A 56884-nucleotide genomic window follows, 5' to 3' on the forward strand; every position below is an offset into this window, starting at 1 on the left:
AGTTATCTATATTAAACAATTGATATTTTACTAATATCGGAAGGTATTGCCCACCGTTATAATTCGCTGGCTTACTTTCCTCTTACCAAGTTCTCCGCATGTCCCGATCCAACGCCGCTGGCGACAATTCCAAAGCGCCGCCCAAGCGCTCCTCTCCCCTGATTCTTCGCCTTGTCGTCGGCATGATCGGCGGGGCCGTCGGACTGCTGCTCGTCGGCGCGCTGATCCTTGGCTTTGCGCTATCGATGGCATATCCGAATCTTCCGCCGCTCGACGCGATCACCGATTATCGACCCAAGATCCCGCTGCGGATTTTTTCGGCGGATAACGTGCTGATTGGCGAGTTCGGTGAAGAGCGCCGCACGCTGGTACGCATCAAGGATGTGCCGGACATTATGAAGAAAGCGGTGCTGGCTATCGAGGACGACCGCTTCTTCGATCACGGCGGCGTCGACTACATGGGGATTGCACGTGCAGCGCTGCACAATCTGACCAGCAGCTCCAGACAGGGCGCATCGACCATCACCCAACAGGTGGCGCGCAACTTTTTCCTCTCCAGCGAACAGACATTCAAGCGCAAGGTATATGAAATTCTCCTGGCGTGGAAAATCGAGCAAAACCTGAGCAAGGATCAGATTCTGGAAATCTATATGAACCAGATTTATCTGGGCCAGCGCGCTTACGGATTTTCCTCTGCTGCACAGATTTATTTCGGCAAGAATCTATCGGATGTCAGCATTGCAGAGGCGGCAATGCTGGCCGGCTTGCCCAAGGCGCCGTCAGCGTACAACCCGGTCGCCAATCCGAAACGTGCCCGCACCCGTCAGCAATATATCCTGCAGCGCATGCTGCAACTCGGCTATATCTCGCAGGACGACTATGAAACAGCGAAGGATCAGGTACTCAAGGTGAAAACCTCGAGCAGCGAGTTTGGCCTGCATGCAGAATATGTGGCCGAAATGACACGTCAGCTGGTGTACGAACAATTCAAGGATGAAACCTATACGCGCGGACTGAATGTCTACACAACCATCACCAAGGCCGACCAGGATGCCGCCTATCTGGCATTGCGCCGTGGGGTAATGGATTATGAAAAGCGTCATGGGTATCGCGGACCGGAAGCCTATATGGATATCCCGTCCAACAAGGAAGAAGCCGAGTACGCAATCGAGGTCGAGCTTGCCGAACATCCGGATAGCGACGATATCATCGCGGCCGTGGTGCTGGAAGCATCACCCAAGCTGGTCAAGGCGATGTTGTCTTCCGGCGAAGAAATCGAGATCAGCGGCGCTGGCCTGGGCTTCGCAGCCAACCTGCTTAGCGAGAAGGCGCCACCGGCCCGGCGCGTCAAGCGTGGTGCCATTATTCGCGTTACCCAGGAAAACAAGGCCTGGTCCATCACCCAGATGCCTCAAGTCGAATCGGCCTTCGTCGCCGCCAACACTCAGGATGGGGCGATTCGCGCACTGATCGGCGGTTTTGATTTCAATCGCAACAAATTCAACCATGTGACCCAGGCCTGGCGCCAGCCGGGATCTTCGTTCAAACCGTTCATCTATTCGGCGTCGCTGGAAAAAGGCTTGTCGCCGGCGACCATGATCAACGACGGCCCGCTCAGCTTCGACGCCGGACAGACTGGCGGCCAAGCATGGGAACCGAAAAACTACGATGGCAAGTATGAAGGGCCGATGAGCATGCGCAAGGGCCTGACCAAATCGAAGAACATGATTTCGATCCGGATCCTGCACAAGATCGGCGCCAAATATGGCCAGGAATACGCGACGCGCTTCGGCTTTGAAGCAGACAAGAATCCGCCTTATCTGACGCTGGCGCTCGGCGCGGGCGCAGTCACACCGTTACAGATGGCTGGAGCCTATGCGGTATTTGCCAATGGCGGCTACAAGGTGAGTCCCTACATCATTACCAAGGTTACCGACAGTACCGGACGCATCCTGTCGCAAGTCACGCCCGACCGTGCAGGCGAAGAAGCGAACCGGGTGATCGACGAGCGCAATGCCTTCCTGATGGACAGCATGCTCAGGGATGTCGTGAAATTCGGCACTGCGACGCGTGCGCTGGTACTGAAGCGTCCCGACATTGCCGGAAAGACAGGTACGACCAACGATTCCTTCGATGCCTGGTTCGCCGGTTATCATCCGAAGATCGTCGGTGTCGCATGGATCGGGTTCGACCAGCCCAAGAACCTCGGCAACAAGGAAACCGGCGGCGGGCTCGCCTTGCCGATCTGGATCAACTATATGCAAAAGGCCTTGAAAGACGTGCCGGTCGAGGAACGCGCGATGCCGGAAGGCGTCATCCAGGTCGCGAATGACTATTACTATGCGGAGAACCCGCCCGGGACCGGGGTGCGCAGTCTGGGGTTGAACGACACGCCGCAGGGTGAAGAGGAAAAGGCAAAGGACGAAGTCAAGAACGAACTGTTCTAACGCATCGCCCTGTCATATCTCTTTGCCATGCAACGCCGAAGCCGGTCAAACGGCCTCGGCTTTTTTATGCCCGCAAAATCAGCGGCACCCCGCCCTGCTCGCTGACAATGCGCGACAGCGCGGCAAACAATTCGGACTGATCGCGTGTATTGATCCATTTGCCGTTGTCGTAACGGTAGTGAAATCCACCCGATCTGGCAGCCACCCACATTTCGCGCATCGGCATCTGGCTATTCACGATGACTTTTGAACCGCTGGCGATGAATTCGATTTCCAGCACATTGCCACTGCGACTGCATTCGACATCAAGCTCGCTCTCGCCCGAAGCATCTTCAAGCGCCGATTCGATGCGGGTCAGGGTCTGTTCAGCCAGCGCCTGGAATTCGGTTTCCGTCATGCTACACTCCAATGAGTTTTATTAACCGTGATTTTAATCGTGAAGTCCGCCCAACATTATTTCGTCGCCACTGCCGTGACTTGCATGCTGGCCGGATGCGGCCAAAAAGGCCCGTTGTATCTTCCGGCCAAACCGGCGCCGGTCGCGGCACCGGTCCAGCAAACGCCGCCCGCACCGCCATCCACCTCCCAATAAGCCGTTCCTATACACGCAGTTCTTATCTATGTCGCATTTTTCTTATCAAAATGGCGTACTGCACGTCGAAAATACCTCTTTGACCGATATCGCCAAAGAGTTTGGCAGTCCGACCTATGTGTATTCCAAGGCAGCGCTGACCGAAAATTTTTCCGCTTATGCGAATGCCTGCAAGGCGAATGGTCGCGATGCAACGACGGCGCTGGTGTGCTATTCCGTCAAATCGAATTCCAATTTGGCAGTGCTTAACCTGTTGTGCCGCCTCGGTTCCGGGTTTGACATTGTATCGGGCGGCGAATTGCTGCGCGTGATCGCGGCCGGGGGCGACCCGCGCAAAGTGATTTTTTCCGGTGTCGGCAAAACGCATGAAGAAATGCGGCTTGCACTCTCGCACGACATCCTGTGCTTCAACGTCGAATCGACGGCAGAGCTGGAACGCCTGAACCAGGTAGCCGGCGACATGGGCAAGCAAGCGCCGATCTCGCTGCGCGTGAATCCTAACGTCGATGCAAAGACCCATCCTTACATTTCCACCGGACTCAAGGAAAACAAGTTCGGCATCGCTTACGACGAGGCATTGGCCGCCTATCGCAAGGCCGCCAGCCTGCCGCATCTCCGCGTTGTCGGTATCGACTGCCACATCGGCTCGCAACTGCTGGACGATGCGCCGCTGCTGGAAGCATTCGACCGCCTGACCGAACTGGTCGACCGCCTCGCGCAGGAAGGCATCGAATTGCACCACGTCGACATCGGCGGCGGCATCGGCATCAACTACAACGGCGATCAGCCGGTTGCGGTCGGCGACTATCTGGCACGCCTGTTTGCCAAGGTCGATCAATGGCGCTTGGATCAATACAAGGGCGCACCGATCCAACTACTGTTCGAACCGGGCCGCTCCATTGTTGGCAATGCCGGTGTCTTGGTGACCGAAGTCGAATATCTCAAACACGGGGACGCCAAGAATTTCGCCATCGTGAATGCCGCGATGAACGATTTGATGCGCCCGGCAATGTATGAGGCATGGCATGGCGTGCAAGCGGTGCAGCAACGTGCGACGGCCGCACAAACCTATGATGTGGTCGGCCCGGTCTGCGAATCCGGAGACTGGCTTGCGCGAGATCGGGCGCTGGCGATCGAGCAAGGCGACTTGCTGGCAATCATGTCTGCTGGCGCATACGGAATGACGATGTCATCCAATTACAATACCCGCGGCCGCGCGGCGGAAGTCATGGTCGATGGCGACAAGGTGCATCTGATCCGCAAGCGTGAAGCGGCAAGCGATCTGTTTGCCTTGGAGTCGACCCTGCCCTGAGCGCAGTAGCACAGTAGTGCAGTGCTCAAGTTGGCGCCGGACTTGTCTGGCGCTTTTGCATTTTTGGCTTGAGCACGCTCCAGTACACGCGCGACAGCAACAGGACCGCCACGATGGTGCCGAACAGGATAGGCTCGGCAAAATCGTTCTTGCCCGCTTTCATCCACCAGAAATGCAGGATGCCGAGCGATGCAATCACATAGACCAGCCGATGCAGCAATTGCCAGCGCTTGCCGCCAAGGCGGCGCACCATGGCATTGGTGCTGGTGACAGCAAGCGGAATGAGCAGCACGAAAGCGGTAAAACCGACAGTGATAAATGGCCGTTTGACGACATCCTTGAGCATTTCGTCGATATCGAAGAAGTGATCGAACCACAAGAACGTGGTGAAATGCAGCGTCGCGTAAAAAAATGCGAATAGGCCGAGCATGCGCCTCAGTTTGATCAGCCAATTCCATCCGCTAATCCGTCGCAACGGCGTGACCGACAAGGTCAGGCACAAGAAATACAGCGTCCAGTCACCGGTATTGCGCGTGATGAATTCAATCGGATTGGCGCCCAGTTTGTCGGCAAATCCGAACAACACCAGACGGGCAAGCGGGCCAAGTGCGGCAATGAACAGTACAAGCTTGAACAGGTTGATCTGTTTTGCATTGGGATTAAACATCCGAGCCACCATTCCGTTCAATATTGCAATACCGTGCGCTGCATCGCTGAAGCGCATGCGGAGATACAAATACAAATGCCAGCCGCGCCTGATGTAAACTTTCCATCACCCCGCCCAGTTCGGCGAAAACCTCAGACATTAGAAGAATTTTTTCAAATCCATGCCGGTATAGAGCGATGCAACATCGCTATAACCGTTGAACATCAGCGTCTTGCGTTTTCTTGAGAAGAAACCGTCTTCGCCAATACGCCGCTCGGTCGCTTGCGACCAACGCGGATGATCAACTTCCGGATTCACATTGGAAAAGAAGCCGTACTCCTGCGGCGCCGAAATGTTCCAGGCGGTGCGCGGCTGATCCTTCGTAAAGCGGATCTTGACGAGCGACTTGGCAGATTTGAAACCGTATTTCCAGGGCACGACGATACGCACCGGCGCGCCATTCTGGTTCGGCAGCACTTCGCCATACATGCCCAGCGTCAGCAGCGTCAACGGATGGTTCGCTTCATCCAGCCGCAAGCCTTCGACGTAGGGCCACTCCAGCACGGGGCTGCGCAAACCCGGCATCTGCTTCTTGTCGGCCAGCGTAATGAATTCCACGTACTTGGCGTTGCCGGTCGGTTCCACTTTCTTGATCAGCTCGGACAGCGAATAACCGATCCAGGGAATCACCATCGACCAGCCTTCGACACAGCGCAAGCGATAGATACGTTCTTCCAGCGGCGCCAGTTTCAGCAAGCCGTCCAGGTCGACAGTCATGGGCTTCTTGACTTCGCCTTCGATTGCGACGGTCCATGGGCGCGGCTTGAGGCTGCCGGCATTTTGCGCGGGGTCGGTCTTGTCGGTGCCGAACTCATAGAAATTATTGTAGGTCGTCGCGTCCTTGAAAGCAGTTGGCTTGTCCATCACGACAAAGCCGGGATTCGGCCTGGCGGCGAGTTTTTGTGTACCGCCCGATTGGGCGAAGGCTTCGCGCATGGCCATCTCGGCCAGTGCGCCTCCGGCAATGGAACCAACGGCAAGCTGCTTGATGAAGTGGCGACGCGATTCGAACATCGCGCGTGGAGTGATTTCGGAGCCGAAGGGAAGATCGATACCGTTCGGATTACGTTTGATTAACATGGCCGCTCCGTGCTGTTGGCGAAATTGTCGGTTTTGTCTGTTCAGACAGGACTAACCTTACAACAATTTCACCAACCGACGCAGTAGCGACCTGTCGGCTATTTACAGCGCGCCGTATGAATGCAGGCCGGAAAGGAACATATTGACGCCAAGGAACGCAAACGTGGTGACCATCAAGCCGACCAGCGCCCACCATGCGGCCACCTGACCGCGCAAGCCTTTCATCAAGCGCATATGCAGCCATGCCGCATAATTCAGCCATACGATCAGTGCCCAGGTTTCTTTCGGATCCCAGGACCAGTATCCACCCCAGGCTTCCGCCGCCCATAGCGCGCCGAGGATGGTCGCAATCGTGAAAAAGGCAAAGCCAACCGCAATCGCCTTGTACATGACATCGTCGAGCACTTCCAGCGATGGCAGCCGGTCGACCCAGATACCCTTGGATTTCAACAGATAAGCGATCGATACCATCGCAGCGAGGGAAAACGTGCCATAGCCGATGAAATTGGCCGGCACGTGGATTTTCATCCACCAGCTTTGCAGCGCGGGAACCAGCGGCTGGATTTCCGACGCTTCGCGGCTGATGGTGTACCAGAGCAGGAAGCCGACCGCCGCCGAAATGACCAGCATCACGAAGGCGCCGAGCTGGCGCGTCGCGTACTGCTCTTCATAGTACAGATAGAACAGCGCCGTGATCATGCAAAACAGGATAAAGACTTCGTACAGATTGGAGACCGGGATATGGCCGACGTCGACGCCAACCAGGTAAGACTCGTACCAGCGTACCAGCATGCCGGTAAATCCCAGGATCACCGCAGCCCAGCACAGCTTGCTGCCGACCGAACCGCCAAAGTCCGACTTGGTGATGAGCCCGCCCCAGTAAAACAGGGTGGACAAAAAGAATAGAGTGCTCATCCATAGAATGGCGGATTGGCTGGACAAGGCATACTTCAGGAAAAATTTGCTGTTTGCCGCTTCCAGCGCACCACCGTAAAGCGCTATCGCGGAGAAGGCAAGGATCGCCAGCACCGCCATCAGCCAGCGCACCGGCTTCCATTGCCAGCCCAGCCATGCAAACGTTGGCGCCGACAGCAACAGAATGCCTTTTTCATAGACATCCATGTAAGGGCTGTAGCGGTTGAATGCAAACAGGGCACCGGCAAGAAGCAGCGCGCCGTATAGCCAGTCGATCACGCTCAGGCGCCGGAAGAATCCGGGCGGCGGCGTATAGATATGTGTTTGTGTCAGGTCCATGCTCATTCTCCTTCACGTCCCGTTGCGGCCGTATTGCCTGCTTCGGACGGCTCTGATCAGTCGGAGAGACAGATCAGAAAATTATTTCAAACGTTCCAATCGGTGCTGGTGTCGCAGGCAACAGGGTGCGTACCGGTACTCCGTTTCAAGTCAGTTTACTACCTTCGGCGGCTGCGGACTTGCCTGTGTCAGCTGTGCTTTCAGGATTTCAAACTCTTTTTCAAAGTCCAGCGTTTTACGTTGCGAACTCAAGGCCATCAAGGCATGCGTTCCGCCCTGGCCCTCCGGCTTCAGCCATACCCACAATCTGCGCTCGCGGATATAGAACATGGAAAACACGCCAATGGTCAGCAGCAGGCAGCCAAGATAGACCACATTCTTGCCAGGGGAACGCGTGACCTGCAGGACCGATGCCTTGATCTCTTCGAATTCCCGCAATTGCAGGTACATCGGCGCACCATAAAACGATGCGTCGGAAATCGCATTCGTCGCCAATTGCAGGAAACGCGCATGCTTGTCATCGGCAGTTGCATCCTTCAATCCTTCCTTGGCACGCGCGGCTTGCCATAATTCCCACATGCTGCCATTCAGGATTTTCATGAAAATCTCGGCTGCCTTTTCCTGGTCCGCTTCCGGCACACGCTCAAGAAACTTGGACACCGCAACGAAGCCGGATTCCTTGCCTTCACCGGCAAAGATTTCGAGTCCGCGCAGTGCCGAGCGTTGCAGTTGGTCGCGCAGCGCTGCGGCATTTTCTTTCGAATCAGGCATTGCATGCTGCGCATAGCGCTTCGCCGCTTCTTCCCGCAGCGCGGGGTTGAATACCGCGGCGCGTATGCGCATCCACTCTTGCACTGTGTCTTCATCGTCGGCCGGAATGCGCAGGTAACGGAATGGCTCGCTCGGGGTTTCGCGCATGCCGGTCAGAAATACATAGCTGCCATCAACCTGCACCGGTTGCATATAGTTATGGTATTCCCGCGCTTGGCCGTTCTTGTCACGCAGCTTGTATTGAACGCTCGGCCCGACATTCTTCAGATCCTTGTTATTGGGATCCTTTGCCGCCGAACCGAGTTGCTTGTCGAGACCTGCCGAGAATTTTTCATTGAAGCTTTTCTTCGCATCAACCGCCCGTACGTCTTGTCCGCTCTGCGCCATGTTTTCAACGTTGAAAGGACGAAAGCCGGTCCACTCCACAGTGAGTTCAGCACCTTTGTCGTTGCCAAGTGGCGTGGAACTGCCTACTTCCCCGGATAAGGAAAACGGCTGGTTCAATCCCCCGTTCATTGGGTAGCCGCTCAAATTGAGCCGGCTGCCGCCATCATCGAAACTGGATTGATAGACGGCAATTCCCTTATAAATCAACGGTTCATTGACCTTGATCGTTGCTTCGAAACTTTTGCCGGTAGCCGCATCGCGCACTACCACCTCACTGGCAAACAGCTTCGGCATGCCGGTCGAATAATGCTCGACAATAAACTTCTTCAGCTGAATCGAAAACGGCAGTTCCTGCACCAGGATGCCGCTTTGCTGCGGCAGAATCGCAGTATTGGTGGTGCCGCCTTCAGGAATGAAGGTATTGCCACGGAAGGTGGGATTACCGATGCCGAGGCGATGCTGAGCAGGAATCTCGGCAATCACGCCGCTGCCTCCAAACGGCGTCTTTCCGGCGAACCATTGCTGGAAGCGGATAGGCAAGTCGGAATCGAGCAAGCCGCCAACGCAAATGATCACGATCGCGCTATGGGCAAAGATATATCCCCATTTGTTGGCGGCACCCTGCTTGGCAGCGATCAGCACGCCGCCATCCTTGTCCACCACCTTGACCTTGTATCCGCCGCCAGCGATGCGCTGTACCAGTTGCTGGGCAAAACCGGCCAACGGAGTCGCACTGGTCCATTCGGCCTTGTGATGAAAATTGCGTAGTGATTGCTCACGCACATTTTCACGCCAGCTGCGCATATCTCTGATCATCTTCGGCGCATTGCGCACAATGCACAGCGACGTCGATAGCACCAGGAATGCCATGATCAACAAGAACCACCAGGCGGAGTAAACCGCATAGAGGCCGAGTTTGCCGAATACTTCGAACCAGAATGGACCGAACTGATTGACGTAGTTGGGCATCGGCTCATTCTGCTTCAGCACGGTGCCGATGATCGATGCGACCGCAATCAGCGTCAGCAGGCTGATCGCAAACCGCATTGACGATACCAGTTCGACCACATCGCTGAGCCAGCGGCGCTTGGTGTGGAGTTGCAATCCGGAAGTGGTGACGCTCATGTTTGACTCTGTACCTTCTAAACAAAACAAAAGGGGGTGGCATTTGCCACCCCCTCCGCTTTTTTGTTTCGTGTTTTGCTGTTTTTTGATTACTTCAGACCGGCGATATAGTCTGACACAGCTTGAATTTCATCGTCGGACATACGTTTGGCAATCGTGGTCATTTGAGCGCTGTTCTTGCGCGCGCCGCCACGGAAGCCGATCAGCTGGGCAGCGGTGTAATCTTGATGCTGGCCGCCGAGACGCGCAAACTGGGCGGGAATGCCGGAACCGTTCGGGCCATGGCAAGCTGCACAGGCAGGGACATTCTTTTCAGCGATGCCGGCGCGGTAGATTTTCTTGCCGAGTTCGACCGTATCCTTGTTGCGGGCGGCGCCAGGCTTTTGCTGCTGCTTGTCGAGGTAGGCAGCGATGTTCTTCATGTCTTCGTCGCTCAGCGCCTTGGAGAGCGGCGTCATGACCGGATTATTGCGTTGCGGGGTCTTGAAATCGGCGAGTTGTTTGGCAAGGTATTCCGCATGCTGGCCGGCCAGCTTCGGGTTTTGCGCAATCGTGGAATTGCCGGCGGCGCCGTGGCACGCCACGCAAGCAGTGATGTTCCGGGCGGCATCGCCGCTTGTATAAATGGCTTCACCCTTGACAGGATCGGCCTTGGGCGCCTTTTTCTCTTCCGCGGCAAATGCCACGGAAGAAACTGCCAGCACCGCAACAAACAAGGACTTCATAAACGGGAAAAACGCACGGTTCATTCAAACACCCTGAGACTTGATATTAAAATTCTGGCCTGTAGCGGCGGTCTGTTCCAGCATCTGCAGCGCTCGGGAACAGCAATCTGTTCTCGTCGGCAGAAGTGGCGCGCCTTTGCAGCGCAACACACATAACCTCTTATTGTACAATAGGTTTTTGCTGTTGATGCTTCCCTTCCTGCATTTTCTCTCCTGGCCTTTTCACTTCCTATGTCACTACTTTGGCAAGCCCGTTTCTTCACCACGGTGAACCATCTTCGCGATTTGCCAAAAACGCAAGTTCCCGAAATCGCGTTTGCCGGCCGTTCCAATGCGGGCAAATCCACGGCCATCAATATCCTGTGCAATCAAAAGAAGCTGGCGTTTGCTTCCAAGACACCAGGCCGTACGCAACACATTAACTATTTTTCGATCGGCGGCGCCCATGTCGGGCAACATCGCAAGGATCCGACCAAGGTCGATGAAATCCGCGCACTGCTGGTCGATTTGCCCGGCTACGGCTATGCGGAGGTATCGGGCGACGCCAAACTGCATTGGCAGGAATTACTTGGGGATTATGTTCAGCGTCGTGAGCAATTGGCCGCGCTGGTATTGATCATGGATTCGCGCCGGCCATTTACCGACCTCGATATACAGATGCTCGAATGGTTCGCGCCAACCGGCAAGCCTATCCATTGTCTGCTCACGAAAGCGGACAAACTTAACCGCAACGAAGCCGCCAATGCCTTGCGCCAGGCCCGTACCGTACTTAGCAGCTATGTCGACGAGGAAGGCAAGCCTTTCCCATTTACGGCACAGATGTTTTCCGCTCTCAAGCGGACGGGGCTCGACGAAGCGAACGACAAGATCATTGACTTGCTGGGGCTTGTTGAAGAGACGGAAATCCCTGAAGACGAAGACCGGGAACCATGAGTTGCAGACCGAGCGGACAAAAAAAACCCTGGAGAAAGGGGAAGATCTCCAGGGCAGTAACGCCTTATCGCTAATGCCACGATAGGCCCCGCTCAGGGAGGAGAAGCGGGAGGTGAATGATCACCTATCCCTAAGAGAGACCTTCCCAGGAAAAGTTTCATCGAATCGTATAAAGTTTATTCACCTTATTGATTACGCCTCTGCAGCTTATTCACCATGTCCCAGTCTACTTCCAGCTCCCAGTTCCCTGCAGTGCGGATGCGCCGCATGCGCAAAGATGCCTTCTCCCGCGCGATGATGCGTGAAAACGTGATCACCACGAGCGATCTGATCTACCCAGTCTTCATTCTGGAAGGAAAAAATCAGCGCGAAAAGATCGCCTCCATGCCCGGCGTGGAGCGCCTGTCGGTCGACCTGCTGCTTGCAGTGGCCGAAGACTGCGTTGCGCTCGGTATTCCAGTGCTTGCCTTGTTCCCGGTCATCAACCCGTCGATCAAAACGCCGGACGGTGTAGAGGCGCTAAATCCCGATGGCTTGGTGCCACGCGCGGTGAGGGAGCTCAAGCAGCGCTTTCCGGAACTCGGCATTCTGACCGACGTGGCACTGGATCCATACACCAGCCATGGACAGGATGGCGTGCTCAATGCGGACGGCTACGTACTTAACGATGAAACCAGTTCCCTGCTGGTCAGGCAGGCTTTGGTTCAGGCCGATGCCGGCGTCGACATTGTTGCGCCTTCCGACATGATGGATGGCCGCGTCGGTGCGATTCGTGGCGCACTGGAAGCGCGCGGCGATATCCATACCCGTATCATGGCTTATTCCGCCAAATATGCGTCGGCGTTCTACGGCCCGTTCCGCGACGCCGTCGGTTCGGCCGCCAATCTTGGCAAAGGAAGCAAGGCGACGTACCAGATGGACCCGGCCAACAGCGATGAAGCCTTGCGCGAAGTGGCGCTCGACTTGGCGGAAGGTGCAGACATGGTGATGGTCAAGCCCGGCATGCCTTATCTGGATATCGTGCGCCGTGTAAAGGACGAGTTCAAAGTACCTACCTTCGCTTATCAAGTCAGCGGCGAATATGCAATGATCAAGGCGGCCGCGCAAAATGGCTGGCTCGACCACGACAAGACCATGATGGAATCGATGCTGGCATTCAAGCGTGCCGGTGCCGACGGCGTATTGACGTATTTCGCAAGGGATATCGCGCGCCATCTTCATCAGGGCTAACATCCCGGTGCGGCGCATCATGCGGCGCCGCACCATCCTTCCCGCCGGAAATCCGACGGTTTCTTCTAATTCCCGCCGCTTCAAGTCCGTGTCGTTCCGCTAGCATTGCCAAGATAAGTATCCTCTTGGATTAGCGGAGAAAAGCGATGCAGGAAAAAATCATCACACTGGCAAGCCCGGCTTTCTTCTTGCTGATCTTTGTCGAGTATGTCGTTGGCGTGCTCCGGCGCCGCAATACCTACCGCATCAATGACGCCATCAACAGCTTGAGCCTCGGCGTGCTCAGTCAGGTGAGCGGCGTCTTCATGCAGCTGGTACGTATCGGCATCTATGCATGGACGGTCGAGCATGTCGCTCTATTCACGCTTTCCGCCGACAGTATCTGGGTATGGATGTCGGCCTTGCTGCTGTATGACTTTTGCTATTACTGGCTGCATCGCATGGGCCACGAAGTCAATGTGTTGTGGGCCGCACACGTGGTTCATCACCAAAGCGAGCAATACAACCTGTCGACCGCATTGCGGCAGACCAGCAGCGGCGCCCTGCTCGGCTGGATTTTTTACCTGCCGATGGCACTGCTCGGCTATCCGGTCGAAGTGTTCGTCGTCGTCGCGCTGATCGACCTGCTCTATCAGTTCTGGGTACATACCGAACAGATCGGCAAGCTGGGCTGGTTCGACCGCGTGTTCGTGTCGCCGTCGAACCATCGTGTGCATCATGCGGTCAATGACATTTACCTGGACAAGAACTATGGCGGCATTCTGATCGTGTGGGACCGGCTGTTCGGCACGTTCATCGAAGAGCGCGACGATGAGAAGATCGTCTATGGCACCCGCAGTCCGCTACGCAGCTGGAATCCGCTGTGGGCCAATCTGGAAGTCTACAAGGCCGTTTGGCTGGATGCATGGCGTGCGACGCGCTGGCGCGACAAGCTGCGCATCTGGTTTGCGCGCCCGGGCTGGCGGCCGGACGACGTGACACGCAAATGGCCATCTGTTCCTTTTGATATCACGCGGCCGATGTACGATCCGGCGGCCAGCCGCGCGCTGATGCTCTATTGCGCGCTACAGTTCCTGATCGTGTTGCAGGTAACGACCCACTTCCTGCTTGAGTACGCTACCATGTCATTCACCGAACGCGCCGGCTATGCGCTCTGGCTGGGAGGCGGATTATGGATAGTCGGCGGCCTGCTGGAAGGGCGCGCAAGCCATGTCGCACTTGAGGCGATCCGGCTGATTGCCACTGTAGCGGCGGTGCTGCTGTCAGGGTCATGGTTCGGTGACATCCAGCTGCCGACATGGGCGCAGCTGGCATTGGCTGGATTCGCGGCAGCCTCGCTGCTTGCGCTCTGGCTTGCATTCAAACGATCGCTGTCTGTGCATGGATATTTTTCACATCAGTAGTAACAACGTCAATCAGCTTACCGATGCATCCGTCGAATTGCCTCAACAAGGGTTTCTCTGGATCGATGCCACCCATGAAGAGGTGAGCGCCGATACGCACGCCTGGCGCGACACGGTGCAACGCCATACCGGTGTGCATATTTATGACCCGCATCTGGCGGATGCAACCAATCTCAGCCATCCTTCGTATTTTGATTCGACGCATGATTATGCGATGGTCGTATTTCGCAAACTGGCGCTCGATGGCAGCAATGCCGCCCTTGCTACGGAAGAACAAGCTTCGGTCAAGCGCAAGATTCCTCCCGCGCTGACCAAGCTGGTCACCAGGCCAGTCACGTTCATGCTGCTGGACCGTGCGCTGATCACCGTGCACGCACCGAACAGCCGCACCATTGATGCAACGCGCGCGCGCATGCTGGAACAGCGCAGCCGGTCTAACGGAAATACGCATGCGGGCCGCCTGCCCGCCTCGCCGGAAGAACTGATGCTGCGCTTGCTCAACGCGATGGTGGACCAGTACCTTGCGCTGCGCCAGCCGCTTACCGGGCAAATCGATCGCTGGCAGCGCGCGCTGCTGAATCCACGCAGCGCGTTCAATGACTGGACCGCATTGCTCGACGCGCGCATCGAGTTGCGCAAGCTCGATCATCTGTGCGAAGGCCAGCGCGATGCGATGCAGGAATTGCGCGATTATCTGGTCGACGGCGACCATCCCGGCGATAACAGCCGTGGAAGAGATTTGCTGCTGGTACGTCTGAACGATGTGATGGAACACATCACCCGGGTTCTGAATCACGCGCAGAGACTGGAATCCACGATTGAATCGGCGGTACAAATTCATTTTTCGGCGATGGCGCATCGCACCAGCGAAATCATGCGGACCCTAACGGTGATCACCGCGCTGTTCATGCCGTTGACGCTGATTACCGGCATCTTTGGCATGAACTTTACCGAGATGCCGCTGTTGCAGGATCGGTTCGGTTTCTGGACGACCGTCGGCATGATGGCGGTTGTCGTGGTCGTGCTGCTGTTCCTGTTCAGGCGAAAACGCTATCTGGACGATAAGGCATGGGAAGAGGATCGTTAGATTTGGTTGGAAGTTAGACCGAATGAAAAAAGCGCTCATGACGAGCGCTTTTTTCATTTCTGGATTGTCTGCATTTCACTTGTTTGGTTGCGGTGTCAGTCGCAGATACGGTTTCGGCGCGGTATAGCCTTTCGGATATTTTTGCTTGATCAGCGCTTCATCCTGCACGGTCAGCGGGATGATCACATCGTCGCCATCGCGCCAGTTGCCCGGTGTCGCGACGGTATAGCCGTCGGTCAGCTGCAATGCATCGATGACGCGCAGCACTTCGTCGAAGTTGCGCCCGGTGCTCATCGGGTAGGTAATGATCAACCGTACTTTCCTTTTCGGGTCGATCACGAACAAGGACCGCACGGTGGCACTTTCGGACTGATTCGGGTGAATCATGTCGTACTGCAGTGCGACTTTCTTGTCCGCATCAGCAACAATCGGAAAGCCAACCACGGTTGTCTGGGTCTCTTCAATATCCTTGATCCACTCAACATGCTTATCAGCCGGGTCGACCGAAAGGGCAATTGCCTTGACGTTGCGCTTGTCGAATTCCGGCTTCAGCTTTGCGGTCAAGCCGAGTTCGGTGGTGCATACCGGCGTAAAGTCTGCTGGATGGGAAAACAGGACAACCCAGGAATCGTCGGCCCAATCATGGAATTTGATCTTGCCGATCGAGGAATCCTGTTCAAAATCAGGCGCGGTATCACCAAGACGCAATGTCATTTCACTCCCCTGGAAAATTATCGAACGGATAATATAGTGCGTTGTCGCAGCCGTCTCAAGGACAGAGTTGTCAGCTTCTTATATTGATTGCCATATATTGATTGCCATTTAACCAGCCTGCCGGATGCTCAAAAGCTTGTTGCCAGCGTCAATGAATTCACAAATTTATCCGCATTCTGGTAACCGATTACCCGGCCTCCCGGAATCTCCTTGCCGCTCTTGTCAAAGAAAATAATGCCTGGCGGCCCGAACAGCCGGAAGCGTTTGAGCAAGGCCTTGTCGTCGGCATTGTTCGCGGTGACATCCGCCTGCAGCAGAATCATGTCCTTGAATTGCGCCTGGACGCGTGGATCGGTGAAAGTCAGCTTTTCCATTTCCTTGCACGACACACACCAGTCCGCGTAGAAATCCAGCATCACCGTTTTGCCTGCAGCCCTGGCGATGGCGGCGTCGAGCTCTGCGGCCGAACGGACCCGGACAAACTGCGTCTGATGTGGGGTGCCCGTCAGATGTGCCAACGGAGCAAGGGCATCGCGCCCGCCTGTGGCTACCCCGACGAGCTGCATCAGACCGAATAGCGCAAACAGCGACGCAAATACCTTTGCCACCCAGCCATGCCGTTTGGCGCGCAACAGGTAAGCGCCGTAGCCGATGCCGAGAATTGCCCAGCCGAGCATCGGTACCCAGGCTGGAATCACCGGCGCAACAATCCATAGTGCCAGCGCAAGCATGAGTACGCCAAAGAAAAACTTTACCGATTGCATCCATGCTCCGGCACGCGGCAGCAAGGTACCCGCCGACAGGCCGACCAATAGCAAAGGAACGCTCATGCCAACTGCCATCGCGAATAAGGCAGCGCCGCCGACCACTACGTTGCCGGTCTGGCTGATGTACAGCAAGGCACCGGCCAGCGGTGCGGCGACGCAAGGGCCCACGATCAACGCCGAAATCGCGCCCATGACGAATACGCCGAACATCCGGCCGCCAGACTGCCGGCCCGATGCGGAAGCAAGCCTGGCCTGGATTGCCGCCGGCACTTGCAGTTGATAGACACCGAACATCGAAAGCGAAAGCAGCATCATCAACAGCGCGAATCCACCCAGCACCCAGGGATTTTGCAAGGTCGCCGACAAACCTTCACCGGCCAGTCCCGCGGCCACGCCTAGCGCCGTATAGACCAAAGCCATGCCGAGCGAATAAGCGCCCGATAAGGCGAGGCCACGCCGGCGGCTGGTCGGGGTGCCGTCACCGACAATGATCGACGACAGGATGGGCACCATGGGCAAAACGCAGGGCGTGAAGGACAGGCCTATCCCGAGCAGCAGAAACAGAGGCAGGATGAGTCCGAATTGTCCGCTTTGCAAAGATGCTTCGATGCGTCCCATTTCCGAATCAGGGATGGTTGCCGCGCGTGCCGGCATTGCGTTGGCGCCGCTGGAAAAACCCTCCGTTTCCCTGGATCCCGTCATTGCCTCCAATAAGCCGCCACCGGTTGGGGACAGGCGCATGGTGGATTCCATAGGCGCATAGCATAGGCCCTGGTCCGCGCATCCTTGAGAGGTGACCTTGAGCGTGAAGCTGCCTGCCGCCTCGATCGGCAGGGTGATGGCCAAGGCTTGGCGATAGGTTTCCACATCCTTCTGGAAGGTGTCGTCGAACTTGATTTTTCCCTGGGGCAGCACCGGCTCGCCAAGCGTGGCGCCGTCGGCATGAAACGCGAAGCGCTCGCGATACATGTAATAGCCATCGGCGATCTTGAATGTGACCTCCGCAGTTTTTGAATCCAGCATGCGGGCGGTGAACTTGAAAGCTTTTTCAGGTTCCAGGAAGTCTTCGCCTGCCCATGCCTGCCGGCCCGGTAATACGGCGAATGCCACAAACAGCATGACTGCCAGTGTGCGGACAGCGGATGACACGGTGAACTGGCAAAAAAACTTAAACATCGACATCTTTCTTTGTTTCCGTAGCGATCCAGTTCAGGTAAGCCGGCAAGCCGGCAGAAATGGACATTGCGATAATTTCGGGTACGTCGTATGGGTGAATGGTTTTGATCGCGTCCTGCAGTTCGGGATAGCGTGCAGTAGTCGACTTGATCAGAACAGTGATTTCTTCCGCTTCCTCGATGTCGCCTTGCCAGCGATAGACCGAACGTACGCCAGGCAGTATGTTGACACAGGCAGCCAGCTTCTGCTCCAGCACGTTGCGCGCGACAGCCTGCGCCGTTGCGTGATCCGGAACATTGGTTAATACCAGAATGGGTTCATTCAGATCCATAGTCGTCGCTGTCCTCGAAACCTGACACTACTTCAAAAGACGCCGACGCGTGAAAACCGTCGCGAGGTAAAAACCGGCTACGCAATACGCTACAAGGATCGCCACATCAAGCATAGGATTTAGCGGCCATTCTCCGAGCAGTAGCGGACGGGTCAGTCTGACGGCGGCGCCAAGCGGTAGCACATTGGCGAACCCAAGCAACCAATCGGGCAACTGCGTAGTTGGATAATATACGCCTGACAAAAACACCATGGGCGTCAAGGCGAGTGTGAAGTAATAGGTGAAAAAGTCGTATCCTTTTGCCAGCGCGTTGATGATCAAACCGAGCGAAGCGAAGGTCATTCCGACAAGAAACAGCAAAGGCGGCACCAGCAAGACCTGCGGATGCAAACCAATGCCGAGCATGAAAATAACCAGCAGAATGGCGACGCCGGAAAACAGGGATTTTGTGGCCGCCCAAAGCATTTCGGCCAGGATGACATCATCCAGCGCAATCGGTGCATTGAGCAATGCATCCCATGTTTTCTGGACATGCATGCGGGAGAATGCCGAGTAAAGCGCTTCAAAAGAAGCAGCCATCATGACCGACATGCAGATCGAACCGGATGCGAGAAAGTGGATATAGGGAATGCCGTCGACAGTCTGTAACAGACTACCCAGCCCATAACCGAACGCAACCAGGGTGATCAGCGGATCGGCGATATTGCCCAGCACGCTGGCGACCGCCAATTTTTTCCAGACCAGGAAGTTGCGTTTCCAGATCGGCAAAAACCTGAGCGAAAATGCGGGCATTCGAAGCGCGGTGGAGGTCATTAATCCCTCATTTCTCGGCCGGTCAATTTCAAAAATAGGTCTTCCAGATTGGCGGGACGGTGCAGGTAGCGTACCGCCGGAGTCTGGTGCAGGCTGGCCAGTAAAGGCTGCGCATCGTCGGTATAACAGAATACCGTTTCGCCGCTGACTTCCATCCGCGGCGCTAGCTCCTTACCCTGCGCCTGCGCCCAGGCAAGGGCATGGTCGCCATAAACTTCGACTACCTCGGCTTCAATATGTTGCCTGATGAGATCACGCGGCGGCCCTTCCGCAATCATGCGGCCATGGTCAATAACGGCCAGCCGGTCGCAAAGCCGCTCGGCTTCATCCATGAAATGCGTGGTGAGGACAATGGTTTTGCCGTCATTGAGCAAGCTCTTGAGTCGGTCCCAGATCATATGACGCGCCTGCGGGTCCAGTCCGGTCGTCGGCTCATCCATGAAGATCAGGTCCGGATCGTTGACCAGCGCACGCGCAAGCGTCAACCTTCGCTTCATGCCCCCCGACAGTTCACCAATTTGCGCATCCTTTTTTCCAGTCAGGTTAGCGAATTCGAGCAGGTGAGGGATGCGAGCCTGGATATCGCTATCGCGCATACCGAAGTAACGACCAAACACCAGCAGGTTTTCCGCGACTGTGAAGTCAGGATCGAGATTGTCGGCTTGCGGCACCACGCCGATATGCAATCGCGCGGCGCGCGCCTCACGCGGGACCGGCATTCCCACCAGCCTGATATCGCCGCTGTCTGGTTCGGTCAAGCCAAGACAGAGGCGCAGCGTCGTTGTCTTGCCTGCGCCATTGGGGCCGAGAAGCCCATAGCATTCTCCACGTCGCAGCTGAAACGACAATCCATCTACCACCAGCGTCTTGTCGTGACCATGTCCAAAAGATTTGCGAAGGTCGGCAACGGAGAGAATGTCGAAATCGGCCATACGTTCAAGAAATGTCGACGAAAGCCTCATCTTGCCACAAACGAAAAGCGAGCCAAGTTCGGCGGCGCCTCCCGGTTGCGCAAGGTGGGCAGACTCCGTGCAGAAGTGGAGTTTTTGCCAATTTGCTCAGAGACGGGCAATTCTTTGCCTTTGAATCATGTCCCTGTCATCGGTGATATAGACAACCATCCATCCTGTGCAAAGAAAGCTCGGCCAGGATCAGGCTCAATGCGATTCGAGCGTCTTGAACGGCTGCACGCGGCAGAATGACGGCGGCGAGCGCGCCCCTGGTCCCATTTAGGAAACATGCGCGACACCGAAGGAAGGACGCCGCGACAGCGGCACCCTATCGCCGTCATCGAAAAGCAAAAAGCCAGGCAAGGCCTGGCTTTCTCGGAGCAAACTTTTCCGCGCTTGTGAAGCGCCTGCAAGTTACTCAGCTGTTTCGACTTCTGCCGCCTCGCTGATTTCGGGACGGTCAACCAGTTCAACAAATGCCATAGGAGCATTGTCACCTTGACGGAAACCCATCTTCAGTATGCGCAGGTAGCCGCCGTTGCGATTTGCGTAACGCGGGCCGAGTTCGGAGAACAGCTTGCTGACGATTTCACGATCGCGCAGACGGCTGAATGCCAGACGCTTGTTCGACAGGTTGTCGGTCTTGCCCAAAGTCAGGATAGGCTCGACAACGCGACGCAATTCCTTTGCCTTCGGCAGAGTGGTTTTGATCGCTTCGTGACGCAGCAGGGATACGGTCATGTTGCGCAGCATGGCGAGGCGATGCGACGAGGTACGATTGAGCTTACGGAGGCCGTGACGGTGGCGCATGGTATTTCCTTTCAGTTTTTGAGTTTGACTCCAGCTCTTCTATCGACAGGCGATTGCCTGCTGCGGGCCGGTAAAATTTAATTGATGCCTAAAACGGAACTGCTATTGCAATACAACGGTGTTACATTTTCTCTGACAACTACCGCGCGAAAGCTAAATATGGCGGTCGTCGGGAGCGGCATTATAACCGCTCCCAGCCGGAATTACTTCTCCAGCCCGGCCGGCGGCCAGTTTTCAAGTTTCATACCCAGGGTCAGACCGCGCGATGCCAGCACTTCCTTGATTTCGTTCAAGGACTTGCGGCCGAGATTCGGCGTCTTCAGCAATTCGTTCTCGCTGCGTTGGATGAGGTCGCCGATGTAGTAAATGTTTTCGGCTTTCAGGCAGTTTGCGGAACGGACGGTCAGTTCGAGATCGTCCACTGGGCGCAGCAGGATAGGATCGACCGACGGGGCGCGAGACGGCGCTTCAGCAGCGGCTTCCGTGCCTTCCAATGCGGCAAACACATTGAGCTGGTCAACGAGAACGCGTGCGGATTGGCGAATCGCTTCTTCTGGCGAAATCACGCCATTGGTTTCAATATTAATCACCAGCTTGTCGAGGTCAGTGCGCTGTTCGACACGAGCTGATTCGACTGCATACGACACGCGGCGAACCGGTGAGAACGAGGCGTCGAGGATGATACGGCCGATGGTCTTGTTGGCATCTTCAGACAGGCGACGAACGTTACCTGGTACATAGCCGCGGCCTTTTTCGACCTTGATCTGCATGTCCAGTTTCCCGCCAGCCGTCAAATGGGCAATGACATGATCCGGATTGATCAGCTCTACATCGTGCGGCAAATCGATGTCCGATGCCAACACTGCGCCTTCGCCTTCCTTTTTCAGGGTCAGCGTGACTTCATCACGGTTATGCAGTTTGAACACAACACCTTTCAGGTTCAACAGCATGTCAACGACGTCTTCCTGTACGCCGTCGAGCGACGAATATTCGTGCACGACGCCAGCGATCGTTACTTCGGTCGGCGCATAGCCAACCATCGACGACAGCAATACGCGACGCAACGCGTTACCAAGGGTATGACCGTAGCCGCGCTCGAACGGCTCCATGACAACTTTCGCATTGCCGGCGCCAAGTGCTTCTACTTCAATAATACGGGGCTTCAACAGACTGTTTTGCATGAAATGTCCTTTTCAATACCCTCGGCTCGTTACACCGATAAGGCTGATGGCATTACAAAGAAACCGCCCCATCGTTTGATGGGGCGGGTGGGGAAACGGGATTAGCGGGAATACAATTCGACGATCAGCGATTCGTTGACGTCGTTGGCGATCTCGGTACGATCCGGCATGGACTTGAATGTACCTTCCATCTTCTTCGCATCGACGGAAACCCAGGATGGCATGCCGCTCTGTTCTGCCAGCGACAGCGCCTCGATGATGCGAGCCTGCTTCTTGGACTTTTCGCGTACGGCAACTACGTCGCCGGCTTTCACTTGGTATGAAGCGATGTTGACGACTCCACCATTGACGGTAAATGCCTTATGGCTGACCAGTTGGCGAGCTTCGGCACGAGTCGAGCCAAAACCCATACGGTAAGCAACATTGTCCAGACGGGATTCGAGCAGCTTCAACAGGTTCTCACCGGTGTTGCCCTTGCGGCGGTCCGCTTCAGCAAAATAGCGGCGGAACTGGCGCTCAAGAATACCGTACATGCGCTTGACCTTTTGCTTTTCACGCAGCTGGTTACCATAGTCCGACGTACGAGCGCCAGAAGTACGGCCATGCTGGCCCGGCTTCGAATCCAGCTTGCACTTGGAATCGAGCGAGCGACGTGCGCTCTTGAGGAACAGGTCGGTGCCTTCGCGGCGGGAAAGTTTTGCTTTTGGTCCAATATAACGTGCCACGTTAATTTCCTTTTATTCAATGACGCCCCGATTAGATCTAATGAATAGACGATCTGCCAGGCGCTAGTCTGTTTCAACTACAAACAGACAGTGGTCTTAAGAACAAAACCCGCCAAGGGCTTTGGCGGGCAGCTTACTACGATACTGCAACTGCAATCGGCTACTAAACGAAATCCGATTAGATACGACGACGCTTCGGCGGACGGCAGCCGTTATGCGGGACCGGTGTCACGTCTTGAATTTGCGTAATCTTGATACCGAGATTATTCAACGCACGAACTGCGGATTCACGACCAGGACCTGGGCCCTTGATGCGAACTTCCAGGTTCTTCACGCCGCACTCGATGGCAACTTTGCCAGCCGCTTCCGCCGCAACCTGCGCTGCAAACGGTGTCGACTTACGCGACCCCTTGAAGCCAGCGCCGCCAGACGTCGCCCAGGACAACGCATTGCCTTGACGGTCTGTGATGGTAATGATGGTGTTGTTAAAGGACGCGTGGATGTGCGCGATGCCTTCGGCAACGTTCTTTTTTACTTTCTTGCGCACGCGTGCTGCTGCGGCGTTATTCGGGGCTTTTGCCATGGTAATTTCCTTGAATCCGACTACGAGTCAAACTGCGCTGGATTATTTCTTCAGCGACTGAGCTGCCTTACGCGGGCCCTTGCGAGTACGCGCATTGGTGCGCGTACGCTGACCACGGCAAGGCAAGCCTTTACGATGGCGCAGACCGCGGTAGCAACCCAGGTCCATCAGACGCTTGATGTTCATCGAGACTTCACGACGCAGGTCACCTTCGACAACGAACTTGCCAATTTCGTCGCGCAGCTTTTCCAGCTCGTTATCGTCCAGATCCTTGACCTTCTTGGTGGTCGAAACACCAGTCAGCTTGCAAATCTGCAGCGAGCGGGACAACCCGATGCCGAAAATTGCGGTCAAGCCGATAACGGTGTGTTGGTGATTGGGGATATTCACCCCTGCAATACGTGCCATTCGTTATTCCTCGATCAATAACGTTAATTAACCTTGGCGCTGTTTATGACGCGGTTCGGTGCAGATGACACGAACAACGCCTTTGCGCTTGATGATCTTACAGTTGCGGCAGATCCGCTTTACTGATGCGAGCACTTTCATTTTTGCCCTCTTTCTTACAGTTCTAGTTACTTTACTTGGTTCGGAACACGATGCGTGCCCGGCTCAAATCGTAGGGTGTCAATTCCACCGTCACTTTATCCCCTGGAAGAATGCGAATATAGTTCATTCGCATTTTTCCTGAGATATGTCCGAGCACCACATGCCCGTTTTCCAACTTGACTCGAAATGTCGCATTCGGAAGATTCTCGAGAATCTCACCCTGCATCTGAATTACGTCGTCTTTTGCCATTCGTTCTGCTCGTTATCCTGGACTATCCACAACCGCCTTAGCGTGTCGGGATGCCGCCCTTGAAATTCGCTTTACGAAGGAGCGATTCGTACTGTTGTGACATCACATAATTTTGCACTTGGGCCATGAAATCCATTGTCACAACGACGATGATCAACAGCGAGGTTCCACCGAAGTAAAACGGTACTTTCCAACGTGCGATCAAGAACTCAGGCAGCAAACAAACCAACGTGATATACACAGCACCAACCAGCGTCAGACGCATCAAAATCTTGTCGATGTATCGCGCGGTTTGGTCGCCCGGTCGAATACCCGGAACAAACGCACCACTCTTCTTCAAATTGTCCGCGGTCTCTTTGCTGTTGAATACCAGAGCGGTATAAAAGAAGCAAAAGAACACGATTGCCATAGCGTACAGTAAAGCATGGATCGGTTCGCCTGGTGCCAGTGATGCCGCCAAATCTTTCAAGAAGCGGACAAACCCGTTGTTCGTGTCACCGGACGTGAACCAGCTCGTAATCGTTGCTGGAAACAAGATGATCGAAGACGCAAAGATGGGCGGAATTACACCAGCCATATTCAGCTTCAGCGGCAAATGGCTACTTTGCCCACCATAAATCTTGTTTCCAACCTGGCGTTTTGCATAATTCACCAGAATTTTTCTCTGGCCCCGTTCGATAAACACGACCAGGAACGTTACAGCCGCCACGATCACGCAGATCAAAATCGCAGACAGTGCATTCATTGAACCGGTACGAACAAGTTCAAACAAACCACCGACGGCACTGGGCAAACCTGCCGCGATACCCGCAAAAATAATGATCGAGATTCCGTTACCCAATCCGCGCTCGGTGATTTGCTCACCCAGCCACATCAGGAACATCGTACCGGTCACCAGAGTCACCACTGTCGTGAAACGGAACGCCAGACCAGGATCAATCACCAAGCCCGGTTGTGATTCCAAAGCTACGGCAATACCTAGGGCCTGGAACGTCGCCAACACCAATGTCCCGTACCGCGTGTACTGCGTTATCTTACGGCGCCCTGCTTCGCCTTCCTTCTTCAGCGCTTCAAGCTGCGGCGATACGATTGACATCAATTGCATGATGATCGACGCCGAGATATACGGCATGATCCCCAATGCAAAAATTGTGAATCTCGACAACGCACCGCCAGAGAACATGTTAAACATGCCCAGAATACCGCCCTGGTTCTGCTTGAACAATTCTGCCAGCTGCGCCGGGTCAATGCCCGGCACAGGAATGTGCGCGCCGATACGATATACCACTAACGCCGCAAGGAGGAACCAAAGACGGCCCCAGGGAAAACCGCTTGCTGCACTCTTAGCGAGTTGGGGTGTGGTCGCCAATTATTGCTCCGAACAAATCGGCTGCTTACGCAACCGAACCACCAGCGGCTTCAATGGCAGCCTTGGCGCCTTTGGTAGCGATCAAACCCTTGATCGTTACTTTTTTGCTCAGCTCGCCTGCTTTGATCACACGAACCACACGGGCGAGTTCAGACACCAGCCCAGCCTGCTTCAAGGCCAACATGTCGATCTCAGCAACTGGAAGCTTCTCCAGGTCACCCAGACGCACTTCAGCCTTGAACGGTGTTGCCAGCGATTTGAAGCCACGCTTCGGCAGACGACGCTGCAGTGGCATCTGACCGCCTTCAAAACCGACCTTGTGGAAACCGCCCGAACGCGACTTCTGACCTTTGTGGCCGCGGCCGGCGGTCTTGCCCAGGCCCGAACCGATACCACGTCCGACGCGACGCTTGGCATGCTTTGCGCCGTCTGCGGGTTGGATTGTATTCAATTCCATGATTTGCTCCGTTCGCAAGCGCTTGGCTTACGACACCACTTTCACGAGATACGAAACCTTGTTGATCATGCCGCGTACTGACGGCGTGTCTTGCAGTTCCGAGACCGAATTCACACGACGCAGCCCGAGGCCGCGTACGGTGGCGCGATGGTCCTGGCGGGTACCAATAAGGCCCTTAACCAGTTGCACTTTAATTGTGTTTGCCATTCGGATCACCTCAACCCAAAATTTCTTCGACCGACTTGCCACGCTTTGCAGCGATCTCGGAAGGCGTATTCATCTTCGACAGACCGTCGATCGTAGCACGAACCATGTTGTAGGGATTGGTCGAACCGTTCGACTTTGCCACCACATTGGTAACACCCATCACTTCGAAGATTGCGCGCATTGGGCCGCCGGCAATAACGCCAGTGCCGTCTTTTGCCGGCGAAATCATCACAGACGAAGCGCCATGCTTACCGGTAACTGTGTGCTGCAATGTGCCGTTCTTCAAGGTGACCTTGATCATCTTGCGACGGGCTTCTTCCATTGCCTTTTGCACAGCCACTGGCACTTCTTTTGATTTGCCTTTGCCCATGCCGATGCGGCCATCGCCGTCACCAACAACTGCCAGCGCTGCAAAACCCATGATACGACCACCCTTGACCACTTTGGTCACACGGTTTACCGCGATCATCTTTTCGCGCATGCCGTCGTCGCGCTCTTCGCCTTGCGGCGTCTTTGCTTGCATTTTTGCCATGACGATTTTTCCTTAGAACTTCAGACCGGCTTCGCGTGCCGCTTCTGCTACTGCCTTAACGCGGCCGTGGTAGCGGAAACCGGAACGGTCGAATGCGACTTCGGCGATACCTGCCTTCAAGGCCTTTTCTGCAACGCGCTTTCCAACCAGCGCGGCTGCGGCGGCGTTGCCACCCTTGCCCGATTTGCCAGCCAGTTCCTGACGCACTTCTGCTTCCAACGTCGAAGCGGATGCCAGCACCTTGGCGTCCGGACCGATGATGTTTGCATAGATGTGCAGGTTGGTACGATGCACGGCCAGGCGATTCACCTTCAACTCTGCGATTTTCGCGCGAGTCTGACGTGCGCGGCGCAGGCGTGATTGTTTCTTGTCCATGATCAACCCCTTTACTTCTTCTTCGTTTCTTTGAGCGTGACCACTTCGTCCACGTAGCGGACGCCCTTGCCCTTGTAAGGCTCGGGGCTGCGGTAAGCACGGACTTCAGCAGCGGTCTGACCGACCTTTTGCTTGTCTACGCCTGTGATCACGATTTCAGTCTGCGACGGTGTCGCGCACTTGACACCAGCCGGCATCTGGTGGACCACCGGATGCGAAAAACCGAGTGACAGGTTCAACTTATCGCCTTGCGCCTGAGCACGATAACCCACGCCCACGAGCGACAGCTTCTTTTCGAAACCCTTGGTCACACCGTTCACCATGTTGTTGACCAGTGCCCGCAGCGTGCCGGACATGGCGTTCGCTTCGCGACTTTCGTCGGCTGGCGAGAACAACAGAGTGTTATTTTCATTGACAACTTTTACCAGGCCGTTCAGCGGCATGGACAGGGTTCCGAGGGAACCCTTGACAGTAATCCTGTCTGCAGCGATCGTCACTTCCACGCCAGCGGGAAGTGCGATGGGCATTTTACCTATACGAGACATCTTGCACTCCTTAGGCCACGTAGCAAATCACTTCGCCACCGACACCGGTTGCGCGCGCTTTGCGGTCTGTCATCACACCCTTAGGCGTGGAGACAATTGCCACACCAAGGCCATTCATCACGCTCGGGATGTCGTCCTTGCCCTTATAGATACGCAGGCCCGGACGGGACACGCGCTCGAGGCGCTCGATAACGGGACGTCCGGCATAATATTTCAGCCCGATCTTCAGTTCCGACTTACCTTCTGCTTCGGATACCGCGAAATCTTCAATGTAACCCTCGTCCTTGAGGACGTTGGCAATCGCCACCTTGACTTTGGACGACGGCATAGCAACCGTTGTCTTTTGTACGCCTTGGGCGTTGCGAATGCGGGTCAGCATATCGGCGATAGGATCGCTCATACTCATTGCTTGTTCTCCTATTACCAGCTAGCTTTAGTGATACCCGGGATTTCGCCTCGCATAGCGATTTCACGGATCTTTGTACGCGCCAAACCGAATTTGCGGAATGTGCCGCGCGGACGACCGGTCAATGCGCAACGATTGCGCTGACGGGTCGGATTCGCGTTACGCGGCAGCGCCTGCAACTTCAGGCGCGCTTCATAGCGCTCTTCTTCCGATTTGGTTTGATCGTCGATGATTGCCTTCAACTCGGCACGCTTGCCTGCGTACTTCTTTACCAGGTCGGCGCGCTTTTGTTCACGGTTAATCAGTGCCAGTTTTGCCATGGCAGCCTCAGTTTCTGAACGGGAATTTAAATGCGGCGAGCAGAGCTTTCGCTTCGTCGTCGGTCTTCGCAGTCGTGGTGATACTGATGTTCATGCCACGCAGCGCGTCGATCTTGTCGTACTCAATTTCGGGGAAAATAATCTGCTCTTTCACACCGATGTTGTAGTTGCCACGACCATCAAACGCACGACCGGAGACACCACGGAAGTCACGAACGCGCGGCAGCGCGACCGTGATCAGGCGATCCAGGAATTCGTACATGCGCGCACCACGCAGGGTCACCATGCAGCCGATCGGATAGCCTTCGCGGATCTTGAATCCGGCGATAGCCTTACGGGCCTTGGTAACTACCGGCTTCTGGCCAGCGATCTTTGTCAGGTCGCCAACTGCGTGCTCGATGATCTTCTTGTCCGCAACAGCTTCCGACAAACCCATGTTCAGGGTAATCTTGGTCAGGCGCGGGACTTCCATCACAGACTTGTAACCAAACTTGGTGGTCAGGTCGGCGACGACTTTTTCTTTGTAAAATTGTTGGAGACGGGCCATGATGTCTTACACCTTAACGACTTCGCCGCTGGACTTGTAAATGCGGACTTTCTTGCCGTCCACATCTTTGAAGCCCGCACGATCTGCCTTGCCAGTCGCCGCATTGAACAATGCAACGTTGGACACGTGAATTGGCATCAGCTTGTCAACGATGCCGCCAGTTGTACCGGTCATCGGGTTTGGCTTGGTCGCCTTCTTGGCGACATTCACACCCTCAACCACGATGTAGTTTGCATCGACGCGCTGCTTGACCACACCGCGCTTGCCCTTATCCTTACCGGCCAGGACGATGACTTCGTCGTTTTTCCGAATCTTATCCATGACGACTCCTTACAGAACTTCAGGCGCGAGCGACACGATTTTCATGAAGCGCTCGGTACGCAACTCGCGCGTTACCGGGCCAAAAATACGTGTACCGATCGGCTCAAGCTTGGCATTCAGCAACACCGCAGCATTGCCATCGAATTTAACCAGCGAACCATCCTGGCGGCGCACACCCTTGGCTGTACGAACGACCACGGCGTTATAGATTTCGCCTTTTTTAACACGACCACGCGGCGCAGCGGATTTCACCGTTACCTTGATGACATCGCCAATGCTGGCATAACGGCGCTTAGAACCGCCCAGCACCTTAATGCACATGACTTCACGCGCACCCGTGTTGTCGGCTACTTCGAGCCGGCTTTCAGTTTGAATCATAGTATTTTCTTTCCCAACTTAATCCGCTCTTCGCCCAACGCGGTTTGCGGTCAGTCTTGGTCCTGTCAGCCGACTTAGCAAAGCCGTGCCGATTAGGTGGACGGTTACAAAAACTACTGCAGCACAGTCATACTTCAACTGCGCGAATTTTTCGAACTGCAGGGCACTGCAACTGGATCTACGCAAATGACTTTGCGAGAACCAAGCCCAGCATTATGGCAGCATAACGCCGGGCTCGCAACAACTAATTTCAGACAAATTAGACGATCTGTGCGACTTGTACCACACGTGTTACCGACCATGCCTTTGTCTTGGAAATCGGACGACCTTCTTGAATTTCAACGGTATCGCCTTCTTTCGCCTGATTTGCTTCATCGTGCGCGTGATACTTGTTGGAACGCACAATGATTTTGCCATACAGCGGGTGCTTGACGCGACGCTCGACGAGAACGGTCACGGTCTTGTCCATCTTGTCAGAGACCACCTTGCCAATCAGCGTGCGCTTGAGCGACTGTTTCACTTGATCGTTCATTACTTGGCGTCCTTCTGATTCATGACGGTTTTGACGCGCGCGATGTCGCGACGCACCTTCTTGAGTTGAGCGGTGTTGTTCAGCTGCTGCGTTGCAATTTGCATACGCAGACCGAATTGCGCCTTGAGCAACTCGTTAAGCTCCTTTTGCAGAGCCGCCTCATCCTTGCCGCGGAGTTCAGATGCTTTCATATTTCACTCCTTTTATTGGCCGACTTGACGGACAACGAAGGTAGTCAACAGCGGCAGCTTGGCAGCGGCCAGGCGAAAAGCCTCGCGTGCCAGTGCTTCGTCAACACCGTCCATCTCGTACAGCACTTTACCCGGCTGGATTTCAGCCACGTAGTACTCCGGGTTACCCTTACCGTTACCCATACGCACTTCAGCAGGCTTATTGGAAATCGGCTTGTCCGGGAAAATGCGGATCCAGATACGACCGCCACGCTTGATGTGGCGCGTCATTGCACGACGCGCTGCTTCAATCTGGCGGGCCGTGATACGGCCGCGTCCAACCGCTTTCAGACCAAATTCGCCGAACGACACCGCGGTGCCACGCTCATGCGAAATGCCCTTGTTACGGCCTTTTTGCTCTTTACGATATTTTCTGCGTGCTGGTTGCAGCATGATTATTCTCCTGCTTTCTCAGCCGGTGCAGCGCCATCAGCCTTCTTAGGGGCACGAACGCGCGTGGCAGCCGGTTTGGTGCCCGGGGCTCCGTCGGCGGAACCTTCAGGCTTCCTGGGACGCGGACGGCCGCCCGGCTTACCATCATCACGACGTGGGCCGCGACGCTTCTTGTCGTCGTCAGCCGGTGTCTCGATGGTCGGAGCTTCGCCGCTGGCGAGACGATCGCCTTTGTAGACCCAGACTTTGATACCGATAATGCCGTAGGTCGTTTCGGCTTCACCGAAACCGTAGTCGATGTCGGCACGCAGAGTATGCAGAGGTACGCGACCTTCGCGATACCACTCCTTACGCGCGATTTCGATGCCGTTCAAACGACCGGAAGACATGATCTTGATGCCTTGAGCACCCAAGCGCATGGCGTTCTGCATCGCGCGCTTCATCGCGCGACGGAACATGATGCGCTTTTCGAGCTGCTGTGCGATCGAGTCGGCGATCAGCTGTGCATCGACTTCCGGCTTGCGGATTTCTTCAATGTTGACATGAACCGGCACGCCCATCAGCTTGGTCAGATCGGACTTCAGGACTTCGATGTCCTCGCCTTTTTTGCCAATCACAACACCCGGACGGGAGCTGAAAATGGTGATGCGCGCATTCTTCGCCGGACGCTCGATAACGATGCGACCAACCGAAGCGTTCTTCAGTTTCTTCTTCAGGTAGGCACGAACGTCCAGGTCTTCGTTCAGCATGGTGGCAAAATTGCTATTGCCAGCATACCAACGGGAACCCCAGTTACGCGTAACCGAAAGACGGAAACCGGTTGGGTGAATTTTCTGTCCCATCGTGACTCCTTAGTTACCGACAGTCACGTAGATGTGACAGGTCTGCTTCGAGATGCGATCACCACGGCCTTTGGCACGCGCGATGAAGCGCTTCAGGACCGCACCTTTTTCGACGTAAATCGTCTTGACTTTCAGCTCGTCGATGTCTGCACCATCATTGTGTTCAGCGTTCGCAATAGCGGACTCGAGCACTTGCTTGATGAGAACAGCGCCTTTCTTCGGGCTGAATGCCAGGATGTTCAACGCTTGGTCGACTTTCTTGCCGCGAATCAGATCCGCGACGAGGCGACCTTTCTGTTCCGACAGGCGTGCACCGCGGAGGATAGCTTTAGTTTCCATCATCGCACCTTATTTCTTAGCCTTTTTATCGGCGGCGTGACCCTTGAACGTACGGGTCAGCGCGAATTCGCCGAGCTTGTGACCGACCATGTTTTCAGACACATAAACCGGCACGTGTTGCTTGCCGTTGTGTACTGCGATCGTCAGGCCAATGAAATCCGGCATGATGGTCGAACGACGGGACCAGGTTTTGATCGGCTTCTTGTCTTTCGTCGCTTGCGCGGCTTCGACCTTCTTGATCAGATGGGCGTCACAAAACGGCCCTTTTTTCAATGAACGTGTCATGTGTTACCCCTTATTTCTTGCCACGGCGCGAGACGATCATCGAAGTCGTGCGCTTGTTGCGACGCGTCTTCTTGCCTTTGGTCTGCTGGCCCCATGGTGACACCGGATGACGACCCGCTGCTGTACGGCCTTCACCACCACCGTGCGGGTGGTCGATCGGGTTCATGACAACGCCACGAACGGTCGGACGGACACCGCGCCAACGCATCGCACCGGCCTTACCGATCTTGCGCAGGTTGTGTTCACCGTTGCCGACTTCGCCAACCGTTGCACGGCATTCGATGTGCACGCGACGAACTTCACCGGAACGCAGACGGACCTGCGCGTAAGTACCTTCGCGAGCCATCAGCACAACGCCAGCACCAGCCGTACGTGCCATCTGAGCACCCTTGCCTGGCAACATCTCGACGCAATGCATCGTTGTACCAACCGGAATATTACGGATGGGCAAGCAGTTACCAGACTTGATCGGCGCCTCGGCGCCGTTCATCAGTTGATCACCGACAGCAACGCCCTTCGGGGCGATGATGTACTGACGCTCGCCATCTGCGTAGCACAGCAATGCAATGTGCGCGCTGCGGTTCGGGTCATATTCGATACGCTCGACCTTTGCCGAAATGCCGTCCTTGTTGCGACGGAAATCGATCACGCGATAGTGATGCTTATGGCCACCACCGATATGACGAGTGGTGATATGACCATTATTGTTACGACCGGCGGACTTGGACTTCTTTTCGACGAGGGCGGCGAACGGACGGCCTTTGTACAGGTCGGGATTAACGACCTTGACCATACCGCGGCGACCGGCCGACGTCGGTTTCATTTTCACGAGTGCCATTATTTAGCCTCCTCGGTGAAGTTGATTTCCTGGCCTGGCTTCAGACAAACATAAGCCTGGCGTACGTGGTTGCGGCGACCGGTGAAACGGCCTGCGCGCTTTTGCTTGCCCTGACGATTCAACACCTGGACAGACTCCACTTGTACCTTGAACAGCAACTCGACAGCGGCTTTGATTTCCAGCTTGGTTGCATCAGGCATTACACGGAAAACTACTTGCTCGTTTTTCTCAGCGACGAAGGTTGCCTTTTCCGAGATAACCGGAGCCAGCAGCACTTTCATCAGGCGCTCTTCGCTATGCTTTACATTCGCGTTCATGCCAGCATCTCCTCAATCTTTGCCAATGCCGGCTTGGTGATCAGTACCTTCTTGTAGAACACCAGCGAGACGGGATCAGCATGACGCGGCTCGACGACCAGCACGTTCGGCAGATTGCGCGATGCGAGCAAGAGGTTTTCGTCGAGATTGTCAGTAATGACGAGCACGGACTCAAGGCCCATGCCTTTCAGTTTCTGCGCGAGCAGCTTGGTCTTGGGCGCATCTACCGACAGACTCTCGACGACCGAAAGGCGACCCTCACGTGCCAACTGAGACAGGATCGAGCAGACGCCTGCGCGATACATCTTCTTGTTCAGCTTGTGAGAAAAATTCTCGTCAGGAGAGTTCGGGAAAATGCGACCACCACCACGCCACAATGGCGAAGACGACATACCGGCACGAGCACGACCCGTACCCTTTTGACGCCATGGCTTCTTGGTGGTGTGGCTAACTTCTTCACGGTCTTTCTGCTTACGGTTACCGCTGCGAGCGTTAGCCTGGTAAGCAACAACGACCTGATGAATCAATGCTTCGTTGTAATCACGACCAAAAATGGTATCCGGCGCAGCGACGTTCGATGCAGCTTGACCCTGGTCATTCAGGAGCTTCAGTTCCATCGTTTAGGCTCCCTTCTTTGCTTTGACTTTGATAGCAGGAAGAACGATCACTTGACCGTTCTTCGCGCCCGGTACCGCACCCTTGACCATCAACAGCTGACGCTCAGAATCAACGCGTGCGATCTCGAGATTTTGCACCGTGGTGGTGACGTCACCGAGGTGACCGGTCATACGCTTACCGGGAAAAACACGACCCGGATCCTGCGCCATACCGATGGAACCCGGAACGTTATGCGAACGGGAGTTACCGTGCGTCGCACGCCCGGAAGCAAAGTTATAGCGCTTGATAGTGCCGGCATAACCCTTACCGATCGACACGCCTTGCACGTCCACTTTCTGACCAGCCTCGAACAGACTGACGGCAATGGTATCGCCGGCTTTCAGTTCAGCAACTTTCGCAGCATCGATACGGAATTCTTTGAGGACGGTACCAGCTTCAACACCCGCCTTAGCAAGGTGACCGGCTGCGGCTTTATTAACCCGCGATGCACGGCGCTGACCATATGTGACCTGAACAGCGGTATAACCGTCTGTTTCAGCAGTTTTGATTTGTGTCACACGGTTGTTGGATACGTCAAGCACGGTAACTGGGATTGTATCCCCGTCATCCGTGAAGATGCGCATCATACCAACCTTGCGACCAACAAGGCCTAGGCTCATTGTTTTCTCCATTCCTGCCTACGATTGGGCAGGGCTGATGTTTGTACAACTAAAACGTCATGGCACGGAATGTCCGTGCCATGACCGAAGCCGAGCATTATAACCCGCGATTTTTCATTGCACAACCCACCAAATTGGAAAGTTGTGGTATGTGCGGGCTTACAACGTATATCCCGGGTATTACTGCAATTTGATTTCGACGTCGACGCCAGCCGGCAAATCCAGCTTCATCAGCGCATCAACAGTCTTGTCTGTCGGATCAACGATGTCCATCAGACGCTGATGCGTACGAATTTCGAACTGATCACGCGATGTTTTGTTCACGTGCGGCGAACGCAGAATGTCGAAACGCTGAATACGCGTAGGCAGAGGAACCGGACCTTTGACAACTGCACCGGTACGCTTGGCCGTATCAACGATTTCCAGGGCGGATTGGTCGATCAGGCGATAGTCAAACGCTTTCAGGCGGATGCGGATCTTTTGTTTCAGAAGCCCCTGCTTCGGTGCATTTGGGTTGGTTGTGGACATGATTTTCCTTTAAAGAACGAACCGCGAGCTGTTGACCGCTCGCGGCGGTTATGAACTGACAATCCTGCTGAATTACTCAATGATTTTGGCAACGACGCCGGCGCCGACGGTACGACCGCCTTCACGAATCGCAAAGCGCAGGCCTTCTTCCATCGCGATCGGATTGATCAGCTTCACCGTGATCGACACGTTGTCGCCCGGCATCACCATCTCTTTGTCCGCCGGCAGCTCGATCGCACCCGTCACGTCCGTGGTACGGAAATAGAATTGCGGACGGTAGTTGTTGAAGAACGGCGTGTGACGACCACCCTCATCCTTGGACAACACATAGATCTCACCAGTGAAATGCTTGTGCGGCTTGATCGAACCCGGCTTGGCCAACACTTGGCCACGCTCGACGTCTTCACGCTTGGTACCGCGCAGCAGTACGCCAACGTTGTCGCCGGCCTGACCCTGGTCCAGCAGCTTGCGGAACATTTCCACGCCGGTGCAGGTGGTCTTCTGGGTGTCGCGAATACCAACGATTTCGATTTCTTCGCCAACCTTGATGATGCCGCGCTCAACACGACCGGTCACCACGGTGCCGCGGCCGGAGATCGAGAACACGTCTTCCACCGGCATCAGGAACGCACCGTCAATGGCACGCTCCGGCGTCGGGATGTAAGTGTCAAGCGCTTCAGCCAGCTTCATGATGGCCTGCTCGCCCAGCGGACCAGTGTCGCCTTCGAGCGCCAGCTTGGCCGAACCTTGCACGATCGGCAGATCGTCGCCAGGGAATTCGTACTTGGACAGCAACTCGCGCACTTCCATTTCGACCAGTTCGAGCAATTCGGCGTCGTCCACCATGTCGCACTTGTTCAGGAACACGATGATGTACGGCACACCAACCTGACGGGCCAGCAGGATGTGCTCACGGGTTTGCGGCATCGGGCCATCGGCGGCCGAACACACCAGGATCGCACCATCCATCTGCGCAGCACCAGTGATCATGTTCTTCACATAGTCGGCGTGGCCAGGGCAGTCAACGTGCGCATAGTGGCGGTTCGATGTCTCGTATTCAACGTGGGCGGTATTGATCGTAATACCGCGCGCCTTTTCTTCCGGCGCCGCGTCAATCTGGTCGTAGGCCTTGGCTTCGCCGCCAAACTTCTTTGACAGCACGGTGGCAATCGCTGCAGTCAGCGTGGTCTTGCCATGGTCAACGTGACCAATCGTGCCCACATTCACGTGCGGCTTGGTCCGCTCAAATTTACTCTTTGCCATTTATTTTTCCTTCAAAAAGAACGAATTATTGATTTGTACTTACATATAACGCGGTTTAACAGTTACGGTCCATCTGAACCGTAACTGCAGACCGTCTTACTTGCTCTTCGCGCTGACGATTGCGTCAGTGATGTTTTTCGGCGCTTCGGAGTAATGCTTGAATTCCATCGTGTACGTTGCACGACCTTGAGTCAGCGAACGCAGTGTTGTGGAGTAGCCAAACATTTCAGACAGGGGCACTTCGGCGCGAATTACTTTGCCGCCACCGCCAGGGATGTCGTCCATGCCTTGGATCATGCCGCGACGGGAGGACAGGTCGCCCATGACGTCACCCATTTTTTCTTCCGGCATTTCAACTTCAACCGCCATCATTGGCTCCAGAATGACCGGGCTGGCCTTGCGGCAGCCGTCCTTGAATGCCATGGAAGCAGCCATGCGGAACGCGTTTTCGTTCGAATCCACGTCATGGTAGGAACCGAAGAACAGCGTAACCTTGACGTCAACGACCGGATAGCCAGCCATCACGCCGGAAGTTAGTGTTTCGCGCACACCCTTTTCTACTGCAGGGATATATTCGCGCGGCACGGTACCGCCCTTGATTGCGTCAACGAATTCAAAGCCCTTGCCCGGCTCTTGCGGTTCGATTTTCAGAACCACGTGGCCATACTGACCGCGGCCACCCGACTGCTTGACGAACTTGCCCTCGATTTCTTCGCAAGTCTTGCGGATCGTTTCGCGGTAGGCCACTTGTGGCTTACCGACGGTTGCTTCGACATTGAATTCACGTCGCATACGATCGACAATAATTTCGAGGTGCAACTCGCCCATACCGGAAATGATGGTCTGGCCCGATTCTTCATCGGTTTTAACGCGGAACGACGGGTCTTCCTGCGCGAGGCGGTTCAATGCAAGCCCCATTTTTTCCTGGTCTTGCTTAGTCTTTGGCTCAACCGCTTGCGAAATCACCGGCTCCGGGAAAACCATGCGTTCGAGCGTGATGACCGAACCCGGATCGCACAGCGTGTCACCGGTTGTCGCTTCTTTCAAGCCCACCGCAGCAGCGATGTCGCCGGCGCGCACTTCCTTGATTTCTTCGCGCTGGTTTGCATGCATCTGCAGAATACGGCCGAGACGCTCTTTCTTGCCTTTAACCGGATTGAATACCGTGTCACCGGAATTGACCACACCCGAGTACACGCGGAAGAAGATCAGCTGGCCAACGAACGGGTCGGTCATGATCTTGAATGCAAGAGCGGAGAACTTTTCTGTATCTTCCGCTTTGCGGCTGATCGGCTCTTCGTTCTCACTGACGCCTGTCACTGGCGGAATGTCGGTCGGCGCCGGCAGGTATTCAATCACGCCATCGAGCATGGCTTGAACGCCCTTGTTCTTGAACGCAGTGCCGCACATCATCGGCACGATTTCACCCGCAATCGTGCGCTGACGAATCGCCGCCTTGATTTCAGCTTCGGACAGATCGCCTTCTTCAAGATACTTGTTCATCAACTCTTCGTTGGCTTCAGCAGCGGCTTCGACCATCTTCTCGCGCCACTCGGCGCAAGTTGCCTGGAGCTCGGCCGGAATGTCGCGATAATCGAACTTCATGCCCTGCGATGCGTCGTCCCAGTAAATGGCTTTCATCTTAACCAGGTCAACTACGCCTTCGAAGTCTTCTTCGGCGCCGATCGGCACTTGCATCGGGACCGGATTTGCCTTCAGGCGGCTACGCATCTGCTCGTAGACCTTGAAGAAGTTGGCACCGGTGCGGTCCATTTTGTTAACGAAGGCCAGACGCGGCACGCCGTATTTGTTGGCCTGGCGCCATACGGTTTCAGATTGCGGCTGCACGCCACCCACTGCGCAATAGACCATGCAAGCACCGTCGAGGACGCGCATCGAACGCTCCACTTCGATGGTGAAGTCAACGTGACCCGGGGTGTCGATGATGTTGATATGGTGCTCGGGGAAGTTGTTGGCCATGCCCTTCCAGAAGCAGGTTGTCGCGGCGGACGTAATGGTAATGCCGCGCTCTTGTTCCTGCTCCATCCAGTCCATGGTCGCTGCGCCGTCATGCACTTCACCGATCTTGTGGTTAACACCGGTGTAATACAGGATACGCTCGGTAGTGGTTGTCTTACCGGCATCGATGTGAGCGGAAATACCGATATTGCGGTAGCGCTCAATAGGGGTCTTGCGAGCCATATTCAATCCTAAGTCTTTTAAGGTAGAAAACCGAGCGCAACTTTTTCAAGGGATGCGCCCGGTTTTGACCAAATTACATTGCAGAGCCTTCAACTATGCAAAGGCAACTATTAAGTTAATTCTTTTAGAAACGGAAGTGGGAGAACGCCTTGTTGGCTTCTGCCATGCGGTGCACTTCGTCACGCTTCTTCATCGCGCCGCCGCGGCCTTCTGCGGCTTCCATTAGTTCGCCACCGAGACGCTGCGGCATGGATTTCTCGCTGCGCTTATTGGCGGCCTCACGCAACCAACGCATGGACAAGGCCATACGACGAACCGGACGCACTTCGACTGGCACCTGGTAGTTGGCACCACCAACACGACGGGATTTCACCTCAACCATCGGCTTGCAGTTGTTGAGAGCAGCGGTAAATACTTCGAGCGGATCCTTGCCGGACTTTTGCTTGATATGGTCAAACGCGCCATAAATGATGTTCTCGGCGACCGATTTTTTACCGGACAGCATCAGGACGTTGACGAACTTGGCAACTTCAACATTGCCGAACTTTGGATCTGGCAGAATTTCCCGCTTGGGGACTTCACGACGACGTGGCATTTCTATTCCTTTCACTCTTCAGTTGAGCGACGGCACTGAGTGATTTACCGCTCGCTCGCGGTGGTCATCATGACCATCCACTTACTCGACCCATTCGGGGCCGACTCGCATTCCGCGCGGTGACATAACACCTGGCGGAAAATGAATTACTTCTTCGCTGCCTTGGCGCGCTTGGCACCGTACTTCGAGCGTGCCTGCTTACGGTCTTTGACGCCTTGAGTATCCAGCGCGCCGCGAACCATGTGATAACGCACACCGGGCAAGTCCTTCACACGACCGCCGCGGATCAGCACGACGCTGTGTTCCTGCAGGTTGTGGCCTTCACCGCCGATGTACGAAATAACTTCGAAACCGTTAGTAAGACGAACCTTGGCGACTTTACGAAGCGCAGAGTTTGGCTTCTTCGGCGTGGTGGTGTACACGCGAGTGCAAACGCCACGCTTTTGCGGGCTGTTTTCCAGCGCCGGCGACTTGCTCTTCACAACCTCGGAAACCCGGGGCTTGCGAATCAGTTGATTGATGGTTGGCATCGGTCTTTAATCCAACAAATGAAACGTTAATAAAAATACAGTCCCGAAAACGATTGCCCGGAACCGAGGGGAGAAACCATTGCGACAAAAGTCTCGCATCGATTTGAAACTGAAAAAGGAGAAGCGTTGCAAGAGGCGGGAAAGACTGACCAAAGAACGCTTAAGCTCCTGTAGAGCCTAAAATCGAGAACTCGCGAGTATATGCCCATTGCTGAGCTGCGTCAACCATGCTAGGCGATAAGGTAAGGAGTTTCAAGGTCGTCGCCATCCCCGTGTAAATAAAACAATTACTCTTTCAAAATCAATGGCTTAATCCATGTGCAATTTTGCACCGATTCCGGTTTTATTCCGTGTGGCCATGGCGCCGAATCTTTTCCGGTAATAAACTTTGATTTTTCCTACCGGAATCTCGCCGTAACTGCGGCGTCGTCAAATGCGTCTGCTGTTACGGCCTGCCAATCTATTTCTCGTCGTCTCCTATCTCATGATATCGGCGGTTCCATTTGCGCCTCTGTTAGGTGCACGTGGCGTTTCCGATATGACGCGTATTTTGGCAATGGAGTTTGTTGCCTGGGTGGCCGTATGGAGTGTCTTTAGACGGCCGGCCTGGTTCCAATTGCTTGCTGCTGCCGGCATACATCGCACTTCCGGTCGAGCTTTATCTGCATAGCTTTTACGGTCAGGGTATCTCCACTCATCACTTGGGACTCATCGCAGAGACAAGCCGGCAGGAAGCGCTGGAGTTTCTCGGCGATCGGATATGGCCGCTGGTGCTTGTCATGGTGTCGATATTTGCATGGTGGCTGTCTGGTTGGCTGATTGCGCTAAGGACTCGTGACTTGGACTGGGACGACCGCTCGAGGTGGGTCGCCATAGGCGTGTTGACAAGTGCGGTGCTTTTATGGGGTTACGGCGAAAAATTTGGTGTTTCGCGATCGACCAGCCCAGATAATGCAGGCAAACGGAGTGTAGGGCTGTTTGGCTTCGGATTTCCTGTGTTACCGGAATGGGCGCTTGTCCCATTCAGCCCGGAGGCGTTTGCGCGGACGTGGCCTTTCGGCATCGCATTAAAGGCACAGGACTTCTGGCGCGAGCGACGGTATCTGGCAGATCTCGCGGATAGAAGCGCGATATTCCGGTTCGGAGCGCGCGCGACGGATGCAGAGACGTCACCGCAAGTAGTGATCATGGTGATCGGCGAATCGTCGCGCTACGACCGATGGAGGTTGAACGGTTATCACCGGGACACCAATCCTTTGTTGAAGCAAGAAGGCAATCTGGTCAGTTTGTCGAACGTGGTGACGGCAGTTTCGGCAACCCGCTTGTCGGTACCTGTTCTGGTGTCGCGCAAGCCGGCACATCAAAGCCTGAAGGCCGGGTTTTCGGAACGGTCCTTCCTTAGCGCGTTCAAGGAAGCGGGATTCAAAACGTGGTGGCTATCGAATCAGATGTCATTCGGCAAGTTCGACACACCAGTGTCGGTATTCGCCAAAGAGGCGGATGTTACGCAATTTCTTAACTTTGGTGGTTTCCCGGGCAACGCCAGCCACGACGGCATTCTGCTGGCCGCTTTGAAAGCAGCGCTGGATGATCCATCGGAAAAGAAGCTGGTGGTGCTACATACATTGGGTAGTCATTGGAATTACAGTCATCGATATCCGAAGGAATTCGACAAGTGGCAACCTTCGCTGTATGGCGTTGAGAATCCGGCATATACGGACATATCTATCAAAATCCCGCTAAACAATAGCTATGACAACTCGATTTTGTATACCGATTGGTTTCTGTCGAAAGTCATCAGCAATCTGAAGGCGACACGGCGTCGTGCAACGATGATGTACGTGTCGGATCATGGCCAGACACTGTATGACGGTAGCTGCAGACTGGCATTCCATGGCCACAATACGCAGTTTGATTTTCATATCCCGGCGCTGGTCTGGTATTCCGATCAATATCTGACTGTGCATCCGGAAAAAGTGCGCCAGTTACGGAAAAACAAGAATGCCCGGCTAACGACGGAAAACGTGTTTCATTCGCTGCTTGATATGGCCGAGATTCGCTATGACACTGAACAGCTGGATCGGAGTGTCGTAAATCGGAAGTTCAGGCCGCATAAACGTTATGTAGACAGTTATGGATGGACGGATTATGACAATGCGACGTTCAAGGGAGACTGCTGCGAAGTGATTGGCAACGGAAAGCCGCTAGCCCAGGAAAAATGATGTATTCAGCCACATTTTTGGACGGTGGCGACGAGCCGGCCCCAGTTCGCTATTGGTCAAATTGAAGGCCTGCGGGCAAGAAAAAACGGCACTGAAGTTTCCTTCAGTGCCGTTTTCATTTGAAGCGCAATACTTATGCTTCGTTGCCGTCCGGAGCGCCGCTGTCCGTCGTGACTTCGGTTGTTGCTTCCACTTCGGCTGCACGGGCCGTTTCCTCGGCTTGCAACAGCGCGGTACGCTCTTCCGCTTCCCACGACTCTTTTTCCTTGCGGGCACGGTGGTAGGCCAGACCGGTACCAGCCGGAATCAGGCGGCCAACGATGACGTTTTCTTTCAGACCGCGCAGGCCGTCCTTCTTGCCCATGATCGCGGCTTCGGTAAGCACGCGCGTGGTTTCCTGGAACGACGCCGCAGAGATGAAGGAGTCGGTCGACAGCGATGCCTTGGTAATACCGAGCAGTACGTTTTCGTACGTGGCCGGCAGTTTGCCTTCGGCAGTGACGCGATCGTTTTCGTCCAGCAACTCGGAGCGCTCGACCTGCTCGCCAGGGATGTAAGCGGTATCGCCTGCATTGACAACCTGAACACGGCGCAACATCTGACGCACGATCACTTCAATGTGCTTGTCGTTGATCTTCACGCCTTGCAAGCGGTACACGTCCTGGACTTCATCGACGATGTAACGCGCCAGCGCTTCGATACCCAGCAAGCGGAGAATATCCTGCGGATCGGCCGGGCCGTCCACGATCATCTCGCCCTTGTTCACCACCTGGCCATCGTGCACCAGCACTTGCTTGTCCTTGGTAATCAGGAACTCGTGCTTGTTGCCATCCATGTCGGTGATTTCCAGACGCTGCTTGCCCTTGGTCTCCTTGCCGAACGCCACTGTACCGGTAACTTCCGCCAGCATGCCGGCGTCTTTCGGTGAACGTGCTTCGAACAATTCGGCCACGCGCGGCAGACCACCGGTAATGTCACGTGTCTTTTGCGACTCGGTCGGGATACGCGCAAGCACTTCACCCACCGATACCTGCTGACCGTCCTTCACCGTGATCAGCGCGCCGACCTGGAAGCCGATCGTCACTGCGTGTTCGGTACCGGCGATCTTCACTTCTTCGCCCTTCTCGTTCAGCAGCTTGACCTGCGGACGCATGACCTTGGTGCTCGGTCCGCGACGCTTGGCATCGATAACCACCAGCGTTGCCAGACCGGTCACTTCGTCGATCTGCTTGGCGACCGTTACGCCCTCTTCGACGTTCTCGAACTTCACCGTACCTGTGTACTCGGTGATGATCGGGCGTGTCAGCGGATCCCATGTTGCCAGCGCAGTGCCGGCCTTGATGGTCAGTCCATCCTTGACCAGCAGGGTCGCGCCGTACGGCACCTTGTGGCGCTCGCGCTCACGGCCATGGTCGTCAGTGATCAGCACTTCGCCCGAACGGGAAATGACGATCTGTTCGCCCTTGCCGTTGGTTACGTAACGCATGGTCACGGTAAAGCGGACTGTACCGTTCGACTTCGCTTCCACCGAGGACGCAACCGCCGCACGCGACGCCGCACCACCGATGTGGAAGGTACGCATGGTCAGCTGGGTACCCGGTTCGCCGATCGACTGCGCGGCAACCACACCGACTGCTTCGCCGGAATTGACCATCATGCCGCGGCCGAGATCGCGACCGTAGCACTTTGCGCACAGGCCGTAACGGGTGTCGCAAGTCAGCGGAGTGCGAACTTTGACTTCGTCGATGCCGAGGCGCTCGATCTCTTCAACCGAATCTTCATCCAGCAGCGTACCGGCTTCGTACAGTGTCGCCTGTGTTTCCGGATTGACCACATCGTTTGCAGCGACACGGCCAAGGATACGGTCGCGCAGTGCTTCGATCACTTCACCGCCTTCAACCAGCGCCTTCATCGATGCGCCGTTGGCTGTGCCGCAATCGTCTTCGGTCACGACCAGATCCTGGGTCACGTCGACCAGACGACGTGTCAGGTAACCGGAGTTCGCTGTCTTCAACGCGGTGTCGGCTAGACCTTTACGAGCGCCGTGGGTCGAGATGAAGTACTGCAAAACGTTCAGGCCTTCGCGGAAGTTCGCGGTAATCGGTGTTTCAATGATCGAGCCGTCCGGCTTTGCCATCAGGCCGCGCATACCGGCGAGCTGGCGGATCTGGGCGGCGGAACCCCGGGCGCCGGAGTCGGCCATCATGTAAATCGCATTGAACGATTCCTGCGTGCCTTTGCTGCCGTCGCGCTTGGTAACGTCTTCGACCTTGAGTTGTTCCATCATGGCCTTGCCGACTTCGTCGCCAGCCTTGCCCCAGATGTCAACCACCTTGTTATAGCGCTCGCCCGCCGTGACCAGACCGGAAGCGTATTGCTGCTCGATCTGTTTCACTTCGTGTTCGGCCTGGGCGATGATGGTGTGCTTCTGCGGCGGCACCAGCATGTCGTCCACGCAAATCGAAATACCGGCGCGGGTCGCGAGGCGGAAACCGGACTGCATCAGCTGGTCGGCAAACACTACCGTCGCACGCAGACCGCACTTGCGGAATGACGTGTTGATCAGCTTCGAGATTTCCTTCTTCTTCAGCGCACGGTTCAGCACGCTGAAAGGCAGACCTTTCGGCAGGATCTCGGACAGAATCGCGCGGCCGACCGTTGTTTCGTAACGTTTGACGGTTTTGACAAACTCGCCGCTTGCCGCATCCTTCGGATACTCGGTGATACGGACCGTGATACGGGTGGTCAGCTCGACTTCCTTGTTGTCGTAGGCGCGGATGACTTCCGATACGTCCGGGAACATCATGCCTTCGCCCTTGCCGTTGATTTTTTCACGGGTGGCGTAGTACAGACCCAGCACGATATCCTGGGACGGCACGATCGACGGTTCGCCGTTCGACGGGAACAGGATATTGTTGGACGCAAGCATCAAGGTGCGGGCTTCCATCTGCGCTTCGATCGACAGCGGAACGTGGACAGCCATCTGGTCGCCATCGAAGTCGGCGTTGAACGCCGCGCAGACCAGCGGGTGCAACTGGATCGCCTTGCCTTCGATCAAGACCGGCTCGAACGCCTGGATGCCCAGACGGTGCAGCGTCGGCGCACGGTTCAGCATCACCGGATGTTCGCGGATCACTTCTTCCAGGATATCCCAAACTACAGGTTCCTGAATTTCAACCAGCTTCTTCGCCGCCTTGATGGTGGTCGCGAGACCCATCAGTTCGAGCTTGTTGAAGATGAAGGGCTTGAACAGTTCCAGCGCCATCAGTTTGGGCAGACCGCACTGATGCAGCTTGAGCTGCGGACCCACCACGATGACGGAACGGCCGGAGTAGTCGACGCGTTTGCCCAGCAGGTTTTGACGGAAACGACCGCCTTTACCTTTGATCATTTCTGCCAGCGACTTCAACGGACGCTTGTTGGCGCCAGTCATCGCCTTACCGCGACGGCCGTTATCCAGCAACGAGTCGACCGCTTCCTGCAGCATCCGCTTTTCATTGCGGGTGATGATTTCAGGCGCGCGCAGTTCCATCAACCGCTTCAGACGGTTGTTACGATTGATAACGCGGCGGTACAGGTCGTTCAGGTCGGAGGTCGCAAAGCGGCCGCCATCCAGCGGGACCAGCGGGCGCAGTTCCGGCGGCAGCACCGGCAACACTTCCATGATCATCCAGTCCGGCTTGATGCCGGAACGCTGGAATGCTTCCAGGACCTTCAGGCGCTTCGCATATTTTTTGATCTTGGCTTCGGACTTGGAATCCTTTAGTTCCTGGCGTAGCGTCTCCACATCGCGGTCGATGTCGATCGAGCGCAGCAGTTCACGGATGCCTTCGGCGCCCATGAATGCGGTGAAGTCGTCGCCGTACTCTTCGTACTTGGCAGCGTAATCGTCTTCCGACATGATCTGGCACTTCTTCAGCGGAGTCATGCCGGGATCGGTCACGACGTACGCTTCGAAGTACAACACGCGTTCGATATCGCGCAGTGTCATGTCGAGCACCATGCCCAGACGCGACGGCAGCGATTTCAGGAACCAGATGTGCGCGGTCGGCGAAGCCAGCTCGATGTGGCCCATGCGCTCACGGCGCACTTTTGCCAGTGTGACTTCAACGCCGCACTTTTCACAGATGACGCCGCGATGCTTGAGACGCTTGTACTTGCCGCACAAGCATTCATAGTCCTTGATCGGGCCAAAGATCTTGGCGCAGAACAGGCCGTCGCGCTCCGGCTTGAAGGTACGGTAGTTGATGGTTTCCGGCTTTTTGACTTCGCCGTAGGACCAGGAACGGATTTTTTCAGGCGACGCGAGACCAATCTTGATCGCGTCGAATTGTTCGCTTTGCTGAACTTGCTTGAATAGATCGAGCAGTGCTTTCATGTATCACTCCAGGGTGGCGTGAATAAAAATATCTCTTGCTTCTTTGCTGCATGACCGGCGACGGGATACTCGCATCGCCGGCCGCGGTTTCCCGCTGCGTCCTACTTAATCGCGTTCCAGATCGATGTCGATGCCGAGCGAGCGGATTTCCTTCACCAGCACGTTGAAGGATTCCGGCATGCCGGCGTCAATGACGTGATCGCCCTTGACCAGGTTCTCGTACACCTTGGTCCGGCCGGTGACGTCGTCGGACTTCACTGTCAGCATTTCCTGCAACACGTACGACGCGCCGTAGGCTTCCAGCGCCCAGACTTCCATCTCGCCGAAACGCTGGCCGCCGAACTGCGCCTTGCCGCCCAGCGGCTGCTGGGTAACGAGCGAGTACGGACCGGTCGAACGCGCGTGCATCTTGTCGTCGACCAGGTGGTGCAGTTTCAGCACGTGCATGTAGCCGACGGTGACGGTACGCTCGAAAGCTTCGCCGGTGCGGCCGTCATACATGGTGACCTGATTCTTCGACGGCGTCATACCAAGCTGCTTGGCGACATCGTCCGGATATGCAAGGTCGAGCATGCGGCGGATTTCTTCCTCATGCGCACCGTCGAACACCGGCGTCGCAAATGGCACGCCGTACCTCAGGTTGTTGGCCAGTGACAGGATTTCTTCATCGCTGAAGCTATCCAGGTCTTCCGACTTGCCGGACTCGTTGTAGATCGTGGTCAGGAACTTGCGCAGTTCGGCTGCCTTAGCTTGCGCCTGCAGCATTTCACCGATACGCAGACCCAGACCCTTCGATGCCCAGCCGAGGTGAACCTCGAGCACCTGACCGACGTTCATACGTGACGGAACGCCCAGCGGGTTCAGCACGATATCGGCCGGTGTACCGTCTGCCATGTAAGGCATGTCTTCCACCGGTACGATGCGCGAAACCACACCCTTGTTACCGTGACGGCCAGCCATCTTGTCGCCAGGCTGCAGACGACGCTTGACGGCCAGGTAAACCTTGACCATCTTTTGCACGCCCGGTGGCAATTCGTCGCCCTGCGTGAGCTTCTTGCGTTTTTCTTCGAAAGCGAGGTCGAACTGGTGACGCTTCTCGGCGATCGACTCCTTGATCGCTTCGAGTGCTGCCGCGACGTCGTCTTCGGCCGGACGGATATCGAACCAATGGTACTTGTCCAGATCGTCCAGGTATTCCTTGGTGATCTGCGCACCCTTGGCAAGCTTCTTCGGACCGCCGTTGACAACCTTGCCGATCAACATTTTTTCCAGACGCTGGAAAGCATCGCCTTCGACGATACGCAACTGATCGTTCAGGTCAAGGCGATAACGCTTCAGTTCATCATCGATGATCTGTTGCGCACGCTTGTCGCGCGGGATGCCTTCGCGGGTGAAGACCTGTACGTCGATGACGGTGCCAACCATACCGGACGGCACGCGCAGCGAGGTGTCTTTCACATCGGAGGCTTTTTCGCCGAAGATCGCGCGCAGCAGTTTTTCTTCCGGCGTCAGCTGGGTTTCACCCTTCGGTGTCACCTTACCGACCAACGTGTCGCCGGCTTCGACTTCCGCACCGATATACACGATGCCGGATTCGTCGAGACGGGCAAGCTGGTTTTCCGCCAGGTTCGAAATATCGCGGGTGATTTCTTCCGCACCGAGCTTGGTGTCACGCGCAACCACCGACAGTTCTTCGATGTGGATCGAAGTGTAGCGGTCATCCGCCACCACGCGCTCCGAGATCAGGATCGAGTCTTCGAAGTTGTAGCCGTTCCACGGCATGAACGCGACCAACATGTTTTGACCAAGGGCGAGTTCGCCCAGGTCGGTCGATGCACCGTCGGCGATCACATCATGCTTGGCAACACGGTCGCCCACCTTCACGATGGGGCGCTGGTTGATGTTGGTGTTCTGGTTGGAACGGGTGTACTTGATCAGATTGTAGATATCGACACCGACTTCGCCCGCAGCCGCCTCGTTATCGTTGACACGAATCACGACACGGCCAGCATCGACGTAATCAACGATACCGCCACGCAGGGCCTGAACGGTGGTTCCGGAGTCGACTGCCACCGTACGTTCGATACCAGTACCAACAAATGCTTTTTCCGGGCGCAGGCAAGGTACCGCCTGGCGCTGCATGTTGGCCCCCATCAACGCGCGGTTCGCGTCATCGTGCTCAAGGAACGGAATCAGCGATGCCGCAACCGAGACAACCTGGCCAGGAGCGACGTCCATGTACTGGACTCGTTCCGGCGACACCAGAATGGTTTCACCGGCTTGACGCGCGGAGACCAGTTCGTCGGACAGTTTGCCGTCGTTGTCGATGGTCGCGTTCGCCTGGGCGATTACATAGCGTCCTTCTTCGATCGCGGACAGGTAGTCGATCTGGTTCGTCACGCCGCTGTCGTCGACCTTGCGGTACGGCGTTTCGAGGAAGCCATATTCGTTAAGGCGCGCATACAGCGCGAGCGAATTGATCAGGCCGATGTTCGGACCTTCCGGTGTTTCGATCGGGCATACGCGGCCGTAGTGGGTCGGATGCACGTCGCGGACTTCGAAGCCGGCACGTTCGCGGGTCAGACCGCCCGGGCCGAGCGCGGAGACGCGGCGCTTGTGCGTGATTTCCGACAGCGGGTTGGTCTGGTCCATAAACTGCGACAACTGCGACGACCCGAAGAACTCGCGAATCGCAGCCGAGATCGGCTTGGAATTGATCAAGTCATGCGGCATCAGGTTATCGGCTTCGGCCTGGCCGAGACGCTCCTTCACGGCGCGCTCGACACGCACGAGGCCGGCGCGGAACTGGTTTTCAGCCAGTTCGCCGACGCAACGCACACGACGATTACCAAGGTGGTCGATATCGTCGACTTCACCACGGCCATTGCGCAATTCGACCAGGATCTTGATGACGGCGAGGATGTCTTCATTCGACAACGTCATCGCGCCAGTCAGTTCATCACGGCCGATACGGCGGTTGAACTTCATGCGGCCGACAGCCGACAGGTCGTAACGCTCTTCGCTGTAGAACAGGCCGTTGAACAATGCTTCAACAGAATCTTCGGTTGGCGGTTCGCCAGGACGCATCATGCGGTAGATCGCTACGCGGGCGGCCATCTGGTCGGCCGTATCGTCCATGCGCAGCGTCTGCGAGATGTAGGCGCCCTGATCCAGATCGTTGGTGTACAGCGTCTGGATATCGGTCACGCCCGCTTCGCGCAGGCGGGCCAGCACGTCTTCGGTCAGTTCGTCGTTGGCATTGGCAATGACTTCGCCGGTATCTGCATCGACGATATTCTTCGCCAGCACGCGGCCGAGCAGATAATCTTCCGGTACCGAAATATGCTTGATGCCCGCAGCGTCGATTTCACGCACATGCTTGGCATTGATACGCTTGTCCTTGGCGACGATGACTTTGCCGGACTTGTCGGCAATGTCAAAACGTGCGACTTCACCACGCAGACGCTCGGCGACGAATTCCATTTCACCGCCATCGGAGCGGATGGTGAAATTGTCAAACACGAAGAAGTTCGCGAGGATCTGTTCCGGCGTCATGCCGATGGCTTTGAGCAGGATTGTGACCGGCATCTTGCGGCGACGGTCGACACGGAAGAACAGGATGTCTTTCGGATCGAACTCGAAGTCCAGCCAGGAGCCGCGGTAAGGAATGATACGCGCGGAAAACAACAGCTTGCCGGACGAGTGTGTCTTGCCGCGGTCGTGTTCAAAGAACACACCCGGGGAACGATGCAGCTGAGAAACGATCACACGCTCGGTACCGTTGATCACGAAGGAACCAGTGGTCGTCATGAGCGGCAATTCGCCCATATAGACTTCCTGTTCTTTCATTTCCTTGACGACCGGCTTGGTCGGCGATTCCTTGTCGAGGATTACGAGCCGAACCTTGGCGCGCAGCGGCGATGCGAACGTCAGTCCGCGCTGTTGACACTCTTTTACGTCGAAGGGCGGATCACCCAACACGTATGAGAGAAACTCTAGCCGAGCAAAACCATTGTGCGATACGATTGGAAAAATTGAGGTGAAGGCGGACTGCAAACCTTCGTTCTTGCGCTGCGATGCGACTTTATCGGCCTGCAGGAAGCTCGTATACGACTCGAGCTGGGTCGCCAGCAGGAACGGAACGTTGTGAACGTTAGCGCGCTTCGCGAACGATTTGCGAATGCGCTTCTTCTCAGTAAATGAGTAGTGCATGGACACTCCGTGAGTGACAGGAAGGATGGAGATTTCAGGTTTCACTGCTGGTTGCGGCACTGCCTGCCGCCATCTGCGAAACCTCAAGTCTCGGCCCTTCGGGCTTGACTAGACTGCTATCACCTGATCCGGCTGCATCACCGCGTTCTGGTTCGGCCTTGCAGGATCTGGCACCGGCTACAACAACGCACTATCATCACGTGCGCTTCTTTCTACAATTTACTTCTACGGCTTTTATCAACTTTTTGTCCGGCTCTTGGTCGTAATACCTGGAGACGGGATAAGGCTATTCAAAAAACGAAAACGACAAAGGAGCCAAGGCCGAACCCGCTCTTTCGAGGGGGTTCCGAGCCTTGACTCCGGCGATGATCAGGTCGCCCTGGCAAGCCGATATTACTTGAGGTCGGCCTTCGCGCCAGCTTCTTCCAGCTTCTTCTTTGCAGCTTCTGCATCTGCCTTGGCGATGCCTTCCTTGACTGGCTTCGGTGCACCGTCGACCAAGTCTTTGGCTTCCTTCAGGCCCAGGCCGGTGATTTCGCGAACTGCCTTAATCACGCCAACCTTGTTTGCGCCAACTTCAGCCAGGACAACGGTGAATTCGGTCTGCTCTTCAGCTGCTGCAGCAGCGCCGCCGCCAGCTGCCGGGCCAGCGACTGCCATTGCAGCTGCGGACACGCCAAATTTTTCTTCAAAAGCCTTGACCAGGTCGTTCAGGTCCATCACGGACATCTGGCCTACTGCTTCAAGGATATCGTCTTTGCTAATTGCCATTTGAAACTCCTAAATTTGATTCGGTAATTACATCTAATCGGTACTGACGCAAAAAGGGCTGAAGGCAGCTTACGCGCCTTCTGCTTCCTTCTTGGCTGCGAGAGCAGCCAACGCACGGGCAAAGCCGGAAACCGGAGCCTGCATGACACCCAGCAACTGGGAGATGAGGACTTCACGGCTCGGAATGCTGGCCAACGCGGCAACGCCTGCTTTATCAAGCGACTTGCCTGCGAAGTTGCCTGCCTTAACAACCAGCTTGTCATTGCCTTTGGAAAAGTCGAAAACGACTTTAGCTGCGGCAACGGCGTCCTCGGAGATCGAGTAGATCAACGGGCCGGTCATTTCAGAGGCGAGGCCAGCAAACGGCGTACCTTCAACGGCGCGACGTGCGAGTGTGTTTTTCAACACGCGCATGTAAACGCCTTGGGCACGCGCTTTGGCGCGCAGTTGTGTCAAGTGACCAACCTGGATGCCACGGTATTCGGCCACAACGATAGTCTGCGCAGTTGCTACTTTTGCGGCGACTTCGGCGACGACGGCCTTTTTGTCATTCAGATTGAGACTCAAGATCAACCTCCAAAAATGATGCTTGGCGAATGCCTTGCATCGGTTCGAACACGGCGTCCGAAGTTCAGGAGTTCAGTACTGGCATACAACAATAAAACGCACAGTGTTGAGACTGCAAAAACTTGTTCGGGTCACCATCTGCGTTGGGTGCCGTAGCTTGCGCTAACGGGGTTTAACTTTGCGCATCGGTTTTGCATGCACGCCGCCCAACGGTCTTTGATAATCCGGCCCTGCTCCATTGCTACCAAAACAGGACCAGCCCAAAGATTCGCCCCATGCGATGTTGCCGCACGAGGACTTGATTCTTGCTTAAGCTGCCAGAGACGCTTGATCTACGCGTACACCTGCGCCCATTGTGGACGAGATTGCAACGCGACGCAGGTAAACGCCCTTGCTGGTTGCCGGCTTGGCTTTGTTCAGCGCTTCGATCAGCGCGAGCAGATTGGATTTCAGTTCTGCATCGCTGAACGACTTACGGCCGATTGTGGCGTGGATAATGCCAGCCTTATCGGTACGGTACTGAACCTGACCTGCCTTGGCGTTCTTGACTGCAGTTGCAACGTCCGGTGTCACCGTGCCGACCTTCGGGTTCGGCATCATGCCGCGCGGACCAAGGATTTGACCAAGGGTACCAACGATACGCATGGTGTCCGGCGAAGCGATCACGATGTCAAACGGCATGTCGCCCGCCTTGATGCGCTCAGCCAGATCTTCCATGCCGACAATGTCAGCGCCTGCGGCCTTGGCGGCTTCGGCCTTGTCACCGGATGCAAATACCGCAACGCGAACAGTCTTGCCAGTACCAGCCGGCAGAACGACGGAACCACGAACAACTTGGTCCGACTTCTTGGCATCAACGCCAAGCTGGACTGCAACGTCGATCGACTCGTTGAATTTCGCAGTTGCGCATTCCTTGACCAGGGAGATTGCGTTGTCGAATGGGTACACTTTCGTACGATCGACCTTTGCCTTCAGTGCTTGTGCGCGTTTGGATAACTTAGCCATTACAGACCCTCCACCGTGATGCCCATGGAACGTGCCGAACCGGCGATTGTACGCACGGCGGCTTCCATGTCAGCTGCCGTGAGATCCGGCATTTTTGTTGTAGCGATTTCTTCCGCTTGCTTGCGGGTGATCTTGCCAACCTTGTCGGTATGCGGCTTTGCCGAACCCTTTTGGATACCGGCAGCCTTTTTGATCAGGATGGTTGCCGGCGGCGTCTTCATCACGAAAGTGAAGGACTTGTCGGCGAATGCAGTGATCACAACCGGAATGGGCAGACCAGGCTCGACGCCTTGTGTCTGGGCATTGAATGCCTTACAGAATTCCATGATGTTCAGACCGCGCTGACCCAGCGCCGGGCCGATCGGAGGAGATGGGTTTGCTTTACCAGCTGGCACTTGCAGCTTGATAAAACCGATAATTTTCTTTGCCATGATGGCTCCTACGTTGGTTGAGTAGTAGCGCCCGGTCGCATCCTTGCGGCTTACTAGTGGGGCTCCTCTTTACTGCCTGGAATTACGGTTTTTAGATTTTGCAAACGGCAAAGCTTGCGGCACTCTAAGGGCGCTTAATTCTTATTCCGTACGGGAAGGGCGTTATACCTTTTCGACCTGACCGAATTCCAATTCAACCGGTGTAGCGCGGCCAAAAATGGTGACTGAAACACGGACGCGGGACTTTTCGTAATTAACTTCTTCGACATTGCCATTGAAGTCAGTGAAAGGACCATCTTTGATGCGCACCAGTTCGCCAACTTCGTACAACACTTTAGGACGCGGTTTTTCAACGCCTTCCTGCATTTGATGCAGGATTTTGTCGACTTCGTGAGGAGGGATCGGCGTCGGCTTATTGGATTTTCCACCAATGAAGCCCGTTACCTTGCTCGTATTTTTGACCAGGTGCCAAGTTTCGTCGGTCATTTCCATTTCGACCAGCACATAGCCGGGAAAGAAGCGACGCTCAGTGACAGATTTCTGACCGTTCTTGACTTCGACAACTTCTTCAGTCGGCACCAAGATCTGGCCGAATTTGTCTTGCATCCCGGCGCGATCGATGCGCTCCATCAATGCACGTTGCACGCTCTTCTCCATCCCGGAGTAGGCGTGCACGACATACCAGCGCTTGTTTCCGCCCGATGACTGAGCCACTGCGCCTTCTTGCATGTTTTCGCTCATTTAATTCTTCCAGCCCAGGATCAGGTCGTACAACACAATTTCAAGGATCTTGTCGGTGCCCCAGAGGAAGATCGCCATGACAAGTACAAAGCCAAAGACGACTGCAGTAATTTGCATCGCCTCTTTGCGTGTGGGCCAGACAACTTTTTTTGCTTCGCGAATGGATTCCTTTGCAAAACCAAGGAAGTCACGTCCAGGCTGCGAAGTCCAGGCGACAGCAACTGCCACGAGCAAGCCGGCGACCAAAGCGGCGGCACGCACCACCGTGGATTTATCCGATAAAAAATAAAAACCGACGACACCCGCGATGACGGCACAAATAGCAAGAGCGACCTTTGCCTTGTCGCTCGATGCACCAACGGTTTCTACGGGTTGGTTAGACATACTGTTAATTTCTTTCGGTGCCCTGCACCTTGATATCGGTGGCAGGGGCAGAGGGAATCGAACCCCCAACCTTCGGTTTTGGAGACCGACGCTCTGCCAGTTGAGCTATACCCCTACGCGCAAACTATGCTTGAATTCACAGCATTGCGACCCCGGACGTTGTCCATGGACCGCAACGCGGCGATCCAGGAATTACTCAATGATTTTGGCAACGACGCCGGCGCCGACGGTACGACCGCCTTCACGAATCGCAAAGCGCAGGCCTTCTTCCATCGCGATCGGGTTGATCAGCTTCACCGTGATCGACACGTTGTCGCCCGGCATCACCATCTCTTTGTCCGCCGGCAGCTCGATCGCACCCGTCACGTCCGTGGTACGGAAATAGAATTGCGGACGGTAGTTGTTGAAGAACGGCGTGTGACGACCACCCTCATCCTTGGACAACACATAGATCTCACCAGTGAAATGCTTGTGCGGCTTGATCGAACCCGGCTTGGCCAACACTTGGCCACGCTCGACGTCTTCACGCTTGGTACCGCGCAGCAGTACGCCAACGTTGTCGCCGGCCTGACCCTGGTCCAGCAGCTTGCGGAACATTTCCACGCCGGTGCAGGTGGTCTTCTGGGTGTCGCGAATACCAACGATTTCGATTTCTTCGCCAACCTTGATGATGCCGCGCTCAACACGACCGGTCACCACGGTGCCGCGGCCGGAGATCGAGAACACGTCTTCCACCGGCATCAGGAACGCACCGTCAATGGCACGCTCCGGCGTCGGGATGTAAGTGTCAAGCGCTTCAGCCAGCTTCATGATGGCCTGCTCGCCCAGCGGACCAGTGTCGCCTTCGAGCGCCAGCTTGGCCGAACCTTGCACGATCGGCAGATCGTCGCCAGGGAATTCGTACTTGGACAGCAACTCGCGCACTTCCATTTCGACCAGTTCGAGCAATTCGGCGTCGTCCACCATGTCGCACTTGTTCAGGAACACGATGATGTACGGCACACCAACCTGACGGGCCAGCAGGATGTGCTCACGGGTTTGCGGCATCGGGCCATCGGCGGCCGAACACACCAGGATCGCACCATCCATCTGCGCAGCACCAGTGATCATGTTCTTCACATAGTCGGCGTGGCCAGGGCAGTCAACGTGCGCATAGTGGCGGTTCGATGTCTCGTATTCAACGTGGGCGGTATTGATCGTAATACCGCGCGCCTTTTCTTCCGGCGCCGCGTCAATCTGGTCGTAGGCCTTGGCTTCGCCGCCAAACTTCTTTGACAGCACGGTGGCAATCGCTGCAGTCAGCGTGGTCTTGCCATGGTCAACGTGACCAATCGTGCCCACATTCACGTGCGGCTTGGTCCGCTCAAATTTACTCTTTGCCATTTTAGACTCCTAACGATTTGATGAGAATGTCCAGGCACGTGCCCGACCGCCTTGCGTATGGATAAACCAAGAAAACTGGTGCCCTTGACGTGGATTGAACACGTGGCCTCTCCCTTACCAAGGGAGTGCTCTACCACTGAGCTACAAGGGCATTCAGGGCTTTCGGAGATTTCGCGCGACGCAAGACCTCTTCAAGACCTCTATTGTCCGTAACAGATATACGCACAATCTAAAAACTGGAGCGGGTGAAGGGAATCGAACCCTCGTCATAAGCTTGGAAGGCTTCAGCTCTACCATTGAGCTACACCCGCAAGGACTATCTACTTCAGCCGCACTACTTTCCCGCGGTACCGCTGGTGGAGGGGGCTGGATTCGAACCAGCGTACTCGTAAGAGGGCAGATTTACAGTCTGCTGCCATTAACCACTCGGCCACCCCTCCGCGGGGAACCCCAAACTATAGGCGAACACCTTTGAGGTGTCAACTGCAAAATCTGTTTTGGGAGTAATTTTGTTAATCGTTAAAACGCGATGTTATTAAGATTATCATTGAGCTTGACATTTATGCCACTAAAACCGCGTTTCCCGCGCTGCGGCAAGAAAATCATCAAGGATAGGCGTGCAGTCAAGCAGTTGTGCGCTGCCACCGCGGTGGAATTCAGGATGCCACTGTAATCCCATGACAAAGCGTGCCTTTTTGTAGCGCACGGCTTCAACAATGTTATCTTTCCCGGAAACCGCCTCCACCACGAGGTCCCGCCCCAAGTCTTTCACCGCTTGATGGTGGATGGAATTGACGAGCGCCTCTTGCCGTGATGGAAAGAGATTGCGCAGCGCCGACCCTTGCGTGAACTGAATCACATGATAGTGGCTATCGTACAAATCATTGACGTGTTCAATAGCCGTCGGGACATCGGATGCAATATCCTGATAGAGCGTGCCGCCGAAGGCAACATTAATAAGTTGACAACCCCTGCATACTCCCAGAACGGGTTTTCCGGCTTCTATAAACTCATGAAGGAGTTCAAGTTCATACATGTCGCGTGCACGGTCGCCGGTCCATTCGGGACGCGTCGCAACTTCCGAGTAAGTCTGAGGCGATACATCGGCGCCGCCCTGAAGCACCAGTCCATCCAAGTGCTTCGCATAATCTCGCAAACGGATATTGCTTGGGTGAAGGATGCCGTTGGTATTAACGGTGGGAATCATAAAAACAAGGACATCCCGTGACATGACCCATTGAGCGATGGACTCTTCGAGATA

General features: G+C 55.5%; 62 protein-coding genes and 4 tRNA genes (1 of these 66 cut by a window edge). 8 read left to right on the forward strand and 58 right to left on the reverse strand.

Annotation, left to right across the window (positions count from 1 at the left end; all coding sequences use genetic code 11):
• The first annotated feature begins 182 nt into the window (after positions 1 to 182).
• On the forward strand, positions 183 to 2447 hold the full coding sequence (locus D3871_RS15140) for a penicillin-binding protein 1A (RefSeq protein WP_420799664.1): 2265 nt from the start codon (positions 183 to 185) through the stop codon (positions 2445 to 2447).
• 64 nt (positions 2448 to 2511) lie between these two features.
• Here the strand turns inward: D3871_RS15140 and cyaY are convergent, their stop codons facing one another.
• Positions 2512 to 2844, reverse strand: a complete 333-nt coding sequence (cyaY, locus tag D3871_RS15145) for an iron donor protein CyaY (protein ID WP_119769666.1) — start codon at positions 2842 to 2844, stop codon at positions 2512 to 2514.
• A 39-nt stretch (positions 2845 to 2883) separates the two neighbouring features.
• Here cyaY and lptM point away from each other — a divergent pair, with 39 nt between their 5' ends.
• Positions 2884 to 3039, forward strand: coding sequence for an LPS translocon maturation chaperone LptM (lptM, locus tag D3871_RS15150; RefSeq protein ID WP_274381738.1), 156 nt, complete (start codon positions 2884 to 2886; stop codon positions 3037 to 3039).
• A gap of 28 nt (positions 3040 to 3067) precedes the next feature.
• Entirely contained in the window at positions 3068 to 4351 is a 1284-nt protein-coding gene (gene lysA / locus D3871_RS15155; RefSeq protein WP_119769668.1) for a diaminopimelate decarboxylase, read from the forward strand.
• 25 nt (positions 4352 to 4376) lie between these two features.
• Here lysA and msrQ read toward each other — a convergent pair whose 3' ends face one another.
• From msrQ to D3871_RS15180, 5 genes are all read right to left on the reverse strand, one after another.
• Complete coding sequence (gene msrQ, locus D3871_RS15160) at positions 4377 to 5018, reverse strand: protein-methionine-sulfoxide reductase heme-binding subunit MsrQ (protein WP_119770095.1); 642 nt, start codon at positions 5016 to 5018, stop codon at positions 4377 to 4379.
• Between the two features lie 138 nt (positions 5019 to 5156).
• A complete protein-coding gene (gene msrP / locus D3871_RS15165) occupies positions 5157 to 6137 on the reverse strand; it encodes a protein-methionine-sulfoxide reductase catalytic subunit MsrP (RefSeq protein WP_119769669.1) in 981 nt (326 codons plus the stop codon).
• A 102-nt stretch (positions 6138 to 6239) separates the two neighbouring features.
• Positions 6240 to 7391: a c-type cytochrome biogenesis protein CcsB gene (gene ccsB, locus D3871_RS15170; RefSeq protein ID WP_119769670.1), complete on the reverse strand. Its 1152-nt coding sequence runs from the start codon at positions 7389 to 7391 to the stop codon at positions 6240 to 6242.
• 150 nt (positions 7392 to 7541) lie between these two features.
• A complete protein-coding gene (locus D3871_RS15175) occupies positions 7542 to 9674 on the reverse strand; it encodes a cytochrome c biogenesis protein ResB (protein WP_119769671.1) in 2133 nt (710 codons plus the stop codon).
• 89 nt (positions 9675 to 9763) lie between these two features.
• Positions 9764 to 10423, reverse strand: coding sequence for a c-type cytochrome (locus D3871_RS15180; protein WP_119769672.1), 660 nt, complete (start codon positions 10421 to 10423; stop codon positions 9764 to 9766).
• Between the two features lie 207 nt (positions 10424 to 10630).
• Between D3871_RS15180 and yihA the strand changes: the two genes are divergently transcribed.
• From yihA to D3871_RS15200, 4 genes are all read left to right on the forward strand, one after another.
• Positions 10631 to 11332, forward strand: a complete 702-nt coding sequence (yihA, locus tag D3871_RS15185) for a ribosome biogenesis GTP-binding protein YihA/YsxC (protein WP_119769673.1) — start codon at positions 10631 to 10633, stop codon at positions 11330 to 11332.
• Between the two features lie 216 nt (positions 11333 to 11548).
• Positions 11549 to 12562: a porphobilinogen synthase gene (gene hemB, locus D3871_RS15190; protein ID WP_119769674.1), complete on the forward strand. Its 1014-nt coding sequence runs from the start codon at positions 11549 to 11551 to the stop codon at positions 12560 to 12562.
• 146 nt (positions 12563 to 12708) lie between these two features.
• A complete protein-coding gene (locus D3871_RS15195) occupies positions 12709 to 13965 on the forward strand; it encodes a sterol desaturase family protein (RefSeq protein ID WP_119769675.1) in 1257 nt (418 codons plus the stop codon).
• Positions 13943 to 15052 carry a magnesium transporter CorA family protein gene (locus tag D3871_RS15200; protein ID WP_119769676.1) on the forward strand — a complete coding sequence of 370 codons (1110 nt, stop codon included), beginning with the start codon at positions 13943 to 13945 and terminating at the stop codon, positions 15050 to 15052. The genes D3871_RS15195 and D3871_RS15200 overlap by 23 nt, the downstream gene beginning before the upstream one ends.
• Before the next feature lie 75 nt (positions 15053 to 15127).
• Here the strand turns inward: D3871_RS15200 and D3871_RS15205 are convergent, their stop codons facing one another.
• The 38 genes from D3871_RS15205 to rpsL all read right to left on the reverse strand — a co-directional run bounded on the left by D3871_RS15205 (position 15128) and on the right by rpsL (position 39529).
• Positions 15128 to 15766 carry a peroxiredoxin gene (locus D3871_RS15205; protein WP_119769677.1) on the reverse strand — a complete coding sequence of 213 codons (639 nt, stop codon included), beginning with the start codon at positions 15764 to 15766 and terminating at the stop codon, positions 15128 to 15130.
• A 128-nt stretch (positions 15767 to 15894) separates the two neighbouring features.
• Positions 15895 to 17709, reverse strand: a complete 1815-nt coding sequence (dsbD, locus tag D3871_RS15210; protein WP_420799649.1) for a protein-disulfide reductase DsbD — start codon at positions 17707 to 17709, stop codon at positions 15895 to 15897.
• On the reverse strand, positions 17702 to 18040 hold the full coding sequence (cutA, locus tag D3871_RS15215; protein ID WP_119769679.1) for a divalent-cation tolerance protein CutA: 339 nt from the start codon (positions 18038 to 18040) through the stop codon (positions 17702 to 17704). The genes dsbD and cutA overlap by 8 nt, the downstream gene beginning before the upstream one ends.
• Positions 18041 to 18067: 27 nt before the next feature.
• Complete coding sequence (locus tag D3871_RS15220) at positions 18068 to 18853, reverse strand: ABC transporter permease (protein ID WP_199724778.1); 786 nt, start codon at positions 18851 to 18853, stop codon at positions 18068 to 18070.
• Positions 18853 to 19785 carry an ATP-binding cassette domain-containing protein gene (locus D3871_RS15225; protein WP_119769680.1) on the reverse strand — a complete coding sequence of 311 codons (933 nt, stop codon included), beginning with the start codon at positions 19783 to 19785 and terminating at the stop codon, positions 18853 to 18855. Before D3871_RS15225 ends, D3871_RS15220 begins: the two co-directional genes overlap by 1 nt.
• A 432-nt stretch (positions 19786 to 20217) precedes the next feature.
• The gene (gene rplQ / locus D3871_RS15230; RefSeq protein ID WP_119769681.1) at positions 20218 to 20613 is read right to left on the reverse strand and encodes a 50S ribosomal protein L17; all 396 of its coding nucleotides are present in this window, start codon (positions 20611 to 20613) and stop codon (positions 20218 to 20220) included.
• A 203-nt stretch (positions 20614 to 20816) separates the two neighbouring features.
• Positions 20817 to 21794 carry a DNA-directed RNA polymerase subunit alpha gene (locus D3871_RS15235; RefSeq protein ID WP_119769682.1) on the reverse strand — a complete coding sequence of 326 codons (978 nt, stop codon included), beginning with the start codon at positions 21792 to 21794 and terminating at the stop codon, positions 20817 to 20819.
• A 101-nt stretch (positions 21795 to 21895) separates the two neighbouring features.
• On the reverse strand, positions 21896 to 22519 hold the full coding sequence (gene rpsD, locus D3871_RS15240) for a 30S ribosomal protein S4 (RefSeq protein ID WP_119769683.1): 624 nt from the start codon (positions 22517 to 22519) through the stop codon (positions 21896 to 21898).
• Between the two features lie 178 nt (positions 22520 to 22697).
• On the reverse strand, positions 22698 to 23102 hold the full coding sequence (gene rpsK, locus D3871_RS15245; protein WP_057289744.1) for a 30S ribosomal protein S11: 405 nt from the start codon (positions 23100 to 23102) through the stop codon (positions 22698 to 22700).
• A gap of 42 nt (positions 23103 to 23144) precedes the next feature.
• A complete protein-coding gene (rpsM, locus tag D3871_RS15250) occupies positions 23145 to 23510 on the reverse strand; it encodes a 30S ribosomal protein S13 (RefSeq protein WP_119769684.1) in 366 nt (121 codons plus the stop codon).
• A gap of 27 nt (positions 23511 to 23537) precedes the next feature.
• Positions 23538 to 23651 (reverse strand): 50S ribosomal protein L36, encoded by a 114-nt coding sequence (rpmJ, locus tag D3871_RS15255; protein WP_014004415.1) that lies wholly within the window; start codon positions 23649 to 23651, stop codon positions 23538 to 23540.
• A 31-nt stretch (positions 23652 to 23682) separates the two neighbouring features.
• Positions 23683 to 23901 carry a translation initiation factor IF-1 gene (gene infA, locus D3871_RS15260; RefSeq protein ID WP_005663428.1) on the reverse strand — a complete coding sequence of 73 codons (219 nt, stop codon included), beginning with the start codon at positions 23899 to 23901 and terminating at the stop codon, positions 23683 to 23685.
• Positions 23902 to 23938: 37 nt separating this feature from the next.
• Positions 23939 to 25270, reverse strand: coding sequence for a preprotein translocase subunit SecY (gene secY, locus D3871_RS15265; RefSeq protein WP_119769685.1), 1332 nt, complete (start codon positions 25268 to 25270; stop codon positions 23939 to 23941).
• A 25-nt stretch (positions 25271 to 25295) separates the two neighbouring features.
• The gene (gene rplO / locus D3871_RS15270; RefSeq protein ID WP_119769686.1) at positions 25296 to 25727 is read right to left on the reverse strand and encodes a 50S ribosomal protein L15; all 432 of its coding nucleotides are present in this window, start codon (positions 25725 to 25727) and stop codon (positions 25296 to 25298) included.
• Between the two features lie 27 nt (positions 25728 to 25754).
• Positions 25755 to 25934, reverse strand: a complete 180-nt coding sequence (gene rpmD, locus D3871_RS15275; protein ID WP_007875342.1) for a 50S ribosomal protein L30 — start codon at positions 25932 to 25934, stop codon at positions 25755 to 25757.
• A gap of 10 nt (positions 25935 to 25944) precedes the next feature.
• Positions 25945 to 26466, reverse strand: a complete 522-nt coding sequence (rpsE, locus tag D3871_RS15280; RefSeq protein WP_057289739.1) for a 30S ribosomal protein S5 — start codon at positions 26464 to 26466, stop codon at positions 25945 to 25947.
• A 12-nt stretch (positions 26467 to 26478) separates the two neighbouring features.
• Positions 26479 to 26841: a 50S ribosomal protein L18 gene (gene rplR / locus D3871_RS15285; protein ID WP_119769687.1), complete on the reverse strand. Its 363-nt coding sequence runs from the start codon at positions 26839 to 26841 to the stop codon at positions 26479 to 26481.
• 11 nt (positions 26842 to 26852) lie between these two features.
• On the reverse strand, positions 26853 to 27386 hold the full coding sequence (gene rplF / locus D3871_RS15290; RefSeq protein ID WP_119769688.1) for a 50S ribosomal protein L6: 534 nt from the start codon (positions 27384 to 27386) through the stop codon (positions 26853 to 26855).
• A 10-nt stretch (positions 27387 to 27396) separates the two neighbouring features.
• Positions 27397 to 27792, reverse strand: a complete 396-nt coding sequence (rpsH, locus tag D3871_RS15295) for a 30S ribosomal protein S8 (protein WP_119769689.1) — start codon at positions 27790 to 27792, stop codon at positions 27397 to 27399.
• Positions 27793 to 27806: 14 nt separating this feature from the next.
• A complete protein-coding gene (gene rpsN / locus D3871_RS15300) occupies positions 27807 to 28112 on the reverse strand; it encodes a 30S ribosomal protein S14 (protein WP_057289735.1) in 306 nt (101 codons plus the stop codon).
• 7 nt (positions 28113 to 28119) lie between these two features.
• Complete coding sequence (gene rplE, locus D3871_RS15305; RefSeq protein WP_119769690.1) at positions 28120 to 28659, reverse strand: 50S ribosomal protein L5; 540 nt, start codon at positions 28657 to 28659, stop codon at positions 28120 to 28122.
• 6 nt (positions 28660 to 28665) lie between these two features.
• Positions 28666 to 28980, reverse strand: a complete 315-nt coding sequence (gene rplX / locus D3871_RS15310; protein ID WP_119769691.1) for a 50S ribosomal protein L24 — start codon at positions 28978 to 28980, stop codon at positions 28666 to 28668.
• 9 nt (positions 28981 to 28989) lie between these two features.
• Complete coding sequence (gene rplN, locus D3871_RS15315; protein WP_057289732.1) at positions 28990 to 29358, reverse strand: 50S ribosomal protein L14; 369 nt, start codon at positions 29356 to 29358, stop codon at positions 28990 to 28992.
• A gap of 259 nt (positions 29359 to 29617) precedes the next feature.
• Entirely contained in the window at positions 29618 to 29890 is a 273-nt protein-coding gene (gene rpsQ, locus D3871_RS15320; protein ID WP_119769692.1) for a 30S ribosomal protein S17, read from the reverse strand.
• On the reverse strand, positions 29890 to 30081 hold the full coding sequence (rpmC, locus tag D3871_RS15325) for a 50S ribosomal protein L29 (protein WP_057289730.1): 192 nt from the start codon (positions 30079 to 30081) through the stop codon (positions 29890 to 29892). The genes rpsQ and rpmC overlap by 1 nt, the downstream gene beginning before the upstream one ends.
• A 12-nt stretch (positions 30082 to 30093) precedes the next feature.
• A complete protein-coding gene (gene rplP, locus D3871_RS15330; protein WP_119769693.1) occupies positions 30094 to 30513 on the reverse strand; it encodes a 50S ribosomal protein L16 in 420 nt (139 codons plus the stop codon).
• A gap of 2 nt (positions 30514 to 30515) precedes the next feature.
• The gene (rpsC, locus tag D3871_RS15335; protein ID WP_119769694.1) at positions 30516 to 31355 is read right to left on the reverse strand and encodes a 30S ribosomal protein S3; all 840 of its coding nucleotides are present in this window, start codon (positions 31353 to 31355) and stop codon (positions 30516 to 30518) included.
• 9 nt (positions 31356 to 31364) lie between these two features.
• On the reverse strand, positions 31365 to 31697 hold the full coding sequence (rplV, locus tag D3871_RS15340; RefSeq protein WP_192804877.1) for a 50S ribosomal protein L22: 333 nt from the start codon (positions 31695 to 31697) through the stop codon (positions 31365 to 31367).
• Between the two features lie 6 nt (positions 31698 to 31703).
• Positions 31704 to 31979, reverse strand: a complete 276-nt coding sequence (rpsS, locus tag D3871_RS15345) for a 30S ribosomal protein S19 (RefSeq protein WP_040039182.1) — start codon at positions 31977 to 31979, stop codon at positions 31704 to 31706.
• A gap of 10 nt (positions 31980 to 31989) precedes the next feature.
• On the reverse strand, positions 31990 to 32817 hold the full coding sequence (gene rplB / locus D3871_RS15350) for a 50S ribosomal protein L2 (RefSeq protein ID WP_119769695.1): 828 nt from the start codon (positions 32815 to 32817) through the stop codon (positions 31990 to 31992).
• Entirely contained in the window at positions 32817 to 33134 is a 318-nt protein-coding gene (gene rplW, locus D3871_RS15355; protein ID WP_057289726.1) for a 50S ribosomal protein L23, read from the reverse strand. The genes rplB and rplW overlap by 1 nt, the downstream gene beginning before the upstream one ends.
• Entirely contained in the window at positions 33131 to 33751 is a 621-nt protein-coding gene (gene rplD, locus D3871_RS15360) for a 50S ribosomal protein L4 (RefSeq protein WP_119769696.1), read from the reverse strand. The genes rplW and rplD overlap by 4 nt, the downstream gene beginning before the upstream one ends.
• Before the next feature lie 3 nt (positions 33752 to 33754).
• Positions 33755 to 34411 carry a 50S ribosomal protein L3 gene (gene rplC, locus D3871_RS15365; protein WP_119769697.1) on the reverse strand — a complete coding sequence of 219 codons (657 nt, stop codon included), beginning with the start codon at positions 34409 to 34411 and terminating at the stop codon, positions 33755 to 33757.
• 180 nt (positions 34412 to 34591) lie between these two features.
• The gene (rpsJ, locus tag D3871_RS15370; protein ID WP_119769698.1) at positions 34592 to 34939 is read right to left on the reverse strand and encodes a 30S ribosomal protein S10; all 348 of its coding nucleotides are present in this window, start codon (positions 34937 to 34939) and stop codon (positions 34592 to 34594) included.
• A 72-nt stretch (positions 34940 to 35011) separates the two neighbouring features.
• On the reverse strand, positions 35012 to 36202 hold the full coding sequence (tuf, locus tag D3871_RS15375; RefSeq protein WP_119769699.1) for an elongation factor Tu: 1191 nt from the start codon (positions 36200 to 36202) through the stop codon (positions 35012 to 35014).
• 96 nt (positions 36203 to 36298) lie between these two features.
• Complete coding sequence (gene fusA, locus D3871_RS15380; RefSeq protein ID WP_119769700.1) at positions 36299 to 38404, reverse strand: elongation factor G; 2106 nt, start codon at positions 38402 to 38404, stop codon at positions 36299 to 36301.
• 124 nt (positions 38405 to 38528) lie between these two features.
• Positions 38529 to 38999, reverse strand: a complete 471-nt coding sequence (rpsG, locus tag D3871_RS15385; RefSeq protein ID WP_119769701.1) for a 30S ribosomal protein S7 — start codon at positions 38997 to 38999, stop codon at positions 38529 to 38531.
• 146 nt (positions 39000 to 39145) lie between these two features.
• Entirely contained in the window at positions 39146 to 39529 is a 384-nt protein-coding gene (rpsL, locus tag D3871_RS15390; RefSeq protein WP_119769702.1) for a 30S ribosomal protein S12, read from the reverse strand.
• Positions 39530 to 40368: 839 nt separating this feature from the next.
• On the opposite strand from rpsL, the gene D3871_RS15395 reads away from it, so the two are divergent.
• Positions 40369 to 41751 carry a phosphoethanolamine transferase gene (locus tag D3871_RS15395; protein ID WP_233575621.1) on the forward strand — a complete coding sequence of 461 codons (1383 nt, stop codon included), beginning with the start codon at positions 40369 to 40371 and terminating at the stop codon, positions 41749 to 41751.
• 133 nt (positions 41752 to 41884) lie between these two features.
• Here D3871_RS15395 and rpoC read toward each other — a convergent pair whose 3' ends face one another.
• The 14 genes from rpoC to D3871_RS15465 form a co-directional block, all read right to left on the reverse strand.
• Positions 41885 to 46129, reverse strand: a complete 4245-nt coding sequence (gene rpoC / locus D3871_RS15400) for a DNA-directed RNA polymerase subunit beta' (RefSeq protein WP_119769703.1) — start codon at positions 46127 to 46129, stop codon at positions 41885 to 41887.
• Positions 46130 to 46234: 105 nt separating this feature from the next.
• A complete protein-coding gene (gene rpoB, locus D3871_RS15405; protein WP_119769704.1) occupies positions 46235 to 50341 on the reverse strand; it encodes a DNA-directed RNA polymerase subunit beta in 4107 nt (1368 codons plus the stop codon).
• Between the two features lie 393 nt (positions 50342 to 50734).
• Entirely contained in the window at positions 50735 to 51112 is a 378-nt protein-coding gene (gene rplL, locus D3871_RS15410) for a 50S ribosomal protein L7/L12 (RefSeq protein ID WP_119769705.1), read from the reverse strand.
• 69 nt (positions 51113 to 51181) lie between these two features.
• Positions 51182 to 51679: a 50S ribosomal protein L10 gene (rplJ, locus tag D3871_RS15415; protein ID WP_119769706.1), complete on the reverse strand. Its 498-nt coding sequence runs from the start codon at positions 51677 to 51679 to the stop codon at positions 51182 to 51184.
• 309 nt (positions 51680 to 51988) lie between these two features.
• The gene (rplA, locus tag D3871_RS15420; RefSeq protein WP_119769707.1) at positions 51989 to 52684 is read right to left on the reverse strand and encodes a 50S ribosomal protein L1; all 696 of its coding nucleotides are present in this window, start codon (positions 52682 to 52684) and stop codon (positions 51989 to 51991) included.
• On the reverse strand, positions 52684 to 53115 hold the full coding sequence (rplK, locus tag D3871_RS15425; protein ID WP_057293073.1) for a 50S ribosomal protein L11: 432 nt from the start codon (positions 53113 to 53115) through the stop codon (positions 52684 to 52686). Before rplK ends, rplA begins: the two co-directional genes overlap by 1 nt.
• Positions 53116 to 53277: 162 nt before the next feature.
• Positions 53278 to 53856 (reverse strand): transcription termination/antitermination protein NusG, encoded by a 579-nt coding sequence (gene nusG / locus D3871_RS15430; RefSeq protein ID WP_119769708.1) that lies wholly within the window; start codon positions 53854 to 53856, stop codon positions 53278 to 53280.
• Positions 53857 to 54240: a preprotein translocase subunit SecE gene (gene secE, locus D3871_RS15435; RefSeq protein WP_119769709.1), complete on the reverse strand. Its 384-nt coding sequence runs from the start codon at positions 54238 to 54240 to the stop codon at positions 53857 to 53859.
• A gap of 39 nt (positions 54241 to 54279) precedes the next feature.
• Positions 54280 to 54355: transfer RNA gene (locus tag D3871_RS15440), tRNA-Trp, on the reverse strand.
• Positions 54356 to 54432: 77 nt separating this feature from the next.
• Positions 54433 to 55623 (reverse strand): elongation factor Tu, encoded by a 1191-nt coding sequence (gene tuf / locus D3871_RS15445; protein ID WP_119769699.1) that lies wholly within the window; start codon positions 55621 to 55623, stop codon positions 54433 to 54435.
• A 76-nt stretch (positions 55624 to 55699) separates the two neighbouring features.
• A tRNA-Thr gene (locus D3871_RS15450) sits at positions 55700 to 55774 on the reverse strand.
• Positions 55775 to 55860: 86 nt separating this feature from the next.
• Positions 55861 to 55934: transfer RNA gene (locus D3871_RS15455), tRNA-Gly, on the reverse strand.
• Between the two features lie 43 nt (positions 55935 to 55977).
• Positions 55978 to 56063: transfer RNA gene (locus D3871_RS15460), tRNA-Tyr, on the reverse strand.
• Positions 56064 to 56191: 128 nt separating this feature from the next.
• Positions 56192 to 56884, reverse strand: the 3' portion of a protein-coding gene (locus D3871_RS15465) for a gamma-glutamyl-gamma-aminobutyrate hydrolase family protein (protein ID WP_119770098.1). It continues 273 nt past the right edge of the window; 693 of the gene's 966 nt are visible here — the last part of the coding sequence; its start codon lies off the right edge, out of view — the gene reads right to left on this strand; the stop codon is at positions 56192 to 56194.

The sequence above is a fragment of the Noviherbaspirillum saxi genome (genome assembly GCF_003591035.1).
Lineage (GTDB): Bacteria > Pseudomonadota > Gammaproteobacteria > Burkholderiales > Burkholderiaceae_D > Noviherbaspirillum > Noviherbaspirillum saxi.

Coding starts and splice junctions, on each gene's coding strand:
- secE (WP_119769709.1), bottom strand. CDS start 54,240: ATGTCTAACCAACCCGTAGAAACCGTTGGTGCATCGAGCGACAAGGCA.
- yihA (WP_119769673.1), top strand. CDS start 10,631: ATGTCACTACTTTGGCAAGCCCGTTTCTTCACCACGGTGAACCATCTT.
- rplW (WP_057289726.1), bottom strand. CDS start 33,134: ATGAACGCGAATGTAAAGCATAGCGAAGAGCGCCTGATGAAAGTGCTG.
- rpoB (WP_119769704.1), bottom strand. CDS start 50,341: ATGCACTACTCATTTACTGAGAAGAAGCGCATTCGCAAATCGTTCGCG.
- rpsC (WP_119769694.1), bottom strand. CDS start 31,355: ATGGGACAGAAAATTCACCCAACCGGTTTCCGTCTTTCGGTTACGCGT.
- rplC (WP_119769697.1), bottom strand. CDS start 34,411: ATGAGCCTAGGCCTTGTTGGTCGCAAGGTTGGTATGATGCGCATCTTC.
- rpmC (WP_057289730.1), bottom strand. CDS start 30,081: ATGAAAGCATCTGAACTCCGCGGCAAGGATGAGGCGGCTCTGCAAAAG.
- rplR (WP_119769687.1), bottom strand. CDS start 26,841: ATGGACAAGAAACAATCACGCCTGCGCCGCGCACGTCAGACTCGCGCG.
- rplO (WP_119769686.1), bottom strand. CDS start 25,727: ATGGAATTGAATACAATCCAACCCGCAGACGGCGCAAAGCATGCCAAG.
- rplD (WP_119769696.1), bottom strand. CDS start 33,751: ATGGAACTGAAGCTCCTGAATGACCAGGGTCAAGCTGCATCGAACGTC.
- hemB (WP_119769674.1), top strand. CDS start 11,549: ATGTCCCAGTCTACTTCCAGCTCCCAGTTCCCTGCAGTGCGGATGCGC.
- D3871_RS15140 (WP_420799664.1), top strand. CDS start 183: ATGATCGGCGGGGCCGTCGGACTGCTGCTCGTCGGCGCGCTGATCCTT.
- fusA (WP_119769700.1), bottom strand. CDS start 38,404: ATGGCTCGCAAGACCCCTATTGAGCGCTACCGCAATATCGGTATTTCC.
- rplV (WP_192804877.1), bottom strand. CDS start 31,697: ATGATGGAAACTAAAGCTATCCTCCGCGGTGCACGCCTGTCGGAACAG.
- rpmD (WP_007875342.1), bottom strand. CDS start 25,934: ATGGCAAACACAATTAAAGTGCAACTGGTTAAGGGCCTTATTGGTACC.
- rpsJ (WP_119769698.1), bottom strand. CDS start 34,939: ATGTCCACAACCAACCCAAATGCACCGAAGCAGGGGCTTCTGAAACAA.
- D3871_RS15180 (WP_119769672.1), bottom strand. CDS start 10,423: ATGAACCGTGCGTTTTTCCCGTTTATGAAGTCCTTGTTTGTTGCGGTG.
- rpsS (WP_040039182.1), bottom strand. CDS start 31,979: ATGACACGTTCATTGAAAAAAGGGCCGTTTTGTGACGCCCATCTGATC.
- rplL (WP_119769705.1), bottom strand. CDS start 51,112: ATGGCAATTAGCAAAGACGATATCCTTGAAGCAGTAGGCCAGATGTCC.
- infA (WP_005663428.1), bottom strand. CDS start 23,901: ATGGCAAAAGACGACGTAATTCAGATGCAGGGTGAGATTCTCGAGAAT.
- rpsK (WP_057289744.1), bottom strand. CDS start 23,102: ATGGCAAAAGCCCCGAATAACGCCGCAGCAGCACGCGTGCGCAAGAAA.
- rpsG (WP_119769701.1), bottom strand. CDS start 38,999: ATGCCACGTCGTCGTGAAGTCCCCAAGCGGGAAATTCTGCCAGATCCA.
- tuf (WP_119769699.1), bottom strand. CDS start 55,623: ATGGCAAAGAGTAAATTTGAGCGGACCAAGCCGCACGTGAATGTGGGC.
- dsbD (WP_420799649.1), bottom strand. CDS start 17,709: ATGTTTAAGTTTTTTTGCCAGTTCACCGTGTCATCCGCTGTCCGCACA.
- rpsQ (WP_119769692.1), bottom strand. CDS start 29,890: ATGAACGATCAAGTGAAACAGTCGCTCAAGCGCACGCTGATTGGCAAG.
- rplN (WP_057289732.1), bottom strand. CDS start 29,358: ATGATTCAAACTGAAAGCCGGCTCGAAGTAGCCGACAACACGGGTGCG.
- D3871_RS15200 (WP_119769676.1), top strand. CDS start 13,943: ATGGATATTTTTCACATCAGTAGTAACAACGTCAATCAGCTTACCGAT.
- D3871_RS15195 (WP_119769675.1), top strand. CDS start 12,709: ATGCAGGAAAAAATCATCACACTGGCAAGCCCGGCTTTCTTCTTGCTG.
- rplX (WP_119769691.1), bottom strand. CDS start 28,980: ATGGATAAGATTCGGAAAAACGACGAAGTCATCGTCCTGGCCGGTAAG.
- rplP (WP_119769693.1), bottom strand. CDS start 30,513: ATGCTGCAACCAGCACGCAGAAAATATCGTAAAGAGCAAAAAGGCCGT.
- rpsM (WP_119769684.1), bottom strand. CDS start 23,510: ATGGCACGTATTGCAGGGGTGAATATCCCCAATCACCAACACACCGTT.
- rplF (WP_119769688.1), bottom strand. CDS start 27,386: ATGTCTCGTATAGGTAAAATGCCCATCGCACTTCCCGCTGGCGTGGAA.
- rplK (WP_057293073.1), bottom strand. CDS start 53,115: ATGGCAAAGAAAATTATCGGTTTTATCAAGCTGCAAGTGCCAGCTGGT.
- nusG (WP_119769708.1), bottom strand. CDS start 53,856: ATGAGCGAAAACATGCAAGAAGGCGCAGTGGCTCAGTCATCGGGCGGA.
- msrQ (WP_119770095.1), bottom strand. CDS start 5,018: ATGTTTAATCCCAATGCAAAACAGATCAACCTGTTCAAGCTTGTACTG.
- rpsN (WP_057289735.1), bottom strand. CDS start 28,112: ATGGCAAAACTGGCACTGATTAACCGTGAACAAAAGCGCGCCGACCTG.
- rpsL (WP_119769702.1), bottom strand. CDS start 39,529: ATGCCAACCATCAATCAACTGATTCGCAAGCCCCGGGTTTCCGAGGTT.
- cyaY (WP_119769666.1), bottom strand. CDS start 2,844: ATGACGGAAACCGAATTCCAGGCGCTGGCTGAACAGACCCTGACCCGC.
- D3871_RS15175 (WP_119769671.1), bottom strand. CDS start 9,674: ATGAGCGTCACCACTTCCGGATTGCAACTCCACACCAAGCGCCGCTGG.
- rpsE (WP_057289739.1), bottom strand. CDS start 26,466: ATGGCAAAAATGCAAGCAAAGACGCCGCAAGGCGAAGAGCGCGACGAC.
- rpsH (WP_119769689.1), bottom strand. CDS start 27,792: ATGAGTATGAGCGATCCTATCGCCGATATGCTGACCCGCATTCGCAAC.
- ccsB (WP_119769670.1), bottom strand. CDS start 7,391: ATGGACCTGACACAAACACATATCTATACGCCGCCGCCCGGATTCTTC.
- rpoC (WP_119769703.1), bottom strand. CDS start 46,129: ATGAAAGCACTGCTCGATCTATTCAAGCAAGTTCAGCAAAGCGAACAA.
- cutA (WP_119769679.1), bottom strand. CDS start 18,040: ATGGATCTGAATGAACCCATTCTGGTATTAACCAATGTTCCGGATCAC.
- lysA (WP_119769668.1), top strand. CDS start 3,068: ATGTCGCATTTTTCTTATCAAAATGGCGTACTGCACGTCGAAAATACC.
- rplB (WP_119769695.1), bottom strand. CDS start 32,817: ATGGCACTCGTGAAAATGAAACCGACGTCGGCCGGTCGCCGCGGTATG.
- rplE (WP_119769690.1), bottom strand. CDS start 28,659: ATGGCCCGTCTCCAACAATTTTACAAAGAAAAAGTCGTCGCCGACCTG.
- msrP (WP_119769669.1), bottom strand. CDS start 6,137: ATGTTAATCAAACGTAATCCGAACGGTATCGATCTTCCCTTCGGCTCC.
- D3871_RS15225 (WP_119769680.1), bottom strand. CDS start 19,785: ATGGCCGATTTCGACATTCTCTCCGTTGCCGACCTTCGCAAATCTTTT.
- rplQ (WP_119769681.1), bottom strand. CDS start 20,613: ATGCGCCACCGTCACGGCCTCCGTAAGCTCAATCGTACCTCGTCGCAT.
- D3871_RS15205 (WP_119769677.1), bottom strand. CDS start 15,766: ATGACATTGCGTCTTGGTGATACCGCGCCTGATTTTGAACAGGATTCC.
- rplA (WP_119769707.1), bottom strand. CDS start 52,684: ATGGCTAAGTTATCCAAACGCGCACAAGCACTGAAGGCAAAGGTCGAT.
- tuf (WP_119769699.1), bottom strand. CDS start 36,202: ATGGCAAAGAGTAAATTTGAGCGGACCAAGCCGCACGTGAATGTGGGC.
- rpmJ (WP_014004415.1), bottom strand. CDS start 23,651: ATGAAAGTGCTCGCATCAGTAAAGCGGATCTGCCGCAACTGTAAGATC.
- D3871_RS15235 (WP_119769682.1), bottom strand. CDS start 21,794: ATGCAAAACAGTCTGTTGAAGCCCCGTATTATTGAAGTAGAAGCACTT.
- D3871_RS15220 (WP_199724778.1), bottom strand. CDS start 18,853: ATGACCTCCACCGCGCTTCGAATGCCCGCATTTTCGCTCAGGTTTTTG.